General features: G+C 58.4%; 51 protein-coding genes and 1 pseudogene. 25 read left to right on the top strand and 27 right to left on the bottom strand.

From position 1 onward, the window contains the following. Positions 1–179: 179 nt before the first annotated feature. The gene (locus AC0ZWN_RS23185) at positions 180–587 is read right to left on the bottom strand and encodes an HPF/RaiA family ribosome-associated protein (RefSeq protein ID WP_108226198.1); all 408 of its coding nucleotides are present in this window, start codon (positions 585–587) and stop codon (positions 180–182) included. Between the two features lie 200 nt (positions 588–787). Next, the gene (locus AC0ZWN_RS23180) at positions 788–1,735 is read right to left on the bottom strand and encodes a LysR substrate-binding domain-containing protein (RefSeq protein ID WP_093436172.1); all 948 of its coding nucleotides are present in this window, start codon (positions 1,733–1,735) and stop codon (positions 788–790) included. A gap of 135 nt (positions 1,736–1,870) precedes the next feature. Between AC0ZWN_RS23180 and AC0ZWN_RS23175 the strand changes: the two genes are divergently transcribed. The 3 genes from AC0ZWN_RS23175 (at position 1,871) to AC0ZWN_RS23165 (ending at position 5,256) form a co-directional block, all read left to right on the top strand. Then, entirely contained in the window at positions 1,871–3,247 is a 1,377-nt protein-coding gene (locus AC0ZWN_RS23175; RefSeq protein ID WP_460089907.1) for an L-serine ammonia-lyase, read from the top strand. A gap of 86 nt (positions 3,248–3,333) precedes the next feature. Next, positions 3,334–4,635, top strand: coding sequence for a serine/threonine transporter (locus AC0ZWN_RS23170; RefSeq protein ID WP_257357029.1), 1,302 nt, complete (start codon positions 3,334–3,336; stop codon positions 4,633–4,635). Positions 4,636–4,938: 303 nt separating this feature from the next. Further along, on the top strand, positions 4,939–5,256 hold the full coding sequence (locus AC0ZWN_RS23165; RefSeq protein ID WP_186624939.1) for a DUF3509 domain-containing protein: 318 nt from the start codon (positions 4,939–4,941) through the stop codon (positions 5,254–5,256). Here AC0ZWN_RS23165 and AC0ZWN_RS23160 read toward each other — a convergent pair. Continuing rightward, the gene (locus tag AC0ZWN_RS23160) at positions 5,253–5,753 is read right to left on the bottom strand and encodes a phosphate-starvation-inducible protein PsiE (protein ID WP_026000737.1); all 501 of its coding nucleotides are present in this window, start codon (positions 5,751–5,753) and stop codon (positions 5,253–5,255) included. The genes AC0ZWN_RS23165 and AC0ZWN_RS23160 overlap by 4 nt on opposite strands. A 326-nt stretch (positions 5,754–6,079) precedes the next feature. Between AC0ZWN_RS23160 and AC0ZWN_RS23155 the strand changes: the two are divergent. Next, positions 6,080–6,334: pseudogene (locus tag AC0ZWN_RS23155) on the top strand (YebG family protein); the annotation flags it as partial. 144 nt (positions 6,335–6,478) lie between these two features. Here the strand turns inward: AC0ZWN_RS23155 and AC0ZWN_RS23150 are convergent. After that, positions 6,479–7,498: a Leu/Phe/Val dehydrogenase gene (locus AC0ZWN_RS23150; RefSeq protein ID WP_093436130.1), complete on the bottom strand. Its 1,020-nt coding sequence runs from the start codon at positions 7,496–7,498 to the stop codon at positions 6,479–6,481. A gap of 185 nt (positions 7,499–7,683) precedes the next feature. Here AC0ZWN_RS23150 and AC0ZWN_RS23145 point away from each other — a divergent pair, with 185 nt between their 5' ends. Then, positions 7,684–8,487, top strand: coding sequence for a SirB1 family protein (locus AC0ZWN_RS23145; protein ID WP_414926657.1), 804 nt, complete (start codon positions 7,684–7,686; stop codon positions 8,485–8,487). Between the two features lie 165 nt (positions 8,488–8,652). On the opposite strand, the gene AC0ZWN_RS23140 is transcribed toward AC0ZWN_RS23145, so the two are convergent. From AC0ZWN_RS23140 to hmgA, 4 genes are all read right to left on the bottom strand, one after another. Continuing rightward, positions 8,653–10,023, bottom strand: a complete 1,371-nt coding sequence (locus tag AC0ZWN_RS23140; RefSeq protein WP_476336670.1) for an MFS transporter — start codon at positions 10,021–10,023, stop codon at positions 8,653–8,655. Positions 10,024–10,122: 99 nt separating this feature from the next. Then, positions 10,123–10,758: a maleylacetoacetate isomerase gene (gene maiA / locus AC0ZWN_RS23135; protein WP_095125415.1), complete on the bottom strand. Its 636-nt coding sequence runs from the start codon at positions 10,756–10,758 to the stop codon at positions 10,123–10,125. Between the two features lie 12 nt (positions 10,759–10,770). Continuing rightward, positions 10,771–12,075 carry a fumarylacetoacetase gene (gene fahA, locus AC0ZWN_RS23130; RefSeq protein WP_116254644.1) on the bottom strand — a complete coding sequence of 435 codons (1,305 nt, stop codon included), beginning with the start codon at positions 12,073–12,075 and terminating at the stop codon, positions 10,771–10,773. Between the two features lie 3 nt (positions 12,076–12,078). After that, positions 12,079–13,383, bottom strand: a complete 1,305-nt coding sequence (gene hmgA / locus AC0ZWN_RS23125; RefSeq protein WP_095049786.1) for a homogentisate 1,2-dioxygenase — start codon at positions 13,381–13,383, stop codon at positions 12,079–12,081. A 164-nt stretch (positions 13,384–13,547) separates the two neighbouring features. On the opposite strand from hmgA, the gene AC0ZWN_RS23120 reads away from it, so the two are divergent. Beyond that, positions 13,548–14,336 carry an IclR family transcriptional regulator gene (locus tag AC0ZWN_RS23120; protein ID WP_095125413.1) on the top strand — a complete coding sequence of 263 codons (789 nt, stop codon included), beginning with the start codon at positions 13,548–13,550 and terminating at the stop codon, positions 14,334–14,336. 52 nt (positions 14,337–14,388) lie between these two features. On the opposite strand, the gene AC0ZWN_RS23115 is transcribed toward AC0ZWN_RS23120, so the two are convergent. The 4 genes from AC0ZWN_RS23115 to AC0ZWN_RS23100 form a co-directional block, all read right to left on the bottom strand. After that, the gene (locus tag AC0ZWN_RS23115; protein ID WP_476336666.1) at positions 14,389–17,904 is read right to left on the bottom strand and encodes a dermonecrotic toxin domain-containing protein; all 3,516 of its coding nucleotides are present in this window, start codon (positions 17,902–17,904) and stop codon (positions 14,389–14,391) included. Between the two features lie 175 nt (positions 17,905–18,079). Beyond that, the gene (locus tag AC0ZWN_RS23110) at positions 18,080–20,632 is read right to left on the bottom strand and encodes a LuxR C-terminal-related transcriptional regulator (RefSeq protein WP_476336664.1); all 2,553 of its coding nucleotides are present in this window, start codon (positions 20,630–20,632) and stop codon (positions 18,080–18,082) included. A 139-nt stretch (positions 20,633–20,771) separates the two neighbouring features. Continuing rightward, positions 20,772–22,139: a DUF1329 domain-containing protein gene (locus AC0ZWN_RS23105; RefSeq protein WP_476336662.1), complete on the bottom strand. Its 1,368-nt coding sequence runs from the start codon at positions 22,137–22,139 to the stop codon at positions 20,772–20,774. A 23-nt stretch (positions 22,140–22,162) separates the two neighbouring features. Next, on the bottom strand, positions 22,163–23,956 hold the full coding sequence (locus AC0ZWN_RS23100) for a DUF1302 domain-containing protein (RefSeq protein ID WP_476336660.1): 1,794 nt from the start codon (positions 23,954–23,956) through the stop codon (positions 22,163–22,165). A 722-nt stretch (positions 23,957–24,678) separates the two neighbouring features. On the opposite strand from AC0ZWN_RS23100, the gene AC0ZWN_RS23095 reads away from it, so the two are divergent. Further along, positions 24,679–26,829 carry an S-type pyocin domain-containing protein gene (locus AC0ZWN_RS23095; protein WP_476336658.1) on the top strand — a complete coding sequence of 717 codons (2,151 nt, stop codon included), beginning with the start codon at positions 24,679–24,681 and terminating at the stop codon, positions 26,827–26,829. Further along, the gene (locus AC0ZWN_RS23090) at positions 26,829–27,089 is read left to right on the top strand and encodes a hypothetical protein (RefSeq protein WP_007914225.1); all 261 of its coding nucleotides are present in this window, start codon (positions 26,829–26,831) and stop codon (positions 27,087–27,089) included. The genes AC0ZWN_RS23095 and AC0ZWN_RS23090 overlap by 1 nt, the downstream gene beginning before the upstream one ends. Before the next feature lie 41 nt (positions 27,090–27,130). On the opposite strand, the gene AC0ZWN_RS23085 is transcribed toward AC0ZWN_RS23090, so the two are convergent. The 5 genes from AC0ZWN_RS23085 to AC0ZWN_RS23065 form a co-directional block, all read right to left on the bottom strand. Further along, positions 27,131–28,042 (bottom strand): SDR family oxidoreductase, encoded by a 912-nt coding sequence (locus AC0ZWN_RS23085; protein WP_099758023.1) that lies wholly within the window; start codon positions 28,040–28,042, stop codon positions 27,131–27,133. A gap of 163 nt (positions 28,043–28,205) precedes the next feature. Beyond that, on the bottom strand, positions 28,206–29,108 hold the full coding sequence (locus AC0ZWN_RS23080) for an alpha/beta fold hydrolase (protein WP_095125408.1): 903 nt from the start codon (positions 29,106–29,108) through the stop codon (positions 28,206–28,208). Then, entirely contained in the window at positions 29,108–29,890 is a 783-nt protein-coding gene (locus AC0ZWN_RS23075; protein ID WP_093436071.1) for a class II aldolase/adducin family protein, read from the bottom strand. The genes AC0ZWN_RS23080 and AC0ZWN_RS23075 overlap by 1 nt, the downstream gene beginning before the upstream one ends. A gap of 131 nt (positions 29,891–30,021) precedes the next feature. After that, positions 30,022–30,708, bottom strand: coding sequence for an LrgB family protein (locus tag AC0ZWN_RS23070; protein ID WP_476336654.1), 687 nt, complete (start codon positions 30,706–30,708; stop codon positions 30,022–30,024). Beyond that, positions 30,698–31,084 (bottom strand): CidA/LrgA family protein, encoded by a 387-nt coding sequence (locus AC0ZWN_RS23065; protein WP_095049777.1) that lies wholly within the window; start codon positions 31,082–31,084, stop codon positions 30,698–30,700. The genes AC0ZWN_RS23070 and AC0ZWN_RS23065 overlap by 11 nt, the downstream gene beginning before the upstream one ends. Positions 31,085–31,179: 95 nt before the next feature. On the opposite strand from AC0ZWN_RS23065, the gene AC0ZWN_RS23060 reads away from it, so the two are divergent. After that, positions 31,180–32,067, top strand: a complete 888-nt coding sequence (locus AC0ZWN_RS23060; RefSeq protein WP_476336652.1) for a LysR family transcriptional regulator — start codon at positions 31,180–31,182, stop codon at positions 32,065–32,067. Here AC0ZWN_RS23060 and AC0ZWN_RS23055 read toward each other — a convergent pair. Next, complete coding sequence (locus AC0ZWN_RS23055) at positions 32,057–32,512, bottom strand: flavodoxin (RefSeq protein WP_476336650.1); 456 nt, start codon at positions 32,510–32,512, stop codon at positions 32,057–32,059. The genes AC0ZWN_RS23060 and AC0ZWN_RS23055 overlap by 11 nt on opposite strands. A 154-nt stretch (positions 32,513–32,666) precedes the next feature. Between AC0ZWN_RS23055 and AC0ZWN_RS23050 the strand changes: the two genes are divergently transcribed. Both AC0ZWN_RS23050 and AC0ZWN_RS23045 read left to right on the top strand, forming a co-directional pair. Next, positions 32,667–33,143 (top strand): PAS domain-containing protein, encoded by a 477-nt coding sequence (locus tag AC0ZWN_RS23050; RefSeq protein ID WP_476336648.1) that lies wholly within the window; start codon positions 32,667–32,669, stop codon positions 33,141–33,143. A 54-nt stretch (positions 33,144–33,197) separates the two neighbouring features. After that, positions 33,198–33,803 carry a hypothetical protein gene (locus tag AC0ZWN_RS23045; protein WP_016987019.1) on the top strand — a complete coding sequence of 202 codons (606 nt, stop codon included), beginning with the start codon at positions 33,198–33,200 and terminating at the stop codon, positions 33,801–33,803. A 3-nt stretch (positions 33,804–33,806) separates the two neighbouring features. Here AC0ZWN_RS23045 and AC0ZWN_RS23040 read toward each other — a convergent pair whose 3' ends face one another. Then, on the bottom strand, positions 33,807–34,766 hold the full coding sequence (locus tag AC0ZWN_RS23040; RefSeq protein WP_476336646.1) for a MerR family transcriptional regulator: 960 nt from the start codon (positions 34,764–34,766) through the stop codon (positions 33,807–33,809). Positions 34,767–34,980: 214 nt separating this feature from the next. Between AC0ZWN_RS23040 and AC0ZWN_RS23035 the strand changes: the two genes are divergently transcribed. The 6 genes from AC0ZWN_RS23035 (at position 34,981) to AC0ZWN_RS23010 (ending at position 38,069) form a co-directional block, all read left to right on the top strand. Next, the gene (locus AC0ZWN_RS23035) at positions 34,981–35,547 is read left to right on the top strand and encodes an antibiotic biosynthesis monooxygenase (protein ID WP_476336644.1); all 567 of its coding nucleotides are present in this window, start codon (positions 34,981–34,983) and stop codon (positions 35,545–35,547) included. Positions 35,548–35,680: 133 nt separating this feature from the next. Further along, the gene (gene folM / locus AC0ZWN_RS23030; RefSeq protein WP_093436042.1) at positions 35,681–36,391 is read left to right on the top strand and encodes a dihydromonapterin reductase; all 711 of its coding nucleotides are present in this window, start codon (positions 35,681–35,683) and stop codon (positions 36,389–36,391) included. A gap of 21 nt (positions 36,392–36,412) precedes the next feature. Beyond that, the gene (gene folE, locus AC0ZWN_RS23025; RefSeq protein ID WP_218233161.1) at positions 36,413–36,973 is read left to right on the top strand and encodes a GTP cyclohydrolase I FolE; all 561 of its coding nucleotides are present in this window, start codon (positions 36,413–36,415) and stop codon (positions 36,971–36,973) included. Beyond that, positions 36,974–37,345, top strand: a complete 372-nt coding sequence (gene folX / locus AC0ZWN_RS23020) for a dihydroneopterin triphosphate 2'-epimerase (RefSeq protein ID WP_007914273.1) — start codon at positions 36,974–36,976, stop codon at positions 37,343–37,345. A 96-nt stretch (positions 37,346–37,441) separates the two neighbouring features. Continuing rightward, the gene (locus AC0ZWN_RS23015) at positions 37,442–37,738 is read left to right on the top strand and encodes a DUF1244 domain-containing protein (RefSeq protein WP_034154503.1); all 297 of its coding nucleotides are present in this window, start codon (positions 37,442–37,444) and stop codon (positions 37,736–37,738) included. Further along, the gene (locus tag AC0ZWN_RS23010; protein ID WP_476336641.1) at positions 37,731–38,069 is read left to right on the top strand and encodes a HopJ type III effector protein; all 339 of its coding nucleotides are present in this window, start codon (positions 37,731–37,733) and stop codon (positions 38,067–38,069) included. Before AC0ZWN_RS23015 ends, AC0ZWN_RS23010 begins: the two co-directional genes overlap by 8 nt. Positions 38,070–38,256: 187 nt before the next feature. On the opposite strand, the gene trxB is transcribed toward AC0ZWN_RS23010, so the two are convergent. Then, positions 38,257–39,219, bottom strand: a complete 963-nt coding sequence (gene trxB / locus AC0ZWN_RS23005; protein WP_108226178.1) for a thioredoxin-disulfide reductase — start codon at positions 39,217–39,219, stop codon at positions 38,257–38,259. 311 nt (positions 39,220–39,530) lie between these two features. Here trxB and cysZ point away from each other — a divergent pair, with 311 nt between their 5' ends. After that, positions 39,531–40,286: a sulfate transporter CysZ gene (cysZ, locus tag AC0ZWN_RS23000; RefSeq protein ID WP_116254658.1), complete on the top strand. Its 756-nt coding sequence runs from the start codon at positions 39,531–39,533 to the stop codon at positions 40,284–40,286. 27 nt (positions 40,287–40,313) lie between these two features. Here the strand turns inward: cysZ and AC0ZWN_RS22995 are convergent, their stop codons facing one another. Beyond that, entirely contained in the window at positions 40,314–40,889 is a 576-nt protein-coding gene (locus AC0ZWN_RS22995) for a hypothetical protein (protein ID WP_414926663.1), read from the bottom strand. Between the two features lie 116 nt (positions 40,890–41,005). Here AC0ZWN_RS22995 and AC0ZWN_RS22990 point away from each other — a divergent pair, with 116 nt between their 5' ends. After that, positions 41,006–42,205 (top strand): glycosyltransferase family 4 protein, encoded by a 1,200-nt coding sequence (locus AC0ZWN_RS22990; protein WP_476336638.1) that lies wholly within the window; start codon positions 41,006–41,008, stop codon positions 42,203–42,205. A 108-nt stretch (positions 42,206–42,313) separates the two neighbouring features. Here AC0ZWN_RS22990 and AC0ZWN_RS22985 read toward each other — a convergent pair whose 3' ends face one another. The 3 genes from AC0ZWN_RS22985 to AC0ZWN_RS22975 form a co-directional block, all read right to left on the bottom strand. Next, a complete protein-coding gene (locus tag AC0ZWN_RS22985) occupies positions 42,314–43,417 on the bottom strand; it encodes an NADH:flavin oxidoreductase (protein WP_093436019.1) in 1,104 nt (367 codons plus the stop codon). Positions 43,418–43,583: 166 nt separating this feature from the next. Next, complete coding sequence (locus AC0ZWN_RS22980) at positions 43,584–44,066, bottom strand: glutathione peroxidase (RefSeq protein WP_093436016.1); 483 nt, start codon at positions 44,064–44,066, stop codon at positions 43,584–43,586. 123 nt (positions 44,067–44,189) lie between these two features. After that, a complete protein-coding gene (locus AC0ZWN_RS22975) occupies positions 44,190–44,675 on the bottom strand; it encodes an FKBP-type peptidyl-prolyl cis-trans isomerase (protein ID WP_008085027.1) in 486 nt (161 codons plus the stop codon). Here AC0ZWN_RS22975 and AC0ZWN_RS22970 point away from each other — a divergent pair. The 3 genes from AC0ZWN_RS22970 to AC0ZWN_RS22960 are packed head-to-tail and all read left to right on the top strand — an operon-like array spanning position 44,644 to position 48,033. Then, positions 44,644–44,970: a DUF3565 domain-containing protein gene (locus AC0ZWN_RS22970; protein WP_093436299.1), complete on the top strand. Its 327-nt coding sequence runs from the start codon at positions 44,644–44,646 to the stop codon at positions 44,968–44,970. The genes AC0ZWN_RS22975 and AC0ZWN_RS22970 overlap by 32 nt on opposite strands. A 60-nt stretch (positions 44,971–45,030) precedes the next feature. After that, positions 45,031–47,130: a phosphate acetyltransferase gene (gene pta / locus AC0ZWN_RS22965; RefSeq protein WP_476336636.1), complete on the top strand. Its 2,100-nt coding sequence runs from the start codon at positions 45,031–45,033 to the stop codon at positions 47,128–47,130. Beyond that, complete coding sequence (locus AC0ZWN_RS22960) at positions 47,131–48,033, top strand: acyltransferase (RefSeq protein ID WP_476336634.1); 903 nt, start codon at positions 47,131–47,133, stop codon at positions 48,031–48,033. It abuts the gene before it with no gap. Between the two features lie 184 nt (positions 48,034–48,217). Here the strand turns inward: AC0ZWN_RS22960 and cysN are convergent, their stop codons facing one another. The 3 genes from cysN to AC0ZWN_RS22945 all read right to left on the bottom strand — a co-directional run bounded on the left by cysN (position 48,218) and on the right by AC0ZWN_RS22945 (position 52,048). Next, positions 48,218–50,116, bottom strand: a complete 1,899-nt coding sequence (cysN, locus tag AC0ZWN_RS22955; RefSeq protein WP_186624829.1) for a sulfate adenylyltransferase subunit CysN — start codon at positions 50,114–50,116, stop codon at positions 48,218–48,220. Positions 50,117–50,125: 9 nt separating this feature from the next. After that, entirely contained in the window at positions 50,126–51,043 is a 918-nt protein-coding gene (gene cysD / locus AC0ZWN_RS22950) for a sulfate adenylyltransferase subunit CysD (RefSeq protein WP_007912374.1), read from the bottom strand. A 246-nt stretch (positions 51,044–51,289) separates the two neighbouring features. After that, entirely contained in the window at positions 51,290–52,048 is a 759-nt protein-coding gene (locus AC0ZWN_RS22945; RefSeq protein ID WP_093436004.1) for a Nif3-like dinuclear metal center hexameric protein, read from the bottom strand. Positions 52,049–52,151: 103 nt separating this feature from the next. Here AC0ZWN_RS22945 and algW point away from each other — a divergent pair, with 103 nt between their 5' ends. The 3 genes from algW (at position 52,152) to AC0ZWN_RS22930 (ending at position 56,235) form a co-directional block, all read left to right on the top strand. Further along, positions 52,152–53,309 (top strand): Do family serine endopeptidase AlgW, encoded by a 1,158-nt coding sequence (algW, locus tag AC0ZWN_RS22940; RefSeq protein WP_476336632.1) that lies wholly within the window; start codon positions 52,152–52,154, stop codon positions 53,307–53,309. Positions 53,310–53,397: 88 nt separating this feature from the next. Next, complete coding sequence (locus AC0ZWN_RS22935; protein WP_476336631.1) at positions 53,398–55,503, top strand: TonB-dependent siderophore receptor; 2,106 nt, start codon at positions 53,398–53,400, stop codon at positions 55,501–55,503. 12 nt (positions 55,504–55,515) lie between these two features. After that, positions 55,516–56,235 carry a DUF4198 domain-containing protein gene (locus tag AC0ZWN_RS22930; RefSeq protein WP_476336629.1) on the top strand — a complete coding sequence of 240 codons (720 nt, stop codon included), beginning with the start codon at positions 55,516–55,518 and terminating at the stop codon, positions 56,233–56,235. Positions 56,236–56,831 lie beyond the last annotated feature (596 nt).

Raw genomic sequence — 56,831 nt, 5'->3', positions numbered from 1 at the left:
GAACTGTGTCGAATCCATAATCAACGTAGTTTTTCAGGTCGACGTACCTCTTCAGACACCTCGGTCGGCTCCCTCTCCCTCCGGGAGAGGGCTGGGGTGAGGGGCTTTTCTGCTACAAACAAAAAACGGGCCTGCATTCGCAGGCCCGTTCTCATTGGCTGGCTTATAAAATCAGCGCATCAACTGTTGATCGCTGCCTGTTCGTTCTCGTCAAACTCTTCCGCCAGCAGTTTGTCATTGGCTTTGCCGTCGATTGGCACCACAGCGGCACGTGGCTTACCTCGCAGTTTGCCGAAAAGATGCTCCAGGGCGTGCTCGAGTTTTTCGGCAGCGCCGTCGATTGCCTGTTCCAGCGAATCGGCCTTGTGGGTCACGGAAATCGGTTGATGGCCTTTTGGCCGCGCTTCCAGTTGGCAGCGCAAGTCATGGGGACCTGGTTTGTCACCGTTCTCGTCGCTCAGGTGGACTTCGACACGGGTCAGGTCCTCTTCATAACGTTCGAGCGTGCTCTCAATGGTTGTACGTACCCACTCCTCCAGTCGTTGACTACTTTGAATATGGTTATCGCTGTTGACTTGGATTTGCATAGTTCATCCCTTATTTCAGCTAGCTCGTGAGAGGCCTTGAGTTGAATTTCCTGACCTCCTGGTTACAACAATCGGCCCGACTGCCGAACATTTCAACCCCTGAAAAAAGATAAATATTCATTCGCAAAAAAAGCCGGACAACCGGGCAAAGCACTGGTAAGGTCGGGAGTTGGGTCGCTTGGCAATGTTGCAAAATTTGCTCACAACTGCCCGTCGTTCAACGGGTGCAAACTGCGAAATATCCCCGCCTCCTCGACCAGCCAATCATGCACCGCACGCACACCCGGATGGCTTAAAGCCCCCGGCGCATAGAGCAACACATAGCGTTTGTGATTAGGCACCGACAGGCCAAACGGCACAATCAACGTCCCTCGCTCCAATTCATCGTTAAGCAAGGTGCGGCGGGCAATCGCCACGCCCATGCCGGCAATCGCCGCTTCGATGGTCAGATGATTGCGATTGAAGGTATGCCCACGCCGTACGTCGGCGCCCTCAAAACCAATCGCGTTCAAATAAAATTCCCATTCTGCGTATTCATAACTGCCACGCCACGCGGTGATGTCGTGCAGTACCGGGAAATGCACCAGATCCGCCGGCCCGTGCAACGGTGGTCGCCCGCGCAACAGGCTCGGTGCGCACACCGGGAAAATCTGCTCGTCGAGCAAGGCTGTGGATAACAATCCCGGGTAACTGCCGTCGTTCAAATCGATCGCCAGATCAAAATCGCCTTCGTGCAAGGGCACGCTGCTGTCCTCTGCCACCAAGCGCAACTGAATGTCCGGATAGCGCTGCTGCAGGCGTGGCAAGCGCGGCGTCAGCCACTTGCTGAGGAACGACGGAATCGAGCGCACACGCAAAATCCCGCTGATCATCCCGGCGTCCAGTCGACGTAGTTCGGCATCAATGCTGCCATACGCCTCGTTGACCGTGATAGCCAGCCGCTGCCCCTCCGCACTCAGCTCCACACCACGCGCGCGCCGATGAAACAAACGGAAACCAAGTCGTTCTTCAAGTTGACGAATTTGCTGACTGACCGCCCCCGGGGTGATGTGCAGTTCTTCGGCACAACGTGTGAACGACAGGTGCCGTGCGGCACAGGAAAACACCTGCAGCCAGACATAGGTCTGGGCATGCAATTGACGGCTCATCGTTTAGTCCTGCTAAAGGCTTACTTAGGAAGTTTCGTTAGTCACGTTGGACCGAGGTAGGCAGTATCGCCGACATTGCGCTTGTCCTACAAAAAATGGCAGCGATTCCTACTCCATTGCTTGTAAGGGTTTAGCATGGCTATCAGTGTTTTCGATCTATTCAAAGTCGGCATCGGCCCGTCCAGTTCCCACACCGTAGGCCCGATGCGCGCCGCCGCGACCTTCGCTCAGGCGCTGATTGATCAACGTTTGTTGAACGATGTGCGTCGTGTGGAAATCCGTTTATACGGCTCACTGTCGGCCACCGGCGTCGGGCACGCCACCGACCGCGCAACGGTGATGGGCCTGATGGGCGAATGGCCGGACAGCATCGATCCGGCGACCATCGATCCACGTATCCAGCAACTGCGCGAGACAGGCCAACTGTCCCTCGCCGGTCAGAGAGAAATTGCCTTCGACTGGCAACGTGATCTCCTGCTGCTGGACGAGAGCCTGCCCTACCACCCCAACGCCATGTCGCTGACGGCCTTTGGCGAAACGGCCGAGCTGTTCGAGCAGACCTATTACTCGGTTGGCGGCGGTTTCATCATCGAAGCGGAAGAAGCCGAGTCCGGTGTCGCCCCGGCGAGTGAAGTGGTGTTGCCGTACGATTTCTCCAGCGCCGCCGAACTGCTATCGCTGTGCAAACAGCACAACCTGCGCGTGTCCGAACTGATGATGGCCAACGAACGCGCGTGGCGCACTGACGCGGAAATCCGCCAGGGCCTGCTGCACATTTGGTCGGTGATGCGCGAATGCGTCGAACAAGGCCTGCGCCACGAGGGGATTCTGCCCGGTGGTCTGAACGTGCCGCGCCGCGCCGCGAAATTGCATCGCAGCCTGTTGGAGATCGGCAAGCCGAACGTGATCAGTTCCACTCTGTCGGCAATGGAGTGGGTCAACCTGTTCGCCCTCGCCGTCAACGAAGAGAACGCCGCCGGCGGGCGCATGGTCACCGCACCGACCAACGGTGCAGCCGGAATCATCCCGGCCGTTCTGCACTACTACATGAAATTCAATCCGGACGCGTCTGACGATGATGTCGTCGCTTTCTTTCTGGGCGCGGCGGCTGTCGGCATTTTGTGTAAGAAAAATGCTTCGATCTCCGGCGCTGAAGTGGGCTGCCAGGGCGAAGTCGGTTCGGCCTGTGCGATGGCCGCTGCTGGCTTGGCCGACGTGCTCGGTGCCACCCCGGAACAACTGGAGAACGCCGCCGAAATCGGCCTGGAACACAACCTTGGCCTGACCTGCGACCCGGTCGGCGGCCTCGTGCAGGTGCCGTGCATCGAGCGCAATGCCATCGCCGCCGTGAAAGCGATCAACGCCACGCAAATGGCCCTGCGCGGCGACGGCAAACACTTCATTTCCCTCGACCGGGTGATCCGCACCATGCGCGATACCGGCGCCGACATGCACGACAAATACAAAGAGACTTCACGGGGCGGCCTGGCTGTGAACTGGGTGGAATGCTGAGGCCCATTCCCTGACCGCCCCGGCAGGCCGCACGAAGCCGCCTGCCAACCGTGAGCCCGAGCAAAAATAATAACGAGGCGATACCGATGACCGATGTACGTACACCTGCTGCCGAAAATCCCGCTGTAGACCGCACACGCAATGCAGAAACGGCCCACAAGGGCTGGAACAAATTCGACACCACCTGGATGCTCGGTCTGTACGGCACTGCGATCGGTGCTGGCACCTTGTTCCTGCCGATCAATGCCGGTGTCGGCGGTTTCTGGCCTTTGCTGATTCTCGCCGTACTGGCTTTCCCGATGACGTTTTTTGCCCACCGTGGGCTGACCCGTTTCGTGTTGTCCGGCCGCTCCGGGGACATCACCGAAGTGGTCGAAGAACACTTCGGCATCGGTGCCGGCAAGCTGATCACGCTCCTGTATTTCTTCGCGATCTTCCCGATTCTGCTGGTGTACAGCGTGGCGCTGACCAACACCCTGAGCAGTTTCCTCGAACACCAATTGCACATCGCTCCGCCACCACGGGCGATCCTCTCGCTGGTGTTGATCCTCGGTTTGATGGCGATTGTGCGCTGTGGTCAAAGCGTCATCGTCAAAGCCATGAGCGTGCTGGTTTATCCATTTGTTGCCGCATTGCTGCTACTGGCGCTCAGCCTGATTCCAAACTGGAACGGTGCGTTTTTTGCCAGTGCCCAAGAAGCCATGCCAATGTCCGCTTTCTTCAAGACAATGTGGCTGGCGATTCCGGTGATGGTGTTTTCGTTCAACCATTCGCCGATCATTTCCGCGTTCGCGGTGGAGCAGAAACAGCGCTACGGCGAGCAGGCCGAACGCAAGAGCAGCGGCATCCTCGCCATGGCTCACGGCATGATGGTCGTCACGGTGATGTTCTTCTGCTTCAGCTGTGTGCTGGCGCTGTCGCCGGCGGATCTGGCAGCGGCCAAGGCGCAGAACATTTCGATCCTGTCGTACCTGGCCAACCACTTCCAGACCCCGGTCATCGCTTACGCTGCGCCGCTGATTGCGCTGGTGGCGATCACCAAATCCTTCCTCGGCCACTACATCGGCGCCAGTGAAGGCTTCCAGGGCATGATCGTGAAAAGCCTGCGCAGCCGTGGCCGGGTGATGTCAGCGAGCTGGCTGAACCGTGCGACCGCCGTGTTCATGATCCTCAGTTGCTGGGCCGTGGCAACGTTCAACCCGAGCATCCTCGGCATGATCGAAACCCTCGGCGGGCCGGTGATTGCCTGCCTGTTGTTCCTGATGCCGATGTACGCCATCCGCCGCGTGCCGGCCTTGCGCCAGTATTCGGGCCAGGTGTCCAACGTGTTTGTGGTGCTGATCGGCCTGATTGCACTGTCAGCGATCATCTACTCGGTTCTGCCCTGAAAACGGGCCATTAAAAAAGGCGAGCCACGTGGCTCGCCTTTTTTATCCCCGTGTTCATTGTTCGACAATTTTCCCGGCACAGCCCTTGCTACATAGCTTTAGGAGCTGCCGCAGGCTGCGATCTTTTGCTCTTCGTGACCGAAATCAAAACACTGAAGAGCAAAAGATCGCAGCCTCGTTTCCTCGACAGCTCCTACATGAAGCAACAAATACAGGCCACGGAATGGCCGATGATCCGGTTGGGCGAACCAACCCGATCACGGCCGGTCAACAACTGCACGTTCAATCAGGCGGTGACGCATCATGGACAATCCTTTTCAGATCATTACCGATGCCTTTGCGCCGGACTATCAGATCAACCTGAGCATTCAAGGCCTGGACGGCAGCATCATGCTGACCCTGTCCAACAGCGGCCGGATCGTGGCCAAACGCATGATCAGCGCCGAGCAGCGCAACGACCCCGTGCGCCTCAAGCGCCTGGTGCAAAGCATCCAGTTCGGCATTGCCATCGAGCAAGGCCACAGCGCCATGGCAATCCTCGAAGCGATGACCAGCGGCGACGGGCTCACCCCGCCACCACCACGCATCATCGGCCAGCCCGGGCAAGCAGCCGGGCTTTAAAGCTCGCCCTTCTCGACTTCCGGATGCTCGCTGGAACCGGCGCCAAGTTTGCGCTGCGGTTTCTCGATCTTCACCGAAGGAAATTGTGACGAGGCGTAACGCACCACCAGAATCGAGAACGCCAGCAACAGAATGCCGCCGCACAGGTAGATGATGCCCATGTCCGGCGGATTGTGGTGCGAGACGTTGGAGATCAGCAAACGGGTCAGCGCGGTGATCGCCACGTAGATCAGGAAGCGCACCGGCATGTGGTTGGTCTTGAAGTAGATCCCGACCATTGCCCCCAATTCGAGATAGATGAACAGCAGCAGAATGTCATCGATCTTGATATGGCCTTCCTCGAGCATCCCGAGAAATTCCATCACCGCCGCCCATGCCGTCACCGCACCGATGGCGAACAACGCCAGATAGTGGAAGGTTTCGACGAACAGGTTGCCCAGGGACTCGGCCAGTTGATGCACGTTTTGCCGCAGTTTCTCGGCCCAGTTGATTTTCACGATGATGTTCCTTAGCTCGAATGCGAGCGGATGATGCGTGTTGGACGTGACGGTTTTCTGCACGTAACGGTTTTCATGCAGAAAAGAGGCCACGCCATCATGGCGAGCCGCCGCCAAACCCGCGCCGTGGCGTTTGGTCGCACCGCTGTGCTTTTGTGGGAGCGAGCCTGCTCGCGAATGCAGCGACACGGTCGCCTGACAAACCCGAAATCCGGTCTACATTGAAAAGCCACTACCCATGGCGCAGGGATTCGCTTATCCTTTTCGCTGTATATGGATACAGTAGTCGTCAAGACAACTTAATGTGAAGGCATGTGAGGTGGTGAATGGCCGTCGAAGTGGTATACCGCAGCAGCCGAGATCTGGAGCGCTTGTTCATGGATAAAGCCGAAGCTGACCGTCATGACAAAATGCTCGAACTGGCCGAATATCTGGCCGATGTCCTGCAAAAAGCCGTTCCGTCCCTGACTGAACAGCAAGTGGAAGAAGCCGGGATCTACATGGCGAAGAATCGCGATGTGTTCGCCCGGGCGTTCAAGAGCCAGCCGGATGCGTTGTCGGAGCTGATCAACGCACCGGCCGAACCGATGGAGAATGGTGAAGCGGCGGAAGCTGCTGAAGCGCCTGCGAAGCCAGCCAAAGTGGCGAAGGCTGCGAAGTAATCCAGCCCAAATTGAATAGGCCCTGAGTCGAATGGCTCAGGGCCTTTTTCATGCCTGTGAAACTCAGCGATACAAAACTTTCTCCGCCAACTCATCCGCCACTCGTGCCGGCGAACGTTTTTCCGCCTGCGCGTGGGCGAAGACTTCGGTCAGCCGTGAGCTGATTTTCGACAGATGCGCGGTAATCGTCGACAACTCTTCACCACGATGTTTCAGCGAGACGTAGATCAAGCCACCGGCATTGATCACGTAGTCTGGCGCATACAGAATCCCGCGCCGTTCCAGTTGATCGGCCACATCCAGATGTGTCAGCTGGTTATTGGCAGAGCCTGCCACTGCCGAACAGCGTAATTGCGTGACGGTATGGCTGTTCAAAACCCCGCCCAGACCGCACGGCGCGAGGATGTCACACGGCGTACTGAGCAACGCGTCGTTGGCGATCGGGTGAGCGTTGAGTTGTTCCATCGCCAGTTGCACCTTGCCGTGATCGATATCGCTGACCAGCAACTCAGCCCCGGCGGCATGGAGTTGTTCGGCCAAAGCAAAGCCGACATTGCCCAGGCCCTGAATCGCGATGCGCAAGCCTTCGAGGTTGTCGCTGCCCAGCCGCGCCATGGCCGTTGAGCGAATGCCGGCAAATACCCCCATCGCGGCATGCGGAGCGGGGTCGCCGGCCGAGGTGGTGCTGGTGACATGCTGAGTCTGTTGGGCGATGCAATCCATATCCGCCACCGAAGTGCCGCTGTCGATGGCGGTGATGTAGCGACCGTCGAGCTGTTCGATGCAACGGCCAAAAGCTTCGAACAGCGAGCCACGGTTTTCCACATGAGCCGGGCGCACGATCACTGCCACGCCTCCGCCCTGCGGCAGCCCCGCCAGCGCAGCCTTGTAGCTCATGCCCTGAGCGAGGCGAATGGCATCTTCGACGGCGGATTCGTCATTGGGATAGGCGAGATAACGACATCCGCCCAAGGCTGGCCCGAGGCGACTGTTATGGATGGCAATGACCGCCTTCAACCCGGTGACCGGATCAACGCTAAGGTGCAGCGATTCCAGGCGAGTGCTTTGCATGAGCGCAAACATCGTTGGGCTCCCGAATCACTTCTTGTAGAACGCCAGTATAGGCCTGCGCCTGAAAATTGCTGGAGCGCGCCGGAATAAGCGCCCGCGCCGACAACGGTTTTGCGGCATAACCCGACACCTGCGCAGCAGGGGACTGGACGAATCTTGCGGGCGGGGCTAAAACGAGGCATTCCCCGGAGATTTCGATGAGTGCGCGTCAACGTTTTTTCGAATGCCTGCACCGTTCACCGCCCGCGCTGTTCGAAGCCGCGCTGTGGATGGCGGCCGAGCATGAAAAAGCGGTCGATCCCGACGCGCTGTTACAAGAATTCAAAGACCTGCAACAACGAGTCAGTTACGGCTTGCCGATGTTGCCGGTCAGTGAACTGGCGCAGCCCCTGTTGCGCCGCATGACTGATCTGGGCTTTGCCCAGGACCACTTCCTGCCGCTGCGCCCGCAAGCGGCGCTGTTGCACAAAGTGTTGCAGACCCGTCGCGGCCAGCCGTTGGCACTGGCGCTGATTGCCCTGGAGCTGGCGCGTGGCCTGGAGATTCCGCTGGTCGGGGTCAACTTCCCCGGACACTTCCTGTTGCGGGTGCCCGGCGCTGATCACTTGCTGGATCCGTGCGGTGGCCGGCGTTTGTACCCAAACGATTGTCGCGAACTGTTGCAGCGCCAGTACGGGCCGAACATGAAGCTGACCGCCGAGCATCTGCTGACCGCCAGCCCCAAGCAGATGCTCCAGCGCCTGTCGCGCAACCTGCGCCAGCTGCACCTGACTCATGATGATTTTATCGCCGCGCTGATCGACGCCGAACGCGTGCTCGAACTGGGTGACGCTGGCGCCGTCGATTACCTGGCACGGGCCAGTCTTTATCAGCGGCTCGACTGCCCGAATGCCGAGCGCTTTGATTTGGAGCATGCGCTGATGCTCAGCGACGACCCGATTCAGCGCCTGCGCCTGACTGAACGCCTCAGCCACCTGCCGCCCAACTCCGTCGTCCACTGAATACGCTCGCGATGGCTGTGTGTCAGGCAACGAATGTAGTGACAGAAACACGGCCTTCGCGAGCAAGCTCGCTCCCACAGGTTTGGTGTGGACCTAAATTATCGGCTCGGCACACATCACTGTGGGAGCGAGCTTGCTCGCGAAGCAGGCGGCTCGGTCTTTCAGTTAAACCGCGTTATCGTTCTTCGCTAGCAGGCTAGCTCCCACAGGAGATTGCACTGTGTCGGTGGGCGAACGCACCTGAATAATCAGCAACGCGGCGATGACCGCCGGAATCGCACAGAAGAAGAAAATCTGCGCCACTGGAATATGCATCGCCAACAACAGGCTGCCGAACAGCGGCCCGAGAATCGAACCGAAACGCCCCACGCCCAATGCCCAACCGGTGCCGGTCGCACGCACATGCGCCGGATAGAAATTGCTGGCAAACGCATTCAGCGTCAGTTGCCCGCCAATGATGCAGAACCCGGCGGCGAACACGCAGGCGACCAGATATCGCGGATTGTCGTGATTAAGCCCCAGCAGGATCGTGCACAGCGCCGCCCCTGCCAATACCGCTGACAACAACCGCACCTTGCGTTTCAAGCGGTCAGCGAACCAGGCCATGCAAATCGCGCCCAAGGTGCCGGCGAACAGGAACATCGACGTCACCAGATTGGCTTCGTTGAGTTTCAGGCCGCTTTCCAGGAGCAGCGTCGGCAGCCAGCTGATCATGAAATACAACAGAATCAGGCTGACGAAAAACGTTGCCCAGATCAGCAATGTCGGTCGCGCGTAGCCATTACGGAACAACTCGACCACCGTCAGTTTGCTGCCCTGCTCCCGCTCGTTCTGTTCGAGGCTGGCAACGGGCGGTTGCCAATCCGGCAACATCCGCGCGGTGACTTTGCGCAGTCGCGCATACGGTGGCGCATCACGCAGCAAACGCGGCAACGACTCCGGCAGCATCCACCAGAGAAACGGAAACAGCAGCAACGGCGTGACGCCACCGGCGAGGAACACCGCTTGCCAACCGAATTGGTCGATGAAGCCTGCCGCGACGAAACCACCGGCTGCGCCACCGAACGAGAAGCCACAGGCCGCCAGCGTCACCATCAAGGTGCGCAGGCGCGGTGGCGAATATTCCGACATCAACGCCATAGCACTGGGCATCGCCCCGCCCATGCCGATGCCGCAGATAAAGCGCGCGATCATCAACGTATTGAGCGAGTCTGCGAAGACCATCAGCACGGTCAGCGTGGCGTAGATCAGTACGCAAGCGAGCAGAATCCGTCGTACGCCAAAGCGGTCAGCCAGCGGCGTAACCGCCAGTGAACCAAGGGTGAGGCCGAGCAGGTTGGCACTGAAAACAGGCCCGAATGCAGACTTTTCCAGACCCCAATCCTGCGCCAAAGCAGGTACCACGTAACCGAGCACCTGGGCGTCATAGCCATCGGTGACCAGCAGCAAGGCGAGCAGGATCAAGAGCAACCACTGATAACGGGACACAGGACGGGCGTCGAGTGCCGCCCGGAAGCTGGCAATCTGGTTGTGCATCGCAAGGTACCTGTTTTGTTTTTATGATTATGTGAACGGCAATATTCCCTTGCCGGATCGTTCCCACGCAGAGCGTGGGAACGATCAGTTACAGGGGAATTACGGGGTATCGGGTTGGTTGGCAGGATGAGCCTTGATGAACGCCGAATGTTCAGCCGCCAGCGCCGCCACACGGCGAATTTTCGGATACGCCTCCAACGAGACATTGAACCGCTCCGCTGCATACAACTGCGGAATCAGGTACACATCGGCCACGCACGGCCACTCGCCGAAACAGAAGCCCTCGTCGCCAATCAATTGCTCCACCGTCGCCAGCCCTTGGCTGATCCAGTGACTGATCCATTCCACTACCTGCGGCTCGTCGTGCCCCGACTGGCGCAGGCGATTGAGCACGCTGACGTTGTGCAGCGGATGCACATCGCAACCGATCACCGCCGCCACACCGCGCACCTGCGCGCGGGCGAACAAATCTTCCGGCAGCAACGGCACCTGTGGATAACGTTCTTCCAGGTACTCGATGATGGCCGGCGATTGAATCAGCAAACCGCCTTCATCAGTGCGCAGGGCCGGCACCCGCCCCTGTGGATTGATCGCCAGATACGCCGCTTGCCGATGCTCACCGCCGGGTGGCGCGATCAGATTGACCGGCAGCGCCTGATAGTCGAGACCCTTCAGCGCCAGCGCGATTCGCACGCGGTACGACGAGGTCGAACGGTAATAGGTATAGAGATCCATAACCCGCTCCTGTCAGCGTGCCGCCAGCACTTTGCCGCGGCATTCGCCGAAGCCGATCGAGGCAAAACCGTCGCGAGCGCAACGTGCGCGCAGGATGATTTCGTCGCCATCTTCAAGGAACTTACGCACTTCTCCAGAAGCCAGCTCGATCGGTTTTTTACCGCCCTCGGTGATTTCCAGCAGGCTACCGAACTGACCGCTCTGCGGGCCGGACAACGTGCCCGAACCGAACAGGTCACCGGCCTGCAACTGGCACCCGTTGACGCTGTGGTGCGCGACCATTTGCGCGACGGTCCAGTACATGTAGCGGGTGTTGCTCAGGGTCAGGCGATGGGCCGGCAGGTTCTGCTCGCGCATGGCTTCGGTGAGCAGCAAAACTTCCAGTTCGATGTCGAAGGCACCGCCGTCCTGATCGCGTTTATCGAACAGGTACGGCAGCGGCTGCGGATCACCTTCAGGACGCTTCGGCTGCGCGGTGCGGAACGGTTCCAGCGCTTCGGCGGTGACCACCCACGGCGAGACGCTGGTGATGAAACTCTTCGACAGGAACGGCCCCAGTGGCTGGTATTCCCAGGCCTGAATATCGCGCGCCGACCAGTCGTTGAGCAGGCAGAAACCGGCAATGTGATCAGCCGCGTCACCGATGGCGATCGAGTCACCCATCTCGTTGCCTTGACCGATCCAGATGCCCAGTTCCAGCTCATAGTCCAGGCGCGCGCACGGGCCAAACACAGGCTCGGTCTGACCGGCCGGTAGCGTCTGGCCTTTAGGGCGACGCACATCGGTACCGGAAGCACGCACGGTGGAGGCGCGACCGTGATAACCGATCGGCACATGCTTGTAGTTCGGCAGCAGCGGGTTATCCGGGCGGAACAGTTTGCCGACGTTCTGCGCGTGCTCGATGCCGACGTAGAAGTCGGTGTAATCGCTGATGCGTGCCGGCAGATGCAACTGGCAATCGGCGGCCAGGGGCAGCAGTTTCGCGCCTTGGGCTTCGATGTTGCCGCGGTGCGTGCTGCCTTCGCTGAACAGTTCCAGCAGACGGGTGCGCAGTGCCACACGCCCCTCACGACCGAGTTCGAAGAATGCGTTCAACTGGCCGCCGTGCATGGCTTCGACAGCGCTGCGCGCGACACCGTCGAACAGCCCGGCTTCCAGTGCTACTTGCAGATCGAAGATATGGTCGCCAATCGCCACGCCAGCGCGCGGCATCGCACCGTTACTGCTGAACACACCCAGCGGCAGGTTCTGCAGCGGGAAATCAGCGTGGCCGTTGGCCGAGGCAACCCAACTGCGGGTGATGGAATTCTGCGTCATGGGTTATCTCCGGGTCGGGTCGAACGTGGCGGGCAAAGTGGCCCAGCAGGCGTCATAAGTGGATTGCAGTTGCGGACAGTCGAGGGCGAAGCGGCTTGGGCGCAGCACCTGACTGGTCTCGAACATGAAGGCCATGGTGTTGTCGATTTTTGCCGGTTTGAGTTCGGCGTTGATCGCTTTGGTGCAGGTCTCGCCATCAGGGCCGTGGGCACTCATGCAGCTGTGCAGCGAGGCACCGCCGGGCACAAAACCTTCGGCCTTGGCGTCGTACTCGCCCTGGATCAGGCCCATGAATTCATTCATCAGGTTGCGGTGAAACCACGGCGGACGGAAGGTGTTCTCGGCGACCATCCAGCGCGGCGGGAAGATCACGAAGTCGAGGTTGGCCAGACCGTGCACGCTGGTCGGCGAAGTCAGCACGGTGAAGATCGACGGATCCGGGTGATCGAAGCTGACGGTGCCGATGGTGTTGAACCGGCGCAGGTCGTATTTGTACGGCACGTTATTGCCGTGCCAGGCGACCACGTTCAGCGGCGAGTGATTGAGCTCGGTGGCCCACAACTGACCGAGGAATTTCTGCACCAGCGTGGTCGGTTGCTGAAGGTTCTCGTAAGCGGCGACCGGGGTCAGGAAGTCACGCGGGTTGGCCAGACCGTTGCTGCCGATCGGTCCCAGATCCGGCAGACGCAGCGGCGCGCCGTGGTTCTCGGCAACATAGCCGCGCGCTTGTGGGTCGAGCAATTCAACACGGAATTTCAGGCCGCGCGGCAGCACGGCGATTTCCAGCGGCGCGACTTCCAGCACACCCAATTCGGTGGCGATGCGCAGACGGCCGAGTTGCGGCACCAGCAGCAGTTCGCCGTCGGCGTTGAAGAACACCCGCTCCATCGAGCGGTTGGCAACATAGTTGTAGATGCTGATGCCGGCCGGTTTCTCTGCACCCGCGTTAGCGGCCATGCTCACCAGTCCATCGATGAAATCGGTCGGCTCGGCCGGGATCTCCAGCGGGTTCCAGCGCAGGCGATTGGGCGTCACTTCACCCAACGGGCCACCGGCCAGTTGCCGCTCCAGTTTGACGAAGGCCGGGTGATTGGCCGACGGCTGAATCCGGTACATCCAGGTGCGCCGCGCTTCACTGCGGGTCATGGTGAATGCTGTGCCGGAAAACAATTCGGTGTAGAGGCCGTAGGGGGCTTTTTGCGGGGAGTTCTGGCCAACGGGCAGCGCACCGGGCAACGCTTCAGAGCTGAATTCGTTGCCGAAACCGGACTGATACGCCAGCGCCTGGGCGGTTGAATCGAGGTTCATGGAGCCTCCTGAACAGGGAGTCGGCAGTGGCCCATCGCTCTGGCTCAGAGGTTTCGGCACGCCGGGGTTGTTATTATCGTAATTCGATTACGCATAACGTAATTTGCTCGCTATCCAGCGTCAAGCTATAAAGACGCCCATTCGTTTCGGAACCCGGCCGCACCATGGAAAAAACCAGCGACAGCAACGGCAAACAGAAAGTCCGCTCCGCCGAAGTCGGCACCGACATCCTCAAGGCTCTGGCCGAGTTGTCGCCGTCCACTTCGTTGTCGCGTCTGGCCGAACATGTGCAGATGCCGGCGAGCAAGGTTCATCGCTATCTGCAAGCGTTGATCGCTTCAGGATTCGCCGAGCAGAACACCGCTACCAACCATTACGGGCTCGGCCGCGAAGCCTTGCGTGTAGGCCTGGCCGCACTCAACAGTATGGACGTGCTGAAAGTCGCCGCCCTGCCGTTGGCCGAATTGCGCGACGAACTCAACGAAACCTGCTTTCTGGCGGTGTGGGGCAATCAGGGCGCGACCGTGGTGCATATCGAACCGGCGGTGCGCGCGGTGACGGTGGTGACGCAACTGGGTTCAGTGTTGCCACTGCTCAGTTCATCGACTGGACTGGTGTTCAGCGCCTACTTGCCCCATCGGGAAACCGATGAGTTGCGCGAGCAGGAAATTGCCGCTGTGGATCATCCATTGAAGGACGAAAAAACCTACGCAACCCTGTGCGAACAGATCCGCGAACGCGGTCTGCATCATGTGCATGGCCTGCTGATGCCGGGTGTGGATGCGTTGTCCGCCCCGGTGTTCAACGCCGTCGGCCAGGTCGCCGCCGTGTTGACCATCGTTGGCCCCACTTCATTGTTCCACGCCGACGAAAACGGCCCGGCGGCGCAGCGGTTGCTGGCGGCGACGCGGGCCGTGAGTTGGCGGATGGGTTATGAACCTCTGCAGGCCTGAACGGCGCCAATCGAGCGAGTAACGAGGGCCGTTACTCGCGCAGTTTCATCTGTCAGTTGAGCAGACGAGTGGTGCTGTTCACGACTGCAGGAGGTGCAGTGATTGCTGTCACGTAGTTGATGCTGACTTCAACACCGGTAACGCCTGCCATCACATCGGCGAAATCCCTGACGCTCGATAGCAGAGCAATCGGGTTCACGGGCGCGCCGATCGCCGCCACTTTGCCAACGTACAACAGAATCGCCCCTCGCCACGCCGATGCAAAGTGTGCGTTCGCAGCCTCATCCGAGCCCTGACTGGAAGCCACAATGCCCAGCACAACCGACTGAGTAATGCGCAGTACGGTCAGTGCCAGGCCAAGTGGCGCAATGAACATCGAAGCTACATCCAAGGCAAATTCGGCCAGTACCCTCACATCCTTCCACAGCGCTTCCAGATAACTGCTCGTCTGAAAATCCACATCAGCGACGAGTTGCCCGATTTTAGCCAGGTACTCCTGTTTGAAAGCCAGTACTGGATAACTGTTGGTCAATTCCGGATTGCTGGTCGCTACCGGATTCGAGTCCCAGTAGGTGTCCAGGAGGTTTTTCACTGCCTGCTGATGTTCCAGACGAGCGAGGCTCAAGATCTTTTTGTTGAAGGTCACGCTTTTCAATCGACCAGCAAGTTCCTGGACAGGGAAGAAATCCTTGCCATCAGGCGTATCGGGAATATAGACAAAAAACTCATCACGCCCGCTGACTTTGCGCCCAAAAACGTAAGCCCCGACAAGGGCGCGTCCCCTGAGAGTGAACTCGTAAACGCCAATGCCCGGCATCCCACCCGTGGTGATGATGCCCTGACGAGGCAGATCGCGATCAAATCCGTTAATGAGTCCCTGCAACCAGCTGAATTGGTCGAGGGAGAGCTCGCCTTTGATTTTCTGAATCAACGCGGTCCGGAGCATTTCATTTTGTTTTGTTTTTCGATACAGACTTGCTTTCAAGTCAATGTCGGACGCATTGAGGAATTTATCTTTCAGATATTGAAGATACTTTTCACCGGGCCTCAGATCGATCAGATCATTGATAACTCTGGCATTCAGTTGGGCAATGGGCTGTCCGGTAAACGTCCAGAAGGTGGCCTGTCTGAGTTGCTCTCGCAAATTTTCAATCCCGGCCAATTGAGGGTTCACCCAGGTGAAAAATTTCTCGAACGCGCTTACGTCACTGCGCCATTTTTGCCACTGAATAAACAGATCGGTCAGGCTGATCTTCGAGTCTGCGTGAAATTTGACCCATACCTCGTCAGGGTTAATGTCCACAGCTGAACCTGTCCGGGCAAAATACTGCTTCAGCTCCTTCTTCACCAAATGGCAGGCAAACTGTTTGAACGGCTCGACCGCCAGCATTTCCCGGGAATGATGATGAATAGCCTTGAAATCAGCGTTCAGACGATTGAGCAGGTGCTGATCGTTCGAGCTGGCCTTTCTGTACCATTGAGGGGTGGCAGCCTCGGTTTGATCGATACTCCACAAGATGTGATTTTGAACGGCTCCGAACAAAGGCTCCGCTTCGGGTAAATCGACCAACTTAATCTTCGACCACCACCATTCATTCAGTACCTCAAATGGTTTTAGACTCAGATAATCTTTTTGCATCTGCGCACTGTCGCTGGCATGTGCCTGACTCAGCAAGTACGCCCAGGTTTCAGCCTTGGCCGCCCATTGCGCCAACTTTTGCTGCAGGCTTTTCAGGTCGGTGAACTCAAACCACTCCTGCCCGGCTGGCGAACCCGGTATATGCAGGACATGCGCGCTGCGATCGGCTGCCACACCTTTCCTGCGATAAACCAGCAAACCATTGAAAGGCTTGAACCAGTGTTTGAGCGCCACGCCCAGCGTTTCAATGGACGTATCGCCGAGGTTATAACCCATCACCAATTTATGAGCTGAAGGTCCCACGTGTTTCTGCAGGATCGCCGCGAACAGGGTCAGCGCTGTTTTACGGCTAAGGACCAATCGCAGCGACTCGGTAACTTCGGCTTGCGAATACAGAAGACGTTGAGCCGTGGTATAGGCAACACGAACGTCCAACGACTTGATGGCACGCAGGATGTTCGATGGACTCAACTTTGGCAGACTGGAGGGGACCTCCGGAACGATCTGATATTGACCTGCCAGATCATGAGCACCTTGCATAAAGGCCTGAGTCAGCGTTTTGCGCTCGGTGAGTTCCACCTTTTTTCCATCCGCCAGAGGCACGGTATGGGTGACTTTCACGAATACAGTGTCCGGGTCGATACGCTCATCTTTACCCGGCGATATGAAGTCCTCTACGGCCAACCGCGCGTAGTCTTTCAGCGAAGCAACTCCGTGAGTGACCTCATGAAGTTTTACTTCGGCTTCAAGCAGCTCTTTTTGCAGGGAAACATACACTTCCTGATTGACATCGGAAGTGCTTTTCAACCATTGCGGCCAAGCATTCCGCTCGACATGCTTAATCAGTTGTACCTGGCGTTTTCTGGCCTGACGATTCAAATCGGGCAACGATTGTGCGGCCTCTACGGCGACAACAATTTTATCAAACTCCGAGTCTGGCTTGCCGACGGACTCTAGATACCCAGTGATGTCGCTGTACATCGTCTGAATCCGCTTATCAACGAATCTCTCAAACAAATTCGCACGAACTTTCAAAAAACGAATAGCAGGGACGTAGGCGAACCCAACGCGTTCACTGAGCGACAGCGTTTGCAGAAACTCTTCCTGAGTTTCCGCGGAGCCCAGTCGGCTCAACAACGCTTGTTCAAGCTTCCAAATGGAAGAAAACAATTCGAGACCACGATTCGCGCAGTAGAGTACGACAGCGCCCTGCTCACCGGGAATCAACTGCTCATAGACAGGGGTTGTAAGGGGCAATACAAACATCGCGTTCTGCTCGATGTATTTGCCATTCTGACCTTCAATGAAAACCCCGTAACAAGTACCGGTCAGACTGGGTTGTACGGTCGTACTGATCAGCGCGCTTTGTTGCTGAGTGATGACGCCCTGAATCGCCAGCGCCTCCAGCTCACGAGCGAAAAGGCTAGCCTCGAGCACACCTAAAGCAGACTTTCGCGACAACTGAGGATAAGCCCCAGCTGCTTTTTGAACGGTCGGGTTTTCCCAGTACTGCCGCACAGCCGCCGTGTAATCAATCGCCAGTTTCTTCAGCAAATCTGCTACTGATTTTTCAATAGCCGAGATCGGGACTTGCGTAAGAATGTCTTCACGGCTGGTAAAATTCGGGTGATCGAAAACACCATAATCATTGACATCATAGTTTGGCGGCCGACCACTTTGCAGGCACTCAAGCGCGACATCCAGCAAACGTCCGACCGGCTGTTTATTTTTCGGTTTGGCGCCCGCCACGACATTGACGAACAGGCTGCTTAGCCGCACACCTTCGGAGATCTTCCATAACGCTTCACGCAAAGTGTCCTGCACCACCACTGAAAATGACGGAACACGCTTCAATTCCTGCGAGATACTTTCCAGGGCTTTCCCCACTTCACGCAGACTTTGGCTTTCGGCTTCTTTATTAATTTCCATAATGGAATCTCTATCAGCTTGATAATGACAAGTGAGCAATTACAACTTGTCTCGCCAAATCAAGCTAATTCAGATTCAGAGCAGAAAGATACCCACCACACTGTTTCCAACAGTGTTTAATTACAACACCAACAAACCCCCAAGTTACAACTACAAACACCTAACAACCTCACACCTACATCAAACCCAATGTTCTGGCCCTGGCCACCGCATGCGTTCTACGCATCACCCCCAATTTTATATAGATCCTTCGGACATGAGTTTTAACGGTATGCAATGAAAGGAAAAGTTTTTCTGCGATTTGTTGATTGGAATCACCTGCCGCAATCAACACCAAGACTTGTAACTCTCGCTGACTCAGTGAACTTTCAGCTTCAGGTTCGGCTACAACTTGCTGCTTTTCCTCCAGCACATTTGTCCGATCAAATATGTTCGGCGAGCGCAGGGTGACCTGGCGTATCAGCAATTGCGCCTCCGAGCGCCGGACGATCTTCAACGCGCACTCCACATGCTCAACCACCCGTAACGACTCGCTGTGCAGCAATGCCACTTCGGCGAGGGCAAAATGCAACTCCGCCTCAAGTGTCTGCGCCCCGCACTTGCGGGCTTTATCCAGCAACATCTGAAGTTGCTCCGGGAGATCACTACCGCGTTGCAAAGATGCTGTGGCCAATATCAGCAAATACTGGATACGCGCAATCAGTTGAACCGTCGCCGGAGGTGCCTGCAACGCGTTCGGCGGTTGATAGTGGCGCAGCACCCGGCTCAACGCCTCATGTGCCAACTGCGCCCGCCCCTGCTGCAGCCAGATCTGGCTACTGACCTGTAACAACACACCACGGTAAACCGTGTCTGGAATCCTGCGCTGCTGCATCAACCGCTCGGCCTCGTGCAAGCGCTCGAATGCTTGCGTGTATTCACAGTGGTTGGCCGCTATCTGCGCCAGCCCCAGATAGCCGAACAACACCCGTTTATCGTGACTGCGCAGACAATCCTCCAGGCCACGTTTGAACAGAACGGCGGCTTGTTCCTCCAGCCCCATGACCAACGCCAATCGACCACGACGCAGGGCGATACGACCGAGCAGCGGCGATGGCCGCTCAGCGCGCTGGCCAAGTAACTGCTCGATGCTCAGTAGCAGGTTGTCAGCGCGGGCTGGAGCACCACGCTGCTCAAGCAACTGCGCGTGATCAAGTTCCAGCAAGCCTTCAAACAGCAAGGAGCCTTGTGCCCGCGCCAGACACAACGCTTCGCGACTGATGGTGTGCGCTTGTTCGAGTTCATCGCAGAGCAAGGCTTGTTGAGTCAGCCCTGACAGGCACAGCAGCCTTGTGGCCCAGGCATCGCCATCGAGCGCTTCCAGAGCTTGCTGAAAGAGTTCTCGCGCAGGCGTCATACGCCCCTGCAAATGCATCAGCCAGCCTTGTTGTGCTTGCCAGCGTGCAATCAGTTGTCGTTCCAGTGCCGCCGAAGGTTGCGGCATGAACCTCGCCAGGTGCGCGATGCACTGCGTGGCCTGTTCAAAACGGCCGGCAAACAAAAGAGCTGCGGTAATCAGCCCAACCAATTGCGGTGATCCCAAAGTCACTCCTTCGCCCTGAGATTCATGCAGGCGCAACAACAGCACCACCGTTTGCTCTTCAAAAAGATGCTCGAAGTTGAAGTGCTGCAACAGACTCACTGCCGTTTCGAATTCCTCGGCAAGCAACGCCTGCTCGAAAGCCGAGCGCCAGTCCCCGGCAGCGGCGAACCATTGGCATGCCCGACGATGCCATGAGCGGGCCGCAGGCCAGCGCTCATCGCGCATCACTTGAGCCAAAGGTGCAAAGATCTGCAACCACTGGGACGAGTCATTCCATGGTTCGATGAAGCAACCCAGCGTTTGCAGGGTGCGCAGGTAGTCCGCGCCTTCTCCGGCACCGAACAAGTGCTCACACAACTCAGCATTGAAGCGCGGCAGATTCGCCAGTACCCGCCAGACCTCCGCCAACTCCGGCGTCAGGCCGCTGAACAATTCATGCTGCAAATAATCCAGCAGCGTTTCCACCCGTTGCTGCGGTTGGAGGGTCTGCGACCAGTCGCATTTTTGCAGCAGCGCCATGCGCACCCCGGCGCACCAGCCACCGGTTCGATGAACAATCCGCGCGACCACACTGGCAGCCTGCTCCGCGGACAGGTGTTTTAACGCCTGGGCGATTTCTTCCGGGGTCAGCGCCAGCGTCGCGCTTTCGCATTCAAACAATTCGTCGTCCAGCAGCAACCGTGGCCAATTGCACTGGGGGCGTCGACGCGCGCCGATCCACCAGATCAATGCCGGGCTGCTGAGCGCCAGCAAGCGGTCCAACAATGCATCGAGAGCCGGGTCGGGGAGCCGACAATAGTCGTCGATAAACAGCCAGGTGGGCGCTGACCAGCGTGCCAGTGCCGCCGCCAATTGCGCCTCATCCATTGCTGCCAGCCCCAATGCCAGACTCAGCCGCCGACAGAACTCCTCCGTACTCAACGACACGCCCATCAGTGGCAGCCAGAGCACTACACAGTGTGCCGGTGCCTGTGACAGGCATTCGGAGAGCAACGCGCTTTTGCCACTGCCGGGCGGCGCGCAGATCAGCCTGATCCGCGCCACCGATGTCAGTAGCGGCTCACTCAGTCGAGGCCGAAGTTGATGATGGGAAGAAAGTCTGGGCAAGAATCCGGGGCGATCCAGACAGGCAGTCATGGCGGTCATCGGGTGAGCCTTTTTATCGTTGTGCCCTCACCCTAGCCCTCTCCCCTGCACTTGTTGACGAGTATTCAGCGCGCTGATTGGTGTACATAAAAAAGGCGACCGAGCGGTCGCCTTTTGCCTCGCCTGTGTATCACAACCGTTACCGCACGCCCTCTGCGCGCAAGGCCGCTGGCGTGTAGTCGGCAGCCTTGGCTTCGAAGCCGAATTCGAAACTGTGCTTCTCTTCGTTCTTCATTCCCAGGGCAATGTAGCGACCGGCAATGATGTCGTAGAGCGCTTCGAGTGTGTAGGCCTGGGCCTGGTGATCGTAGTAATACTGAGCGTGACCTTCGGCGACACGCCACAGTTGCCCGCGACCGTCGTAGTGGTCCGCCAGCGCCACTTGCCAGCTGTCTTCATCGATGTACATGTGACGCTTGGCGTAGATGTGCCGCTCGCTCGGTTTGACCGTGCCGATCACTTCCCAGACGCGGTGCAGTTCGTAACGGGTCAGGTCCTGATTGATATGCCCGGCCTTGACGATGTCGTCGTACTTGAGCTTCGGCGAATCGAGTTTGTAGCTGTTGTACGGGATGTACATTTCCTTTTTGCCGACCAGTTTCCAGTCGTAGCGATCCGGAGCGCCGGAGAACATGTCGAAGTTGTCCGACGTGCGCAGGCCATCGGCGGCGGTGCCCGGGCCGTCATAGGCCACTTGCGGCGCCCGACGCACGCGGCGCTGGCCGGCATTGTAGATCCACGCCAGACGCGGTTCCTTCACCTGATCGAGGGTTTCGTGGACCAGCAGCACGTTACCGGCCAGACGTGCCGGCGCCGTTACCGACTGTTTGAAGAAAGTCAGCACGTTGGCGGCTTTTTCCGGATCGAGATCCTTCATCAGTTGCGGCACGGCGATCTCTTCTTCGAAGCGGATCGGCGTGTAGCTGCCGTTGGTCTGCGGGGTCACCTGGGTGATGATGCGCCGCAGGTTACCGCCGTGATACCGGGTGATGTGGTTCCACAACACCTCCACGCCAGTCTTCGGAATCGGGAAGGCGTAGTAGCGGTTGCCAGTGAAATTGGCCAGGCCATTACCATCGTTAATGCTGGTGACATTGAGCGCGCTGCGTTTGGCCGACTCATAGATTTCCGCTGGTACGGCGACCGTGCGGTGAGTCGGATAGACCGGGATCTTGTAGGTTTCCGGGTAGCGTTTGAACATCGCCACCTGCCCGTCCGAGAGCTTGTCCTTGTACTTGTCGACGTTGGCTGCAGTGATGGTGAACAGCGGTTTTTCATTGGCAAACGGGTCGGCGAGGAAGCCTTTGCTGTCCACCGCCCCGGCGTTTTTCGGGATGCCGCCGGTCCATGCCGGTATCGAACCGTCAGCATTGCCGGCCTTCTCGGCGCCGAGCGGCGTCAGGCTGGTGCCGAGTTTATTGGCCTCCTCCGGCGACACCGCAGCCATCACGTTGGCCGCCAGCAGACTCAGGGCCAGCACACCACATTGCAGAATCATTTTGTGCATTGCATTCATCCTTCTCGGGCAGATCAGAAGTTCACGCCGAAGCTCAGGGCGACGAAGTCACGGTCTTCGAGGACGTTGTAGTCGCCACCGAAAAAGTCGGTGTAACTGAGGCTCGCGGTATAGGTGTTGCGGTAGTCGGCATCGACGCCGACGCTGATCGCTTTCGCACCTTCGTTGAACAGGCCGTTGGGGCCATAACCGGCGACGTCATGCGACCACGACAGGTTGGGTTTGAAGTTGACCCCGCCGATCACGTTGGCGTAATCGAGGATCGCCCGGGCACGGTAGCCCCACGAGGTCGAGGTGACGAAACCGTCGGTATCACCACCGAAACCGTATTGGCCATACACCGAATCGCGGCCATAACGCAGCTCGCTGCGCGACTCCAGGCCACCGACATGCACCACCGCAGCTTCGCCGACCACGGTCAGGCGTTCCGCGCCCAACACCTGATCGAAAAAGTGCGTGAGGGTGCTCTGGATTTGCGTGACTTCCTTGCGCCGATAGCCTTTGTTGTCGGCTCCCGCAGTGGTAGCGATCGGCGAAGCAGCGCCACCGGCAATCGGGTTGAGCAGCGCTAGCGTCAGGTCATTGGTGTTGACCTGTACCGGTGCATTCGGGCGGTAGCTGATCTCGCCAGTCCATGCCGTGCCGGTCGGCAATGTGGTGGAGAAACTCGCGCCGTAGAGGCGAATGTCTTCCGGGTACTCAAGGTAGTAACCACCGCGCCCGAGCATCACGCTCTGCGCCAGGCCGGAACCGCTGCCGGGTGCCAGGCCATTGGCGATCCCGACCATGCCCGGCAATGCCGCCAGCGTCGACAGGCCAGCCGTGGTAGTGCCAACCGTTGGCGTGCGGCTGTGGTAGTTCATGAAATACAGGCCATATTCGGTGTCGTCACCGAGCCAGCGCAATGCCGTGCCCCACTGCCCGGAATCCCGCGCATCGCGGTCGCCGCCACGGGGGATCACCACGCCTTCGCGAGTCACCTGAATGCCTTGGCCAAAAGCCTGGGTCAGCGGGACAAACGGTGCGATTGCCGGGTTGCCAACGGTGTAGCCGTTGTTGCAACCGTCCGCCGCCACATCGACACCGAAGAAGGTGCCGCAGTTGTCGAGAACAGTCTGATCCCACTCCAGTTGATAGAACCCTTCAACGGTCAGTTGATCGGTCAGGCCTTGGGAGCCAAACAGCATGTTGACCGGAATCAGGCCTTCCTTGATCTCCGCTCCGGGGCGACGAAACGCCGAAACGTCGATCGGGTTGATGCTGTTGATCGAGTTACCGATGAAGGTACTTTCGCCCCAGCTCACCACCTGCTTGCCCGCGCGCACGGTGCCCGGCAGATCGGCGATGGAATAGTTGTGATAGACGAATGCATCAAGGATCTGCGCGCCGGAAGATTTCGCGCCTTCCTTGCGTCCGCTGTCGCTGATCGGCTTGAACTCGCGGTCTTCGTCCTTCAGCTCGAAGTCATACCAGTACTTGCCACGCACGAAGACACCGGTGTCGCCGTACTTGAGTTCAAGATCGTGAATACCTTTGAAGATCTTCGAGAAGGTCTCGCCCTTCTTGAAATTCAAACGCCCGTCATCACCGGTCGAGGATTGCCCGGTCCCGCCATTGACCGTGCCGACCAGCGACTTGTCGGCATCGCGCATGCCCCAGCTCGCACCGATCGACAGCGACGAGTCGAAGGTGCCCTCGATCTCGCCAATGTTGAACGCAACCGCGTGCGCCTGGGCGCAGCAACCCAAAGCCACCGCGGCGGCCAGCGCCTGCGGTGTGAAGATGGCGCGCATTGTTGTTTTTGTCATGCGTCTTCCCCGGTGAGTGACAGAAGGCCCCACCCTACTGCCGGGCAACCGCGTCGATAAGCGCACCAAGGAGGTATTCGTGTTGTCGCTCGAAAGGATGAATGGCCTTTAACGACGGGGCTTTGCGCCGTTCATGGATCGGCTGGATGGAAGATCATCAGTGCCGCGCATGGTGCACATCAGCACATGGCACTGTTACGTGCCCCGCAACAGTGCATGTCCGGAATTGGTATTTTTCCTACGTGTTCAACACCTTATTCTGAACGCTCTTTCACGGGACACGCCGCAAAGCGCGCAGCACTGGCCTTTGAGCGACTCAGGCCATTGCTGACAGATTTCAGATGAATCGAAGACTTCGGTTTATCGCCCCGGTGTTCACTGACGTTGATTTGTAGCTCCTTGATCCAACGTCTTACCTTGGCCGCTGCGTTTGCAGCGGCCTTTTTTATGGGCGTTGAAAAAGTATTCCCTACTGCCTGCAAACACCTTCCGAGAACGACGTAGGACCTTTCCTGCGTCGCAGAAGAATTCTCCCTGCCTTGTTATTAGCCTGCGAAAACCCTCTCGAAACAACGCCCTGTTACTCACGGGTTTCTCAGATTCTGTAACCGCAAGTCTGATGTAACTTGAAACACCTCAACCCCTCGCTGGTGACACGGACGTCACTATCGGCCGCGCTAACTTGCCAGCGAGTTATCACGCACATTCAAAAGGACATGAATATGCAAAGACCTCCATTCTTAGAACTGGATGAAACACGTATCGAGGCACCCGCCCCCGATAATTACGAGCCATTCAAAGAAAGCAATGTGGGTTACACCTACAGTGGAACGTTCGGACCTGCCGGCGCCAATGCGCAAACCCGCCAATTGATGTTCGAGACGCAAACCACCGTTGAACAAGAGTTCAACGCAAAATCCGTCTCAATACCTCAGTCCATCGAAGTGGAACTGGCGGCAATCAGACTGGAAGGCCCGACAAATCCTCTTCCGCCCGCAGCTGCACTGGCCCGCGAAGTGGGCGTCAGAAATACGCTGATTCACCGCAAGAGCGCAGAGTTTCAGAGGCAGACCCCGATCGCAAACCGCTTTTTTGGCAGCGATCCGCTGGGGAAAACCTTCCAGGATTACCTGAATCAGGCTTCCGCTATCCGCCGAACCAGCGGCGCGGGGGCCAGGAGTAGAGCGTTGTGGAGCGAGTCCTTCCGAGCGGCTCACGAAGCGCGTTTGCTTGGCCAGACACTGGCGCTTCTCAACCAGCAACAGGCCGACGTACTCAATTGGCTGGCCACCGTGCAGGCTCAGGATCAAGCTCAGGCGGCAGCGGCTGAGACCCAGCGTTTGGCTGCAGAACACGCACGGGTCGCAGCCGAACAGCAACGACACAGAGAAGCTGCAGAAGCAACACGTCGAGAGCAGGAGCAGATTCGCATACGTGAACAGACACGACTGGCTGGATTGGCGGAAAAACAACGTCAGGAAGCCGAAATCGCACGAATCAAGGCTGAGGATGAAGCACGGGAAAAAGCACGAATCGCGGCATTGTTGAGCGCGGAGGCCGAAGCAAAGGCAAAGGCCAAAGCCAAGGCGATCGCCAAAGCCAGGGCCATAGCCAAAGCCAAAGCCGCGAAACGTGCGTTTGCCGCCGAGCAGGCACGTCTGCAAGCAGAAATGGAGCAGCGTATCGAGGCGTTACAACGGCAGGAGCGCCTGGCACCAGAAGTCCAGCATGTTTACCCGGCTTCAGGCGCAACGGCTTCAACCGGTCCGGAGTTGTCCTTTGCCTCACACACCACTCGTCTTTTTCCAGCAACATCATCCGCAATTCTCAAGGGGCTGCGGGCAGGATTACAGACCCTGAAAGCGGCAGGATCTGTGTTGATCAGCGGTCCGGCACTGGTAGGTTTCGCGGCTTTGCTCGCGCCTTCGCGCCTGGGCAACGGCGAGCGCTTTTCCATGAGTGTTCCCTTGGCCGAATTGTCGCCGGAGTCTGCACAAACACTGCGCGAAATAGCAGATCGGCAAAGCACACTGGAGCTGCCCGTAGGCTTGGGTGTGAGGCCACTGGGTGCGGGCACGGAGGTATTCGTCGCCACCAGCGATGACTTCCATATCCGTTCGAGTGTGCTGGTTCTGAATGCGGCCTATGACTTGCTGAATGATGTTTATGAGGTAGCGCTGCCAGATTCGCCGACGGATTTTCTGACCTGGACGCCGGCTATCTCGCCGGGTAACAGCTCGACTGTATCGCCCATTGCCGAGACTGATGCGCCAGCCTATTCCGGCGCTCCTATTGTTCCGATTGAAGGACGGCTGGACCTCAATCCGATCCTTGTCGAAGGTTGGGAACGATTCGTCATCGTGTTCCCCGATGACTCGGGGATTGCGCCACTTTATGTGGTGTTCAGCAGTCCGTACGGGGGTGTCGAGGACGGGGAACACAGCGGGCGAGATTTCAACCCCGAAGAAACAGGTTTACCGGTTACAAGCTCGGACTGGGTACCGTCGATCATCGCAAAAAACGGAATTGATATCGTGAAGCTACACACTTCAAAGTTCCCAGATTCTGATGCAAATAAAATAATGATCGATCGTCTAGAACGAATTTTTCGAGGAGAACTAGAGGTAACCGATACCGACAAACGCTTCTACACTCATGAGATCAGAGAGTTCGAAAGGCTTAAAGCCTTGGGATATGGCGACACGGAGATGCCCGATAAAGACTCTTCCGTATGGAACAACGTCCACACTGCAACACTGGAGGATTACAAGCTTAAAGATGATCCAACGTTGTTATATACGCCAGAGGCGCTGGAAGCTGCAAGGCGGCAAGAAGAGCGTGAGTACCAGAAGTTGCTTAAGGAGATGTGGTAATGAATACCATTGAGCAAATTGTGAAAAATGAACCATTGGATGACATCGTCACCGTATTTTCACTGTTCAAACCAAATCCGCACCTGGACATGATGATCAGACAATACAACCGAGATTTGATCAGTCAATATGGAGCCCTTGAGGATGCCTACAAACGACTCATTGCGTCCGGAGTACTGGCACACGGGGATAAAGGCTTAGCTATTAAAGGCCCCAACTGGAAGGCCCCAAAATTCATGACTGAAAAACGATACGCTTAATGGGGTGTGGCCACCAAGCCCAAGTTTGGTGGCCACACTATTTAAAGCGAATACTTCTGCAAATTCGCCATCATTTCCTTCAACGCCTCAATATTGTCCTTCGGATGCGCCGCCCCTTCGAAATCACAGATCTGCTGCCAGTGCGCCGCGACATCTTCCGGCGAGAAGCCCACCCGCGGATCAAACCCGGCACCGAGGCTGCGCTCCCAACGCACCTTGCCCATCCAGCCGCCACCGACTTCGAACAGCCCTGACGTTTCCTGGCATTGCTCACTAGCCAGATACACCACCAACGGGCTGACCAGTTCTGGCTTCAATTGCTCGAATACTTGCGGCGGGATCAAGCCTTCGGTCATGCGGGTGCCGCCGGTAGGCGCGATCGCGTTGACGAGGATGTTGTTCTTGCGACCTTCGATGGCCAGCGTACGGGTCAAACCGTAGAGGCCCAGTTTGGCCATGCCGTAGTTGGACTGGCCGAAGTTGCCGTAGATGCCTGAGGTCGAGGCGGTGAAGATTACCCGGCCGTAGTTTTGCTCGCGCATATGTGGCCACGCGGCGCGGGTGACTTTGTAGGCGCCTTCGACGTGGACGCGGTAAACCAGATCCCAGTCGGCGTCGTCCATTTTGTGGAAGGTCTTGTCGCGCAGGATCCCGGCGTTGTTCACCACGACGTCGACGCGACCGAAGACATCAAGGGCGTTTTGCACCAGTTTGTCGCCGTCGGTGACCGAGTCGTGGTTGGCTTCGGCAATGCCGCCGGCCTCGCGGATTTCGGCGACGACGCGGTCGGCAGCGGAGGCGTTGGCGCCTTCGCCCTGGGTCGAGCCGCCGAGGTCGTTGACCAGCACTTTGGCGCCCTGTTTGGCAAACAACAATGCGTGGGCGCGTCCGAGGCCACCACCGGCTCCGGTGACGATGACAACTTTATCTTCGAAACGCACAGACTCATTCATCGCAGCAACTCCAGCAGGCCAGTATTGAGTCCGAGTGTCAGGCACAGGGCTTTGGGTCACAACGAATACGGCTGAGGCTGAATGGTGCGCGATAAGGTTGGGGGATGATGAAGGCGTCAAAAGATCAAAAGATCGCAGCCTGCGGCAGCGATCTTTTGATCTTTCAGGAGCAGGCGACTTTGCGCGGTGGCAGCACAAAACGATCGCGAAACTCCAGATAATGCTTGAGCACCTGCACCGGCGCCTCGGTCTGTGGATAGTGGCCGATGCCCGGCAGCAACACCGTGTCGGCGTCGGGGATCAACTCACGGTAACGCTCGACCATGTGCGCCCCGGAAATCGGATCGACTTCGCCATCGATCACCCGTAACGGGATTTCACCGCGCTGCATCGCTGTCACCCAGCGATCACGCTGCACACGGCGTTCGGGAATGTAGCTGATCAACTTGTGCATGATCCGTGGCCCGCGATTGCTGTCGACCAGACTCCAGAAATCATCCAGCTCGCTTTCGCTCGGCCGGGTTTGCGGGCCGAAGATCTGCCGGAAGCTTTTCACCAGCGCATCGCGAGTGAACGCACGACCGATCATCCAGCCCAACGGGCTGAGCAGCAGTTTCTGCATCAGCACCGGGCGATGGGTTTCCGGAAACAACCCGCCGTTGAGGAACACACAACTGGCGATCTCGATCTTGTCTTCGTAGTGCCTGGCGAGCAGTTCCTGGGCAACGCTGTCGCCGTAGTCGTGAGCAAGCAAGTGAACCGGTTGCCCGACCTGCAGATGCGCGAGCAATGCCTGCTGCAGGTCAGCCTGCTCCAAAAGGCTGTAGGTGTGATTGAGCGGTTTGGCCGAATCGCCAAAGCCGAGCATGTCGCAGGCAATCACTCGATATCGCTGGGCCAGCGGCTGCCACAGATAATGCCAATCCCAACTGGCGGTCGGGAAACCGTGGATCAGCAACAGCGGCTCACCCTGCCCCGCCGTCCAATAGCGGATCGGCTGGCCACGAAAAACAAACGTCTGGCTGCGTTTACGCCAGACACACAGAGGAATCTCGGCAAGAGGCATTAGAGTTTATATCCGGGGTCTTGTTTATCGAGTTTGCGCAGCAACGCCGGCCAGGCCAGCGCGCCACCCATGCCTTGAGCACTTTTGGTGACACCGGCGATCATCGCTTTGGCGCCTGCCAGGATTTGCGGTTCGATGGCGATGAGTTCAGCGCCACCGGTTTGCGCCATGACCTGAATGTCGCAGGCGCGCTGGAAGGTGAACATCATCAGAAAAGTGTCGGCGATGGTGCCGCCACAGGTCAGCAGACCGTGGTTGTGCAGCATCAGGAAATTGTTCTCGCCAAGATCGGCTTGCAGGCGCGCCTTCTCTTCGTGGTTCAGCGCCACGCCTTCGTAGCCGTGATAGGCCAGGCTCGAAAGCACGAACAGCGACTGCTGGCTGATCGGCAACACGCCCTGCTTTTGCGCCGACACCGCGACACCGGAAGCGGTGTGGGTATGCAGCACGCAAACCACATCGTGCCGCACTTCGTGCACGGCGCTGTGGATGGTGTAGCCGGCGGGGTTGATTTCGTAAGGGCTGTCCATGAGTTTGTTGCCGGCCTGATCGACTTTCACCAGGCTCGAAGCAGTGATCTCATGAAACATCAGACCAAACGGGTTGATCAGGAAATCTTCGGTGCCAGGCACCTTGGCGGAAATATGGGTGAAGATCAGATCGTCCCAGCCATGCAGCGCGACCAGACGATAACAAGCGGCGAGATCGACACGGGTCTGCCACTCTGCGGCACTGACCTGGTCTTTGACATTAAGGGACGATTGGACGGGGGCTACGCTCACTGTATGCACCTCTGCGTTCTTATTGTTCTGCACGTACGAGCAGTCTAGTCAGGCGCAGAGCATTGCGTAGTTGCATTGCCAGCCAGCTTGATGACTGAGCGGGTCAGCCAGGCAAACTCCTTGGATCCATGTCAAAGCCACGACGCCAACAAAGGCGCGGCAAACAGATTGAGCAACCCGGTCAAAACCATCACCAGCCCGGCGACAGAGCCTTCTTCGCCGCCCACTTCATGGGCCCGGCTGACACCGGCACCATGCGCGCCAACCCCGAACAACGCGCCGCGCGCCAAGGCACTGCGCAACGGCAACCACTTCAACAACACGCCGCCGAGCATCGCCCCGAACACACCGGTGAACATCACGAATACCGCGGTCAACTCCGGCACGCCGCCGAGGTCCTGCGCCAGCGGCATGGCGAACGGTGTGGTGATCGAACGCGGCACCAGTGACAGCGTCACCGAGCTGTCGAGCGCCAGCGCCCTGGCTAGCCCGAATGAAGTGCCGATCGACGCCGCACTGCCGGCAACCATGCCCAACAGCAGCGCCGACCAATGCCGCATCAGCAGGTGCCGCTGCTGCCAGATCGGCACAGCAAATGCGACAGTGACCGGGCCGAGCACCCGCATCAGCCAATGGGTGTTGCTGGAGTATTCGGCATAAGCGGTGTGCAACGGCACAGCCAGCGCCAACAGCAGGACCGGCACCAGGATCAGCGGCGACAACACGTAGCGCCCGGTGCGCCGATACAACCAGCGGCTGAACAGATACGCCAACAGGGTGAAGGCCAGCCAGAACATCGGCATCCATTCAAGCTTCATGGGAACGCCTCATGCGCACGGCAAGTTCTACGGTGAAAGCCGTCACCAGCATGACCATCAATGTACTGGCGGCGATCACCAACAGGATTCGCCAGCCGTCATTGCGCAACAGTGCGCCATAGTCGAGCAGGCTCATCAGCGCCGGAATGAAGAACAACAACATCTCGGCCATCAGCAACCCTGCGCCCAATTGCAGGGCGGCGGGTTTTATCCAGCCAAAGGCAAAGGCCAGCAGCAACAGCGCCATACCGATCACACCACCAGGAATCGGCCACGCCAGCCAGACCGCGAGTTGGCAGCCGAGCAAGTAGAGGCCGAGCAATACAGCGAGTTCAGCGAGAAGACGAGACAGATGTTTGAGCGGGACGGCGTTCATGATTTTGCTCCAGACAGGCGCTTATTTTACGAAGCGCCCTGCCATCCCCGAAGCGAATTGTTAGACTCAATACCATTCCAAAATGGAATCGGACAATGGAATTCAAACAACTGCGCAGCTTTGTCGAAGTGATGCATCAAGGCGGTTTTACCCAAGCCGCAAAAACCCTGCACATCAGCCAGTCAGCGGTGAGCAAACAGATCGCGCAACTGGAACAAAGTCTCGGCACGCCTTTGCTGGAGCGGCTGGGTTCGCAATTGCGCCTGACGGCCGCTGGCAGCGTGGTGCTGCAACGGGCCGAAGGCATGCTGCGCTTGCGCAACGAACTGCTCGCGGAACTGGATGACCTGAGTCATTTGGCACGCGGAGAGTTGCGTCTCGGTCTGCCGCTGCTGGGCAGTGACGCGCTGTTCGCTGGGCTGTTTGCCGAATACCGGCGACGCTACCCGAATATCAGCATCCAGTTGCTCGAGGGCGGTAGCCGCAATATCGAGCAGGCTGTGCTGAGCGGTGAACTGGAATTGGGCGGCAGTCTGTTGCCAAAGGATCCGCAATTCGACTGTCAGCCGTTTTGCGATGAGCAACTCGATGCGCTGGTGCCAGTGGATCATCCGCTGGCAGCCCGAGGCGAGATTGGTCTGGAAGAATTGGCCGAGACGCCCTTTCTGCTCTATCAGCGCAGCTTCGTGCTCAACGACCGCTTGCTGCAGGCGTGCCAGCAACTGGGCTTTACGCCGAAGGAAGGCGGGCGCAGCGGTCAAGCGGATTTCCTTGCGGCGCTGGTGGCCGCCGGGCAAGGCGTGGTGCTGCTGCCCAGCGTGGTTGCACGCGGTCTGGTGCGGCCAGGCGTGGTGCGCCTGACCTTACGCGCGCCGGATTATCTGCATTGGGATATCGCGTTTATCTGGCGGCGCGGCGCGTATCTGTCAAAAGCGGCGCAGGCATGGCTGGCGCTGTTGCGCGAGCGTGGAATCAGCCCTTGAGCGTGTCGATCAACTGCGCCAGCCAAGGCTCGGCGTCGGTTTCCGGGGTGACGCTTTCGCTGGCGTCGATGCGCAGCATCTCTTGCACTTCGCGCACACCGAGCTCGCCGAACAGTTCACGCATTTGCTCGCCACCGCCGCAGAAAGTGTCGCCGTAACTGGCGTCGCCCAAGGCAATCACTGCGCCCGGCAAACCGAGCAGTGCGGCGGGCAACTGGTCGCGAATCGCTGAGTACAGCGGTTGCAGGTTGTCGGGCAATTCGCCCATGCCGGTGGTCGAGGTCACCGCAAGCAATGCTTCAGGGCCAAACGCCTGGATGTCGGCCAGGCTGGGGCGCGAGTTGTGGAAGGTTTCAAAGCCAGCGGCTTTCAACAGGTTCTGGGCGTGACGGGCGACTTCTTCGGCGGTGCCGTAGACCGAACCGGAGAGGATGGCGACTTTCATCAATCTGATCCTGAAACTGAAAAAAAAGAGCCGCGATAGTAACAGTCTCAAGCGCAAAGCTGCGACTGGATCTCAATTGGCGGTAATGGCCAGTAGACAGGCCGTGCGGTTCTTCTAGAATGCCTGCCACTGACAACTCTGAAAGGATTCAAAGATGATCAACGCCAGCCTGCTGCAAATGGTGATCAATGCGTCGAATGACGGGATAGTGGTCGCGGAGAAAGAAGGTGAACAGAACGATATCCTGATCTATGTGAACCCGGCCTTTGAACGACTGACGGGCTACACGAGTGAGGAAATCCTCTATCAGGACTGCCGCTTTCTGCAGTCTGGAGACCGCGATCAGGACAGCCTGAGACTGATTCGCGAGACGCTGGATAACGGCGGCTCGTGCCGGGAAATCCTGCGTAATTATCGCAAGGACGGTACGCCGTTCTGGAATGAACTGTCGATTTCGACGGTGAAAAACGTCGAAGACGGGCAGACGTATTTCGTTGGCGTGCAGAAGGACGTCACCGTTCAGGTCAAGGCACAACAGCGCGTTGTTCAACTGGAAGCTGAGGTCGTTGCCCTCAAAGCAGAACTGGCTGCATTGAAAGCGACAAACGGTCAAAACAAAATCGCGAACTAAGTGTCATTAACTACAATCACCAATGACTTTGTAACTATACCTTTCGAGTTAGCCATGCAGCGCGACGCCCTCCTCACTCAGGATGAGCTGGATTTCATCCAGACCATGCAGCACAACCCGCAACTGAACGTGCGGGATGCGACGTCGAGTCTGCTGGTTAACGGCGGTTCGCAAATCCGTGATTTGCTCACGCGCCTGGCCGCTCACGAGCAAGTGACCATTCAGGCCAACTTCGAAAATCAGCAGATGACCTTCCCGTTGCATCTGGTCGAAGACGAGTTTCACGCGTTGCACCTGCGTCTTGGCGTACCGAGTATTTACGAAGACGGCCCGATGGTGCGGCCATGGCGTTTGACTCTCGAAGAGCCGGTAGCTCTGGAAAACGCCAAAGGTCAGCCGGGCACGTTGTGGGTCCACGAGGTTTCGCACAAAGGTGTGCTGCTGGAAGTGCGCAACAAGACCAAACCGCCCAAGCATTTCGCGCTGTGGTTCAGCCCTTCGGGTTACGAGCGGATTTCATTGCGCGGCAATTTCGAACGGGAAACCGAGAGCGGTTTCTACGCCTACGAACTGAGCCAGACCGACACCGATGAAACCGAGCGTCTGCGCCAGTTCATCCTGCAGCAACATCGTCTGACGCATCCAGCCCTTCACACCTGAGTTTCAGGTATCCAGATTGCCGGCCAGAAACTGCAGCATGCGCTGACGCATGTTCGCGCCTTCATTGCCCAGACAGGCAACAGAGGATCCGGCCAGGCTGTCCTGCGCCAGATCTGAAGCGTCGCCCGCCAGCATCAACTGACAATCGAGACTCAATGCCAACCGGTTCAAACGCCGAGGCAATTCGGCGCTGGGCGCGTGATTGGAAAACAGCACGAGTGCATCAGGTTTGATCTTTTCGCAAACCAACGTCAGCTCATCGAATGGCTGACCTGTCGTCAGCACCCGAACACCGGAATTGCTGTCGCTGAGAAATAGCGCCGCCACCAACAACTCCAGCTCTCGACATTGCCCGGCCAGCGCGCTGACGATCACTCGGCGCGGTTGCGTACCACGCAGCATGACGATCCGCTGCAATACCCGCGCCCGCAGGAATCCATCGAAGAACAACCACTCGCTGGTTTGCCCGAAAGCCTCTTGGCGCTGCAACAATTGCAGCCACAAAGGCATGAGGATGTCCTGAAACACCACCGGCAATGAGTATGAAGAGAAAATCTGCCCATAGACGCGGTCCAGTTGCTGGTCGTCGAACGCACTGACCGCCTGCTGGATCTGCTCCTGCCATTGCAGGTAATCCGCCTGCACCAAGTCATCCGGGATGATGTGCGCCAATACTTTCATCGGTTCGGTCTTGGCGAGGATCTTGCCGACCTTGCTCACGGCAACCCCGCGATCAATCCAGTCGACGATGCTGCGCACGCGCTCGATATCGGTCATCGAATAGAGCCGATGCCCACTTCCGGTGCGCGTGGGCTGAATCAGACCATAGCGCCGCTCCCACGCGCGCAAGGTCACCGGGTTTACACCTGTCAGGCGTGCGACCTCACGGATAGGGAACAGATCCTCGCGCTCGAGCGCAGAAGATGTCTGCGAAGCAGGCTTTGCGTCCGTGATGACAGGCATAGGCTGTTCAACTTCCATGTCGGAGAGATTTGGATCCCATTCTAACGCTTATGCCCCGATTGCGATCAAGTGCAGAAATGCGACGAAAGTCGCTGGTTTAATCGGGAAAAACCGGAATAATCCTTGCTTGTTGAAAAACGCAGGCCTCTACCCCGGCCCTGCGTCAGGCGAAACTCCTACCCGGAGCGACGCAATTGAAATACGGAGATACATAATGTCTACTTCCCCTGTCACGCTGATGGTTGCCCGTCGCGTCGCTGATGGCCGTTATCAGGACTTGATCGCCTGGCTGCGCGAAGGCGAACTACTTGCCACTGATTTCCCCGGTTACCTGGGCTCTGGCGTGCTCGCTCCGCCGCCCGGCGATAATGAATTCCAGATCATCTTCCGCTTTGTCGATGAGCAGACGTTGCATGCGTGGGAACATTCGGTTTCACGTACCGCGTGGCTGAGCCGTGGCAGCGACCTGTTTGCCCACCCGAAAGAACATCGAGTCAGTGGCATCGAAGGCTGGTTCGGCGCTGCCGGGCAACGACCTCCACGATGGAAACAGGCCGTCGCGATCTGGCTGGCGTTCTTTCCGGTGTCACTGCTGTTCAACTTTGTCCTCGGCCCGTTGCTCGCAGAACTGAGCCTGTTGCCGCGTATGTTGATCAGCACGGCGTGCCTGACGCCGTTGATGGTTTACTTCTTTATTCCATTGTCGACCCGATTGCTGGCGAACTGGCTGAACAGTACGCCGGTACGACTGCCTGTTTCGGCGACACCTCAGAAACATTAAAGATCGCAGCCTCGTTGCACTCGACAGCTCCTGCAGGACTGAACACAGACCAGGGCAGGAGCTGCCGCAGGCTGCGATCTTTTCAGGCTCGTCGCTGTTATAGTTTTTGCTCCAACCGCGATGCGAGCCGTTCATGCCTGATTCCTCAGCCCCGATCCTCATCACCGGTGCCGGCCAGCGTGTCGGCCTGCATTGTGCGCAGCGGCTGCTCGAGGATGGCTATCGCGTCATCTTCACTTACCGCAGCGAACGCCCCGGCGTGCAAACGCTGCGCGATCTGGGCGCCCTCGGCCTGTTCGCCGACTTTTCCAGCGAAGCCGCGATTCTCGCTTTCATCGCCGAACTGAAAACCCACACCGACAGCTTGCGCGCCATCGTGCACAACGCCTCCGAGTGGCTGGCCGAAACCCCGGGCAGCGAAGCCGAAGCCTTCACGCGCATGTTCAATCTGCACATGCTCGCACCGTACCTGATCAACCTGCACTGCGGTGAACTGCTAAAGCACTCGACGCCCGCCGACATCATTCATATCAGCGACGATGTCACCCGCAAGGGCAGCAGCAAGCACATTGGCTATTGCGCCAGCAAAGCCGGGCTCGACAGCCTGACCCTGTCCTTCGCCGCCCGCTATGCGCCGACCATCAAGGTCAACGGTATCGCCCCGGCCCTGCTATTGTTCAATCCCGACGACGACGCGGCGTACCGCGCCAAGGCACTGGCCAAGTCCGCGCTGGGCATCGAACCCGGCAGCGAAGTGATCTACCAGAGCCTGCGCTATCTGCTCGACAACCCTTATGTCACCGGTACGACCCTGACCGTCAACGGCGGAAGGCACGTCAAATAACACCTGCCTGCGAGGCTGCCCATGACCCGCTCACTGCCCGAGAATTACCGCGAAATCCTCATTGACCTGGGTGAAGATCCCGACCGCGAAGGACTGCAAGACACCCCGGTGCGCGCGGCCAAGGCCATGCAATACCTGTGTCACGGTTACGAGCAAAGCGTCGATGAGATCGTCAACGGCGCGCTGTTTGCCTCGGACAGTGACGAGATGATCATCGTCGCCGACATCGAGTTGTACTCTTTGTGCGAACATCACCTGCTGCCCTTCATCGGCAAGGCCCATGTGGCTTATATTCCGACGGGCAAGGTGCTGGGTCTGTCGAAAATCGCGCGACTGGTGGACATGTTCGCCCGACGCCTGCAGATTCAGGAAAACCTCACCCGGCAAATTGCCGATGCGGTGCAACAGGTCACCGATGCCGCCGGCGTCGCGGTCGTCATTGAGGCCAGACACATGTGCATGATGATGCGCGGTGTCGAGAAACAGAATTCGACCATGAACACCTCGGTCATGCTCGGCGCGTTCCGCGAGTCGAGCAACACCCGCCAGGAGTTCCTGCAATTGATTGGACGGAGCAAGTAAATGCCACAACTTCAGCCGGGAATGGCGCGCATCCGGGTCAAGGATCTGCGCTTGCGCACCTTTATCGGGATCAACGAGGACGAAATCCTCAACAAGCAGGATGTGCTGATCAACCTGACCATTCTGTATGCCGCGCAGGAGGCGGTGCGTGACAATGATATCGACCACGCGCTGAATTACCGCACGATCACCAAAGCGATCATCGCCCACGTCGAGGGCAACCGCTTTGCGCTGCTCGAACGCCTGACTCAGGAATTGCTCGATCTGGTGATGAGCAACGGTTCAGTGCTGTATGCCGAAGTTGAAGTCGACAAGCCGCACGCGCTGCGTTTTGCCGAGTCGGTGTCAATCACGCTTGCAGCGAGCCGCTAGCTTCAAGCTTCAAGCGGCAAGCTGTAAACTTCGTATCACCGCCACCCATTTTGCAGCTTGAAGCTCGTCGCTTGAAGCTGTCTCGCAGAGACTCCCATGAACGAGCAACAACGCCTCGAACTCGAAGCTGCCGCCTTCCGCCGGCTGGTCGCCCACCTGGACAGCCGCAAGGACGTGCAGAACATCGACCTGATGAACCTTGCCGGGTTCTGCCGCAACTGCCTGTCGAAGTGGTACAAGGCCGAAGCCGACGAGCGCCAGATCGAGGTCAGCCTCGACGACGCCCGCGAAGTGGTTTACGGCATGCCGTACGCCGAGTGGAAAGCCCAATTTCAGCAGGAAGCCAACGCCGAGCAACAAGCCGCGTTCGCCAAAGGAAAAACCCATGAGTGATCTGAACACACTGCGCGCCAGCCTCAAGAGCGGCGAACACGCTTTCGCCGACACGCTGGCCTTCATCGCCGCCGGTTACGACTATCAGCCGCAGGCGTTCAACAACGGTGGCGTGGAAAACGCCGCCGGGCAGAACGAAGGTTCTTGCAAGACCCTGGGTCTGGCACTGCTGGAAGGCCTGAGCGATGAAGAAGCGCTGCAGGCGTTCGGCGAGCATTACCGCTCGGTAGTGGCGACGCCTGAGGGCAGTGATCACGGCAATATTCGTGCGTTGATCCAGCACGGTCTGGCCGGCGTCAAATTCACCGCTCAACCCCTGACCCGCCGCTGATTCCTCTATCCACACAAAATCCCTGTGGGAGCGAGCCTGCTCGCGAATACGGACTGACATTCAACATTGATGTCGACGGATACACCGCTTTCGCGAGCAGGCTCGCTCCCACATTTGATCTGTGGTGACTGTGATTCTCGGGCACAAAAAAACCGGCCAATCTGGCCGGTTTTTTTATGTCTGCGATTTAGAACGAAGCGTTCTGCAGACCGTCCAGGTAACGCTCGGTGTCCAGTGCGGCCATGCAGCCGGCGCCGGCCGAGGTGATCGCCTGACGGTAAACGTGGTCAGCCACGTCACCGGCAGCGAAGATGCCCTCGACGCTGGTCGCCGTAGCATTGCCTTCACGGCCGCCGTGCACCACCAGATAACCGTCTTTGAGGGTCAGCTGGCCTTCGAACAGCGAAGTGTTCGGGGTGTGGCCGATGGCGATGAACACGCCGTCGACGGTGATTTCGTCGAAGCTGCCATCGTTGTTCTTCAGGCGCGCACCGGTCACGCCCATGTTGTCACCCAGCACTTCGTCGAGAGTGGCGTTCAACTTGAGGATGATCTTGCCTTCGGCGACGCGAGCGTTGAGCTTGTCGATCAGGATCTTCTCGGCGCGGAAGGTTTCGCGACGGTGGATCAGGGTCACGGTGCTGGCGATGTTGGCCAGGTACAGAGCTTCTTCAACAGCGGTGTTGCCGCCGCCGACCACTGCAACAGGCTTGTTGCGGTAGAAGAATCCGTCGCAGGTTGCGCAGGCGGAAACGCCTTTGCCCATGAACGCTTCTTCCGATGGCAGGCCCAGGTAACGCGCGCTAGCACCGGTGGCGATGATCAGGGCGTCGCAGGTGTAGGTCGCGCTGTCGCCGGTCAGGGTGTAAGGCTTGGCAGCAAAGTCCACGGCGTTGATGTGATCGAAAACGATCTCGGTTTCAAAACGCTCGGCGTGCTCGCGCATCCGCTCCATCAGGGCTGGACCGGTCAGGCCGTGAACGTCGCCCGGCCAGTTGTCGACTTCGGTGGTGGTGGTCAGTTGACCGCCAGCCTGCATGCCGGTGATCAGCAGTGGCTTGAGGTTGGCGCGGGCCGCGTATACCGCAGCGCTGTAACCGGCAGGGCCGGAACCGAGAATAATCACTCGCGAATGACGGACTTCAGACATGACCTGCTCCTGTTGACCGGGCCGAAAAACTGGCACGGATCGCCGGACTGCCGGCGGGAATAAAAAAGGACCGTGGAAAACCTTGGGGAAGGCTTGAGCTCGACAGTCCTGTAAAAAGTTGGGTGCAGCGTATCGAGGGGGGCAAGATTAAGGAAATACGGTTTAACAATCCAGCTCATAGGTGGTCTCTATGCCGACACACTGACGAGATGGACGTCTTTGTTACAGTGAATGTCGATCGCTCTACCGCGCTTTCGCCGTCGTTGCAAAGCCGGTAAGGTCGGCGCGTTTTCCCTTGCTCGGAGCACCTTATGCCCGCCCCTGTTCTGTCTGGCCCGCAATACCTGCGCGAAGGCCTCAAACTGGTTCTCAGCCCCGGCCTGCGCCTGTTCGTGTTGTTGCCGCTGGCGATCAACCTGGTGCTGTTCGTCGGATTGATTTATCTGGCCGGCCACCAGTTCAGTCTATGGGTCGATACGCTGATGCCATCGCTGCCCGAATGGCTGAGCTTCCTCAGTTACATCCTCTGGCCACTGTTTGTAGTGCTAGTGGCGCTGATGGTGTTCTTCACTTTCACCATGCTGGCCAACGTAATCGCCGCACCGTTCAACGGCTTCCTCGCGGAAAAAGTCGAAGTGGTGGTACGCGGCACTGATGACTTCCCGGCGTTCAGCTGGGGCGAATTGATCGCGATGGTCCCGCGCACCCTCGCCCGGGAAATGCGCAAACTCGGCTACTTCCTGCCACGGGCGATTGGACTGTTCATTCTCTCGTTCATCCCGGTGGTGAATATCATTGCTGCACCGCTGTGGCTGTTGTTCGGCGTGTGGATGATGGCGATCCAGTACATCGACTACCCGGCGGATAACCACAAACTGGGCTGGAACGAAATGCTTGCCTGGTTGCGGCAAAAGCGCTGGCAGAGCATGAGCTTTGGCGGGATCGTCTATCTGGTGCTGCTGATCCCGGTGGTCAACATCCTGATGATGCCGGCGGCTGTGGCCGGGGCGACGTTGTTCTGGGTGCGTGAGCGCGGTGCCGAGGTGCTGGCTCAGGAAAAGGCCTGAGCCAGACGCTGTCGTTTTGCCGCTGCCTCAGTGGAAAAAGCTCCACGTCCCGATCAGCACCAATGCCCACAGGGCGATGCCTGGAACGATGATCAAAAAATTCCAGGCATTCAGGCGGTTGTTGCCCAAGCCTTGCGGATCGTTGGCGGCCAGGTTGATCAGTTGCTGGCCTTCACTGGCGACATAAGCTCTGAGTGGCAGCAGTGCCATAGCAAACAAACTCAGGTACAACAAGCCTTCGAAATGGCTCGATAGTTTATCGAGCACCACTGCAAGCAACGTCAATACAACAAACACCGTTGCCCACTGCTCAAGATCCCAGCTGGATTTTCGACCGCTGTCGTGAATCGTCTTGTCTGCATGACGATACAGCCTGTGCACGAAAAATATATAGAAGATACCGCGCGCCACTGGCCACAGCTCTTCCTGCGTCCGCTGCTTGTACAGGCTCCAGTTTTTGTACGACCAATAATAGAAATACAGGCCAAAACTGAGCACCGACAGCAGAATGAATTTCCATCTGGCAACCACGTAAAATCCTGCAGCCTGCACATCTTCGTTCAACAGATTCGCCTCAGGGGACGCGTAGACATTTTCCGCCATAGCCATTTCCTTGGTTCAAACGTTCAATCAAGGCTAACGACCGACTGGCGAAAATATTGAGCCCAGCGGGGCCAGTGGCTGTCATCAATCCATCATCAACTCGACACAATGACGACATGGCCTCAGTCGACACTGGGGTCATGACGACAGCTCTACATATCACTCTGATCAGCGAAACCTTCCCACCGGAAATCAACGGGGTGGCCAATACCCTTGGCCGCTTGTGCGATGGACTGCGCGCGCGTGGGCATCAGGTTGAACTGGTGCGGCCGCGTCAGGCCGGTGATCCGCAGCGCAGTGAAGATGACGCGCTGCTACTGTGTCGGGGCTGGCCGTTGCCGGGATATCCGGGGCTGCAATGGGGTCAGTCGTCGATGCACAAACTGCTGCGGCGCTGGAAGCGCCAGCGTCCCGACGTGTTGTACATCGCCACGGAAGGCCCGCTCGGGTTGTCGGCGCTGCGTGCGGCGCGCCGTTTGGGGATATCGGTGGTCAGCGGTTTTCACACCAATTTTCAGCAATACACCAACCAATACGGGCTCGGTCTGCTGACGCGGATGCTCACGCATTATCTGCGCTGGTTTCACAATCGCTCGGCCATGACGCTGGTGCCAAGCGTCAGCCAGCGCCTGGAACTGGAACGGCGGCATTTCGAGCGCTTGGCGCTGTTATCGCGTGGTGTCGACAGCCAGTTGTTTCATCCGAGCAAACGGCTGAACGCCTTGCGTGAGCAATGGGGCCTGTCCGAGCAGGACATTGCGGTGATTCACGTAGGACGGCTCGCGCCGGAGAAAAACCTTGGCCTGCTCAAACGCTGCTTCGAAAAACTGCGTGACACTTATCCACAGCGCAATCTGAAACTGATCGTGGTCGGTGACGGACCGCAACGGCTGGCGCTGGAAAAGGATTTGCCCGGGGCGGTTTTCTGCGGTGCGCAGCGCGGTGAAGCGTTGTCGGCGCACTATGCGTCTGGTGATTTGTTTCTGTTTCCGAGTCTGACCGAAACCTTCGGCAATGTGGTGCTGGAGGCACTGGCCTCGGGACTGGGTGTGGTGGCTTACGATCAGGCTGCGGCGGCGCAGCATATTCGCCATGGCTACAACGGCGTGCTGGCGATGCCTGGTGATGAGCCAGCCTTTTGCGAGGCGGCGGCATGGTTGCTGGAAGAGGATGAGAGGTTGCGCTGCGTGCGCCTGAATGCGCGGCAGCATGCGAGTCGCCAGGGCTGGCCGGCGGTTATCGAGCAGTTTGAAAAGCATTTGCGCGGGGCTTGTGTAGGGGAGCAAGTGGTGCCGAATGCGCAGACATTGCCTTGAATCCAGGCGACTTGGAGACCGCTATCGCGAGCAGGCTCACTCCTACAGGGGAATGCACTCCAATTGTAGGAGTGAGCCTGCTCGCGATGGCGTCAGTACAGCCGCTGGTTAAACCAGCGTCATCAACGCCTCACGGCTGAACGGCAAAATATCCTGTTCACGCCCTTCGCGGACTTTCTGCGCCCAGTCCGGATCGACCAGCAACGCACGGCCCACCGCCACCAGATCAAACTCCTCTTTGTTCAGACGCTCCAGCAGGTTCTCCAAACTGGCCGGTTGTGCGACCTTGTCGGTGTTGACCATGAACTGCAGGAACTCACCATCAAGGCCAACACTGCCAACGGTGATGGTCGGCTTGCCGGTGAGTTTGCGGGTCCAGCCGGCCAGGTTCAGCTCGGAACCGTCAAATTCCGGCTCCCAGAAGCGACGCGTCGAGCAGTGGAAAATATCCACGCCAGCGTCAGACAGCGGCTTGAGGAATTCACCCAGCGCTTGCGGGGTTTGCACCAGACGCGCCGTGTAGTCCTGCTGTTTCCATTGCGAGAAACGAAAGATGATCGGGAAGCCTTCACCGACCGCCGCACGCACGGCTTGAATCAATTCAATGGCGAAACGTGAACGGTTGGCCAGGCTGCCACCGTATTCGTCGGTGCGCTGGTTGCTGCCCTCCCAGAAAAACTGGTCGATCAGGTAACCGTGGGCGCCGTGGATTTCCACGCCGTCCATGCCGATGCTCTGTGCATCTTTGGCCGCTTGGGCGAAGGCTGCGATCACATCCTGAATATCTTGTTTAGTCATGCCGTGCACCACGACCTGACCGTCTTTGATTTTTTCCGACGGACCGTAACCCGGCACGCTAGCGTCCGGCTCGGTGCCGATTCGGCGCACGCTGCCCACGTGCCACAGTTGCGGCACGATCTTGCCGCCTTCGGCGTGAACCGCATCGACGACCTTCTTCCAGCCGGCCAATGGCGCGTCGCCAAAGAACTGCGGCACGTTCGGATAACCGTTGGAGGCAATGTGGCCGACAGTGGTGCCTTCGGTGATGATCAGGCCAACGCCGGCGGCCGCGCGACGACGGTAGTACTCAATGACTTTCGAATTAGGCACGCCGCCCGGGGAAAAGGAGCGAGTCATTGGCGCCATGACCACGCGGGTCGGCAGTTCGAGGGCACCGAGTTGGAACGGTTTGAACAGGGCTTGAACCGGCATTGGAAGGCTCCACAGGGAATGACTTTATGACGGCGATAATATGGACAGTCAAAGGCTTTGAACAGCACTATTGATTTGAATGATCAAGGATCAGAAACGAAAAGATCGCAGCACCGGCAGGCCCTTTAAGAGCTGCCGAAGGCTGCGATCTTTTGATCTTGCTGTTTCAGCTCAGCGCTTTTTCAATCGCATGCACAATGGTCGGATCATCCGGCGCCGTGCGCGGCGAGAACCGGGCCAGCACGCGGCCGTCCTTGCCGAGCAGAAACTTCTCGAAATTCCAGGTGATGTCCCCAGGAAACTCCGCCCCCTCGCCCGCCAGCAGACGGTAGAGCTGGTGACGATCATGACCGTTGACTTCGAGCTTGCTCGACAACGGGAATGTCACGCCATAGTTGAGGCTGCAGAAATCCTGAATTTCCTTTTCGCTGCCTGGTTCCTGGCCGGCAAACTGGTTGCACGGCAGGCCCAGCACGCTGAAACCTTTGCCTTTGTATTGCTGATAGAGGTTTTCCAGCGCCGCGTACTGTGGGGTCAAGCCGCATTTGGAGGCGACGTTGACCACCAGCACGACTTGGCCCTTGAACGGCGCCAGCGGTAGCTCCTGACCATCCAGGGCTGTCAACTTAAGGTCGTGAAAAGCACTCATGACGAACTCCAAGATTCCCGTGTTCTACTCGAAACAGCCACTTGGCGAGGTCACCAAGGACAGCCGCGGACTAAAAAGGCGCCCGCAGGCGCCTCTCCAGTACTCGAAGCTTAGCGCAGAAAATCAGTGGTGATGGCCACCTTCGCCATGGACGTGGCCATGAGCGATTTCTTCCTGGCTGGCATCACGGATGTCAACGATCTTCACTTTGAAGTTCAGGCGCTGACCGGCCAGTGGGTGGTTGCCATCAACGGTCACGTCATCGCCGTCGAGGTCACGGATGGTGACGATTTGCATCTGGCCGTCCGGCGCCGAAGCGTGGAACTGCATGCCGACTTCCAGCTCGTCAACGCCTTCGAACATGCTGCGGCTCAGGGTGCTGACCAGCTCAGCGGCGTATTCGCCGTAAGCGTCTTCCGGCTCAACGGAAACTTCCAGCTCGTCACCAACAGCTTTGCCATCCAGAGCTTTTTCCAGGCCAGGGATGATGTTGCCTGCGCCTTGCAGGTAGACCAGCGGAGCGCCGCCGGCGGAGCTGTCGATGACCTCACCAGCGTCGTTGGTCAGGGTATAGTCGATGGAGACAGCCTTATTGGCGGCGATCAGCATGGGGCGAGACCTTTTGCATAAGAATATAGAAAGGCCAAGTTTAGCGAAGCAATCGCGCGAAAGCGAACACAACCCGGACAAACGGGTTTCGACGATCGCAGGCTTTCATCAGGACGAGGACGGTCACTGGGTCGTCGAGCTTTCCTGTGGCCACACCCAGCACCTGCGCCATCAGCCGCCCTGGCAATCGCGCGCCTGGGTGCTGGACCCGGCGCAACGTATTGAAAAAATAGGCCAACCCTTTGCCTGCGGTTGGTGCGCACAAGGCTCGGTTAGCGATAACCTTGGCGACTGAATTTCGGTAGATCGTCAGCTATAGGCGATCGCCATTGCCATGCAACTTTAGAGAATTCGCATGCAAACTTTTTTTATCGCGCCCACCGATTTTGGTGTGGGTCTGACCTCCATCAGCCTCGGGCTGGTGCGCACGCTTGAGCGAGCCGGGCTGAAAGTCGGTTTCTTCAAACCGATTGCCCAGCCGCATCCGGGTGACACCGGCCCCGAGCGTTCCACCGAACTGGTGGCGCGCACCCACGGTTTGAAACCGCCACAACCGTTGGGCCTGGCGCACGTCGAGCGGATGCTCGGCGACGGTCAGCTCGATGAGCTGCTCGAAGAAATCATCACGCTGTATCAGCAAGCCGCCATTGGCAAAGACGTGCTGGTCGTCGAAGGCATGGTGCCGACCCGCAGCGCCAGTTACGCCGCCCGGGTCAACCTGCACCTGGCCAAGAGCCTGGATGCCGAGGTGATTCTGGTCTCGGCGCCGGAAAACGAAGTGCTCGCCGAACTCTCCGGCCGGGTCGAATTGCAGGCGCAATTGTTCGGCGGCCCGAAAGACCCGAAAGTCCTCGGGGTGATCCTCAACAAGGTCAAGACCGACGAGAGCATGGACGCCTTCGCTGCGCGCCTGAAGGAGCATTCGCCGTTGCTGCGCAGCGGTGATTTCCGCCTGCTCGGCTGCATTCCCTATCAGCCGGAACTCAACGCACCACGTACCCGTGACGTTGCCGACCTGATGGGCGCACAAGTGCTTAATGCCGGTGATTACGAAACCCGCCGGATGACCAAAATCATCATCTGCGCGCGGACCATGCGCAACACCGTCGAGCTGCTCAAGCCCGGCGTGTTGGTGGTGACGCCGGGCGATCGCGACGACATCATCCTCGCCGTCAGTCTGGCCGCGATCAACGGCGTGCCGCTGGCCGGCCTGCTGCTGACCAGCGACACCCTGCCCGATCCGCGCATCATGGATCTGTGCCGTGGTGCGTTGCAGGCCGGTTTGCCGGTGCTATCGGTGAGTACTGGCTCCTACGACACCGCCAACCTGCTCAACGGCCTGAACAAGGAAATCCCGATTGACGACCGCGAGCGAGCGGAGATCATCACCGATTTCGTCGCCAGCCATCTCGACGCCAAATGGCTGCACCAGCGCTGTGGCACGCCACGGGAAATGCGCCTGTCGCCAGCAGTATTCCGCTATCAGTTGATCCAGCGTGCGCAAGCGGCGAACAAACGCATCGTCCTGCCTGAAGGCAGCGAGCCGTTCACCGTGCAAGCGGCGGCGATCTGCCAGGAACGCGGGATTGCCCGCTGCGTGTTACTCGCCAAACCGGAAGATGTCGAAGCCGTGGCCCGCGCCCAAGGCATCGCCTTGCCGCCAGGGCTGGAGATTCTTGATCCAGACCTGATCCGCGAGCGCTACGTCGAACCGATGGTCGCCCTGCGCAAAACCAAAAGCCTCAACGCGCCGATGGCCGAACAGCAACTGGAAGACACCGTAGTGATCGGCACCATGATGCTGGCGCTGGACGAGGTCGACGGCCTGGTATCGGGCGTGATCAACACCACCGCCAATACCATCCGCCCGGCTCTGCAATTGATCAAGACCGCGCCGGGCTGCACGCTGGTGTCATCGGTGTTCTTCATGCTCTTCCCGGAGGAAGTACTGGTCTACGGCGACTGCGTGATGAACCCGCACCCAAGCGCCACCGAACTGGCCGAGATTGCCCTGCAAAGCGCCGACTCGGCCGCAGCGTTCGGCATCACCCCGCGCGTGGCGATGATCAGTTACTCCAGCGGCGAATCGGCCACCGGTGAAGAAGTCGAGAAAGTGCGTGAAGCCACCCTGCTCGCCCACGAACAACAGCACTCACTGCTGATCGACGGCCCGCTGCAATACGACGCCGCGGCCAACGCCGAAGTCGCCCGGCAACTGGCACCGAACAGTCAGGTGGCCGGTCGCGCCACGGTGTTTGTGTTCCCCGATCTGAACACCGGCAACACCACGCACAAAGCCGTGCAACGCAGCGCCGATTGCGTCAGCCTCGGGCCGATGCTGCAAGGCTTGCGCAAACCGGTGAATGACTTGCCACGCGGCGCACAAGTCGATGACATCGTCTACACCATCGCCCTCACCGCGATTCAAGCCGCCAACCGACCTATGGATGTGTAAATGCTGGATTTTCTACCTGCACCCGTGCGCGGCGTGATCGCTTCGCTGCTGTTGGCACTCAATACGATCCTGCTGTGCTCGTTTCTGTTCTGCGTAGCGCTGATCAAAGTGCTGCCGTTCGACCTTGCCCGGCGTGCCTCGCTGTGGCTGATGAGCCACACCCATGAAGCGTGGATCAGCAATAACAAGGGCTGGATGAACCTGGTACGGCGCACGCGCTGGCACATCAGCGGCCTGCAAGGTCTCGACTACCAGCACTCATACCTGATCACCAGCAATCACCAGAGCTGGGTGGACATTCTGGTGCTGCAATACGTGCTCAACCGAAAGATCCAGCCGCTGAAGTTCTTCCTCAAGCAGGAGCTGATCTGGGTGCCGGTGATCGGTCTGGCCTGGTGGGCACTGGGCTTTCCGTTCATGAAGCGCTACTCCAAGGCCTACCTGGCCAAGCATCCGGAGAAGAAAGGCAAAGACCTCGAAACCACCCGCAAGACGTGTGCGAAGTTTCGCGATAACCCGGTGGGGATTTTCAACTTCGTCGAAGGCACACGCTTCACCGAAGGCAAGCATGCGCAGCAGCAGTCGCCGTTCAAATATCTGCTCAAGCCCAAGGCTGGCGGGATCGCCTTTGTGCTGGATGCAATGGGCGAGCAACTGGAGTCGATCGTCAACGTGACCATCCACTACCCGGCCGGGCGTCCGGGGTTCTGGGATTTGCTCTGCGGCAATGTGCGCGATGTGGTGGTGCACTTTGAAGAGCTGAAGATTCCCCAGCAGTTCATTGGCAAGAATTACGATCAGGACGGCGAGTATCGCCTGCAGTTCCAGGGCTGGATCAATCAGCTGTGGCTGGACAAGGATGCGCTGCTCGAACAGATGCACCGCGAATATCCTTCCGTATGATCGTTCCCATGCTCCGCGTGGGAATGCCTCACTGGACGCTCTGCGTCCGCTTTAGATGGGACGCGGAGCGTCCCGGGCTGCATTCCCACGCAGAGCGTGGGAACGATCACGAATCGCCGTATGCCCCAATAAAAAAGCCCGCCGATGATTGCTCATCGGCGGGCTTTTTGTTTGTCGCTAACGCTTAGATCGCGCCACGTTTGCGCAGCAGATCCAGCACTTGCTTGACGCTGTCTTCCAGACTCAGTGTCTGCGTGTCGATCACCAGATCGGCATTCAGCGGCACGTCGTACGGGAAGGATTCGCCCGGGATGTTATCGCCAGCGGCAGCATACAGACCTTGCGGATCACGCTCGGCGCACACGGCCGGCGAGGCCTGTACGTAGACCGTCAACAGACGATCCTTGCCGATCAGATCCTTGGCCTGCTCGCGACCTTCAGCGCTTGGCGCGACGAACGCCGCCAACGTCAGCAAACCGGCTTCGTTGAACTGACGCGCGACGTGCGCGGCACGACGCCAGTTTTCGGTACGGCCGGCGCGATCCTGTGGCAGACCTTTGTTCAAGTCATGACGCAGGTTCTGACCATCCAGTACAAACACCGCACGACCCATGTCGAACAACTTGCGCTCGACGGCGTAAGCCAGCGTGCTCTTGCCCGCGCCCGACAGGCCGCTGAACAGCACGGTCGCCGGTTGCTGGCCGAAGCGCTGGGCACGTTCTTCAGTGGCCACGTGCGCCAGTTTGCCGTGATGCGTGGCAGTGCCATGCGTCACCGGTTGCGCGACGATCATGCCGGCGCCGACGGTGCCGTTGGTCAAGCGATCAATGACGATGAACGCGCCGGTGGTGCGGTTGCTTTCGTAACCGTCGAGGGCGATCGGCGCGTCCAGCGCGATCTTCACCTTGCCGATTTCGTTGAGCTGCAACGCGCTCGCCGGGCCTTCTTCCAACGTGTTCACGTCGACCTTGTTGACGATGCTGGCAATCGAACCCGGCACGTAGCTGGTGGCGCGTTTGATGTCGTATTTCTTGCCCGGCAGCATCGGCTCTTCAGCCATCCACACCAGCATCGCTTCGAAGCTGTCGGTGACCGGCGGCACGTTGTCGGCATGCACCAACAGGTCGCCACGGGAGATGTCGATTTCGTCTTCCATGGTCAGCGTCACCGCTTGACCTGGACCGGCGTGCTCCAGCTCACCTTCGAAGGTGACGATGGATTTCACCCGGCTGCTTTTGCCCGACGGCAGCACCACGACTTCGTCACCCTTGTGCACGATGCCGCTGGCCAGGGTGCCGGCGAAACCACGGAAGTTCAGGTTCGGACGGTTGACGTACTGCACCGGGAAACGCAGATCGGTGAAGTTGCGATCGCCCGCGACTTCCACGGTCTCGAGGATTTCCATCAGCGACTGGCCGGTGTACCACGGCGAGCGCTCGGACTTGTTCACCACGTTGTCGCCTTTGAGGGCAGACATCGGCACGAAGTGCATGCTGGTCGGCTTCATCTTCAAGCCTTCGGCGAACTTCAGGTAGTCAGCCTTGATCGACTCGAACACGCCTTCATCGAAGTCTTTCAGGTCCATCTTGTTGATGGCGACGACGATGTGTTTGATCCCCAGCAAGGACGCAATGAAGCTGTGGCGACGGGTCTGGGTCTGCACACCGTAACGGGCGTCGACGAGGATGATCGCCAGGTCACAGGTGGACGCACCGGTGGCCATGTTGCGGGTGTACTGCTCATGGCCGGGGGTGTCGGCGATGATGAATTTGCGTTTGGCGGTGGAGAAATAGCGGTAGGCGACATCGATGGTGATGCCCTGCTCGCGCTCGGCCTGCAGGCCGTCGACCAGCAATGCCAGATCGATGTCGTCACCGGTGGTGCCGACTTTCTTCGAGTCGCGGGTGATCGCTTCGAGGTGATCTTCGTAGATCATCTTCGAGTCGTGCAGCAGGCGCCCGATCAGGGTGCTCTTGCCGTCATCGACGTTACCGCAGGTCAAAAAGCGCAGCAGTTCTTTACGTTCGTGCTGGCCCAGGTAGGCGAGGATGTCCTCGCTGATCAAATCAGAAACATGCGACATGACAGCCCCTTAGAAATAGCCTTGACGTTTTTTGTCTTCCATCGAGCCGGCGCCATCGTGGTCGATGACACGGCCCTGGCGCTCGGAAGTTCGCGTCAGGAGCATTTCCTGAATGATGTCCGTGAGGCTTTCTGCCTCGGACTCCACCGCGCCCGTCAACGGGTAGCAGCCAAGGGTACGGAAACGCACTTTCTTTTTGACGATGCGAGCCTTGTCCTCATCGGACAGGTGCTCGAGGATGCGCTCGTCGTCGATCATGATCAACGTGCCGTTCTTCTCGATCACTTCGCGTTCGGCGGCGAAGTACAGCGGCACAATCGGGATGCCTTCGAGGTAGATGTATTGCCAGATGTCCAGTTCGGTCCAGTTCGACAGAGGGAATACGCGAATGGATTCGCCCTTGTTGACCTTGCCGTTGTAGACGTTCCACAGCTCTGGACGCTGGTTTTTCGGGTCCCAGCGGTGCTTGCTGTCGCGGAACGAGTACACGCGCTCTTTGGCACGGGATTTCTCTTCATCGCGACGGGCGCCGCCGAAGGCTGCGTCGAAACCATGCTTGTCGAGTGCCTGTTTCAGGCCCTCGGTCTTCATGATGTCGGTGTGCTTGGCGCTGCCGTGGGTGAACGGGTTGATGTTCTGCGCCACGCCATCGGGGTTGATGTGGGTGATCAGGTCCAGGCCCAGTTCTTCGACCATCTTGTCGCGGAACTTGTACATCTCCTGGAATTTCCAGCGGGTGTCGACGTGCATCACCGGAAACGGCAGTTTGCCCGGGAAGAACGCCTTGCGTGCCAGGTGCAGCATCACGGCGGAGTCTTTACCGATGGAGTACAGCATCACCGGGTTATCGAACTCGGCGGCCACCTCGCGGATGATGTGGATGCTTTCCGCCTCCAGCTGTTTCAGATGCGTCAGTTTGTCGACCATGGCTACTCACGAAAACTTTCTTATGAACGGCCAGCGGGCCGTGTTCGAGCGGGAAATCCTAGCACAGCGGCCTCTTCTAATCAGGACGCCAACTAGATCGAAAGGGTATATGAATATGCCCACTCGTTTGGGCGACGATCCCGTGTAGGAGCTGCCAAAGGCTGCGATCTTTTGATCTGATCTTTTAAAAAACAAGATCAAAAGATCGCAGCCTTCGGCAGCTCCTACACAGGGGAGAGGTGATGATCAGATCGGGTTGGGGCAATCGATGAAGATGTGTTCGACAGCAAAGCGTTTTGCCAGATAGTCACCCAGGGCCTGTACGCCGTAGCGTTCGGTGGCGTGGTGTCCGGCGGCGATGAAGCTGATGTCGTTTTCGCGGGCGCTGTGGAAGGTCTGCTCGGAGGCTTCACCGCTCAGGTACAGATCAACGCCTGCCGCGACGGCCTGATCGATATAGCCCTGACCGCCACCGGTGCACCAGCCTACTCGGCGAATCATCGGGCTGCCCTCGATCAACAGCGGTTCGCGGCCCATGGTTTCCTGCACCTTGCGGGCGAAATCGCGCGCGGTCATCGGATCCTTCAAAGACCCGACCAGACCGACAATTTTCAGATTGTCCGGATCCAGCGGACCTTCAACGGTGATGTCCAGTTGGCGAGCAAGCTGCACGTTATTGCCAACATCCGGATGCAGATCCAGCGGCAAATGGTAAGCGAGCAGACTGATGTCGTGCTTGAGCAATGTCTTCAGTCGACGCTGCTTCATGCCAGTGATGCACGGGTTCTCGCCCTTCCAGAAGTAACCGTGGTGCACCAGCACCAGATCCGCCTCGGCTTCGACGGCAGCATCCAGCAACGCCTGACTGGCGGTGACGCCGCTGACGATGCGCATCACTTGCGGCCGGCCTTCGACCTGCAAGCCGTTGGGGCAATAATCGGCAATTTTCGAGCTGCTGAGGTAACGGTCGGCTTCTTCGACGAGGGTGCTGAGGGCAACGGCCATGAAAGACTCCTAAATATCCCGTTCAGAGGCGCGCGCGGCCTCGTATAATGCGCGACATTATGGGCGGTCTGACCCCGCCTGCAACTTTTCCAGGACGTGCTTAATGCTCAAGGCGCTGCGTTTTTTCGGCTGGCCGTTGTTGGCCGGTGTGCTTATCGCTCTGTTGATTATTCAGCGTTACCCGCAGTGGGTCGGGCTTCCGAGCCTCGACGTCAACCTGCAACAGGCCCCGCAAACCACCAGCGTGCAACAGGGCCCGGTGTCCTATGCCGACGCGGTGACCATTGCCGCGCCTTCGGTGGTCAACCTCTACACCACCAAAGTCATCAACAAACCGGCGCATCCGCTGTTTGAGGATCCGCAGTTTCGGCGCTTCTTCGGTGACAACTCGCCAAAGCAGAAACGCATGGAATCGAGCCTCGGTTCCGGCGTGATCATGAGCCCGGAAGGCTACATTCTGACCAACAATCACGTGACCAGCGGCGCGGATCAGATTGTGGTCGCCCTGAAAGATGGCCGCGAAACCCTCGCCCGCGTCATCGGCAGCGACCCGGAAACCGATCTCGCGGTGTTGAAAATCGATCTGAAAACCCTGCCGGCCATCACTGTCGGCCGCTCCGACAACATTCGCATCGGCGACGTTGCATTGGCCATCGGCAACCCGTTCGGCGTTGGCCAGACCGTGACCATGGGCATTATCAGCGCCACCGGGCGTAACCAGTTGGGCCTGAACAACTACGAAGACTTCATCCAGACCGACGCGGCGATCAACCCGGGTAACTCCGGCGGAGCGCTGGTCGATGCCAACGGCAACCTTACCGGCATCAACACGGCGATCTTTTCCAAGTCCGGTGGCTCGCAGGGCATCGGCTTTGCGATTCCGGTGAAACTGGCAATGGAAGTGATGAAGTCGATCATCGAGCACGGTCAGGTAATTCGTGGCTGGCTCGGCATCGAGGTGCAGCCGCTGACCCAGGAACTGGCCGAGTCGTTCGGCTTGTCCGGGCGTCCGGGGATTGTCGTCGCGGGGATCTTCCGCGATGGCCCGGCGCAGAAGGCCGGCCTGCAACTGGGTGACGTTATTTTGAGCATCGATGGCGAGCCGGCCGGAGATGGTCGCAAGTCGATGAACCAGGTCGCGCGGATCAAGCCGACCGACAAAGTGACGATCCAAGTGATGCGCAACGGTAAAGAGCTGAAGCTCAGCGCGGAAATCGGCCTGCGTCCGCCACCGGCGCCGGTGAAAGAAAAAGAAGAATAAAACTTCGTTCGCGCCAAGTGCGCTAATAAAAGACATTCTCAACAGGCATGTTATATTGTTTCAATTCTAAGAATTGGAACAACATAACATGTCGTCTCGAACAAAGGCTTCCCTGCTCGGCCTGAGCCTTGGTCTGCTGGTCGATCCAGCCTTCGCCGAAGAACCCAAGCCGCTTGAACTCGACGCCATCAGCGTCATCTCCGACTACGAATCGCCGACCGGCCCGGTCAAGGGCTATCGCGCCACACGCTCATCCAGCGCAACCAAAACCGACACCGCGATCCGCGATATATCGCAGGCGATCAGCGTAGTGCCCGCCAGCGTGCTCAAGGATCTGGGCAGCACCAGTGTCGAGCGCGCGCTGGATTTTGCCGGCGGCGTATCCAAGCAAAATAACTTCGGCGGCCTGACGCTTTACGAATACAGCGTGCGCGGCTTCACCACCTCGGAGTTCTACAAGGACGGCTTCAGCGCCAACCGGGGTTATCCGAGCACGCCGGACGCGGCGAATATCGAGCGCATCGAAGTACTCAAAGGCCCCGCCGCCAGTCTGTATGGTCGAGGCGATCCCGGCGGCACGGTGAACATCGTCACCAAAAAACCGCAGCCCGAAGCCTTCACCACTCTGCAAACCAGCGCCGGCAGTTGGGATCGCTATCGCACCGCGCTGGACGTCAACACACCGCTGGATGATGAGGGTGATGTGCTGTCGCGAATCAACCTCGCGGTTGAGGACAACAACAGTTTTCGCGATCACGTCGACAGCCAGCGCGTATTCGTCGCGCCCTCGATCAGCTGGCAATTGAACCCGGACACGTCGCTGCTGGTGGAAAGCGAAATCGTTCGTCACAGCTCGACCTTTGATCGCGGCATCGTCGCGCCCAACAATAAATGGGGCGGTGTTTCGCGCTCGACTTTCCTTGGCGAACCCAACGACGGCAACATCGATAACCACAACAATCTGCTTCAGGCCACGCTGGAACATCACCTCAACGACAGCTGGAAGCTGCGTCTGGCCAGTCATTACAAGGAAGGCAAACTCTGGGGCGATGCTTCGGAAAGTCGTCCATTGAACGCCAACGGCCACACCGTCAACCGCCGCTATCGCGAGCGCGACACGAACTGGCACGACAGCATCACCCAACTGGAACTGCGCGGCCTGTTCGATCTCGGCCCGTGGCAACACGAATTGCTGATTGGCACCGAGTACGAAAACTTCCGCAAGAACGAGCGCGTCACCACTATTGCTGGCGGCCCCTACGCCATCGACATCTACAAGCCGATCTACGGCCAACCGAAACCCAACGGCGCGCGGTCGGGCACTGACTTCTTCGAACAGGTCGAAAGTCATGCACTGAACCTGCAGGACCAGATCGTCTTCACCGACAAACTGCGCGGGATGATCGGCGCACGCTTCGAGCATTTTGATCAGCACATCGACGATCACAGCCGCAACGCTACCAGCAACCAACGCCACGACGCGCTCACCCAGCGGGTCGGCCTGCTCTATCAATTGACGCCGGAAACCGGGTTGTTCGCCAACGCCTCGACCTCGGTCAAACCGAACAATGGCCTCGACGCCGCCGGCAAATCCTTCGACCCGGAAGAAGGCGTCGGCTACGAAGTCGGGATCAAAAACGAACTGTTCGACGAACGCCTGAGCAGCACCCTCGCCTTCTTCCACATCGACAAAGAAAACGTTCTCGCCCTCGACCCGGCCACCGACACCAGCCGCGCCATGGGCAAGGCACGCAGTCGCGGCCTCGATTGGCAGGTCACCGGGCAAGTCACCGATGCGGTGCGAGTCATCGGCGCCTTCGCCTACATCGACGCCGAAGTGACCAAGGGCGACGCGGTGATTTCCACCGGCAGCCGCATCCTCGGCGTGGCCAAGCGTAGCGGCAGCCTACTCGGTGTTTACGAATTTCAGGACGGCCATTTGCGTGGTTCGGACGTCGGTGCAGCGTTCACCTACGTCGGCGATCGCTCGGGAGAATCCGGCAGCGACTTCGAATTGCCGGCGTATCACACCGTCGACCTGCTCGCGCATTACAAGGCCAGCGACAACGTCACTGTCGGCCTGAACCTGAACAACCTCTTCGACGAGAAGTATTACGAGCGCTCCTACAGCAACTACTGGGTCAACCCCGGTGAGCCGCGCAACTTCACCGTCAGCCTGACTCTCAACCTGTAAAAGGACGTCACCATGCAATACGGCAAATCCCTTGTGCTTATCGCCGCGCTGTTCGCCGGTCAGGTCTCGGCCCATGGCCTGTGGACTGAGCAACGGCGCGGCAATATCGAAGTGGTCTACGGTCATGGCGCTGAGGACAACGCGTTCAAGGCGCAGAAGATCAGCGGCGCGTGGGCTTACGACGCGAGCGGCAAGATGATTCCGGTGAGCGTCGAGCGCCTGACGGATCACGCACGACTGAAACCACTGAAAGCTCCGGCCGTCCTGGCCGTGGCGCTGAACAACGGCATGTGGTCGCAGACTGCCGACAAAAAGTGGGTCAACGAAGGCCGGAGCAAAGTGCCGGGCGCTGTCGAAGCGACGCAGACGTTCAAATACAGCCTGGCGATTTATCAGCCGGGAGCGAAGTTGCCAAAACTGGATCAGATCAAATTGCTGATTCTTCCGGAGGTTGATCCGCTCACCGTGGGGCCAGGGAAATCATTACCGGTGCGGGTGCTGCTCGATGGCAAACCGGCGGCGGGGGTGAAGTTGATTGGCGACTATCGCAGTGCACCGAACACGTTGAGCACCGAGACTGACAAGGATGGTCGGGCGCAGGTGTTGGTGAGGAATGAAGGGTTGAATGTGATTGCGGCGCAGGTCGAGGTGCCGGTGAAAGGCAGCGCAGATGTGGATAGCCGCGGCTTGTTCACCTCACTGACCTTCCTTGGCGAAGCGCATCACGAGTAAAAGCAGACCCTCACCCCAACCCTCTCCCGGAGGGAGAGGGGGCCGACCGAGTTGTCTTGTGAGCTACATCGACCTGAAAGACCGAGTCGATTATGGATTCGGTAAAGCAGCATCAGGTCGGTGCAATTCAACAGCATCCCCCAATCAGTCACCTCTCCCTTTGGGAGAGGGAGCAGACCGAGTTGTCTTGTGAGCTACATCGACCTGAAAGACCGAGTCGATTATGGATTCGGGAAAGCAGCATCAGGTCGGTGCAATTCAACAGCATCCCCCAATCAGTCACCTCTCCCTTTGGGAGAGGGAGCAGACCGAGTTGTCTTGTGAGGTACATCGACCTGAAAGACCGGGTCGATTATGGATTCGGGAAAGCAGCATCAGGTCGGTGCAATTCAACAGCATCCCCCAATCAGTCCCCTCTCCCTTTGGGAGAGGGTTAGGGTGAGGGGATCTTGTGAGGTACATCGACCTGTGCAGTGGTCAACTAATTCCGGACACCTCGATAGGTGGTTTTGACGCCATCGCCCGCTCGTAAGCGGTCGGTGGCAGATATCCCAGTTTCGAGTGCAACCGTTCGTTGTTGTAAAACCCAACGATGT

It is taken from the genome of Pseudomonas sp. 3B-A001-10F (assembly GCF_056313565.1).
The sequence above is the reverse complement of the archived record's forward strand: the minus strand, read 5'-3'. Positions and strand labels throughout refer to the sequence as shown.

Coding starts and splice junctions, on each gene's coding strand:
- folE (WP_218233161.1), top strand. CDS start 36,413: ATGACCCGCTCACTGCCCGAGAATTACCGCGAAATCCTCATTGACCTG.
- AC0ZWN_RS22935 (WP_476336631.1), top strand. CDS start 53,398: ATGTCGTCTCGAACAAAGGCTTCCCTGCTCGGCCTGAGCCTTGGTCTG.
- AC0ZWN_RS22995 (WP_414926663.1), bottom strand. CDS start 40,889: ATGGCGGAAAATGTCTACGCGTCCCCTGAGGCGAATCTGTTGAACGAA.
- AC0ZWN_RS23140 (WP_476336670.1), bottom strand. CDS start 10,023: ATGCACAACCAGATTGCCAGCTTCCGGGCGGCACTCGACGCCCGTCCT.
- fahA (WP_116254644.1), bottom strand. CDS start 12,075: ATGACGCAGAATTCCATCACCCGCAGTTGGGTTGCCTCGGCCAACGGC.
- pta (WP_476336636.1), top strand. CDS start 45,031: ATGCAAACTTTTTTTATCGCGCCCACCGATTTTGGTGTGGGTCTGACC.
- cysD (WP_007912374.1), bottom strand. CDS start 51,043: ATGGTCGACAAACTGACGCATCTGAAACAGCTGGAGGCGGAAAGCATC.
- AC0ZWN_RS22990 (WP_476336638.1), top strand. CDS start 41,006: ATGGCCTCAGTCGACACTGGGGTCATGACGACAGCTCTACATATCACT.
- AC0ZWN_RS22985 (WP_093436019.1), bottom strand. CDS start 43,417: ATGCCGGTTCAAGCCCTGTTCAAACCGTTCCAACTCGGTGCCCTCGAA.
- AC0ZWN_RS23145 (WP_414926657.1), top strand. CDS start 7,684: ATGAGTGCGCGTCAACGTTTTTTCGAATGCCTGCACCGTTCACCGCCC.
- AC0ZWN_RS23070 (WP_476336654.1), bottom strand. CDS start 30,708: ATGAAGCTTGAATGGATGCCGATGTTCTGGCTGGCCTTCACCCTGTTG.
- AC0ZWN_RS22975 (WP_008085027.1), bottom strand. CDS start 44,675: ATGCTGATCGCCGCCAATAAGGCTGTCTCCATCGACTATACCCTGACC.
- AC0ZWN_RS23035 (WP_476336644.1), top strand. CDS start 34,981: ATGTCTACTTCCCCTGTCACGCTGATGGTTGCCCGTCGCGTCGCTGAT.
- AC0ZWN_RS22945 (WP_093436004.1), bottom strand. CDS start 52,048: ATGGCCGTTGCCCTCAGCACCCTCGTCGAAGAAGCCGACCGTTACCTC.
- AC0ZWN_RS23090 (WP_007914225.1), top strand. CDS start 26,829: ATGAATACCATTGAGCAAATTGTGAAAAATGAACCATTGGATGACATC.
- AC0ZWN_RS23085 (WP_099758023.1), bottom strand. CDS start 28,042: ATGAATGAGTCTGTGCGTTTCGAAGATAAAGTTGTCATCGTCACCGGA.
- AC0ZWN_RS22930 (WP_476336629.1), top strand. CDS start 55,516: ATGCAATACGGCAAATCCCTTGTGCTTATCGCCGCGCTGTTCGCCGGT.
- AC0ZWN_RS23120 (WP_095125413.1), top strand. CDS start 13,548: ATGGAAAAAACCAGCGACAGCAACGGCAAACAGAAAGTCCGCTCCGCC.
- maiA (WP_095125415.1), bottom strand. CDS start 10,758: ATGGATCTCTATACCTATTACCGTTCGACCTCGTCGTACCGCGTGCGA.
- AC0ZWN_RS23065 (WP_095049777.1), bottom strand. CDS start 31,084: ATGAACGCCGTCCCGCTCAAACATCTGTCTCGTCTTCTCGCTGAACTC.
- AC0ZWN_RS23175 (WP_460089907.1), top strand. CDS start 1,871: ATGGCTATCAGTGTTTTCGATCTATTCAAAGTCGGCATCGGCCCGTCC.
- folM (WP_093436042.1), top strand. CDS start 35,681: ATGCCTGATTCCTCAGCCCCGATCCTCATCACCGGTGCCGGCCAGCGT.
- AC0ZWN_RS23055 (WP_476336650.1), bottom strand. CDS start 32,512: ATGAAAGTCGCCATCCTCTCCGGTTCGGTCTACGGCACCGCCGAAGAA.
- AC0ZWN_RS23045 (WP_016987019.1), top strand. CDS start 33,198: ATGCAGCGCGACGCCCTCCTCACTCAGGATGAGCTGGATTTCATCCAG.
- AC0ZWN_RS23010 (WP_476336641.1), top strand. CDS start 37,731: ATGAGTGATCTGAACACACTGCGCGCCAGCCTCAAGAGCGGCGAACAC.
- algW (WP_476336632.1), top strand. CDS start 52,152: ATGCTCAAGGCGCTGCGTTTTTTCGGCTGGCCGTTGTTGGCCGGTGTG.
- hmgA (WP_095049786.1), bottom strand. CDS start 13,383: ATGAACCTCGATTCAACCGCCCAGGCGCTGGCGTATCAGTCCGGTTTC.
- AC0ZWN_RS22970 (WP_093436299.1), top strand. CDS start 44,644: ATGGAGACAGCCTTATTGGCGGCGATCAGCATGGGGCGAGACCTTTTG.
- folX (WP_007914273.1), top strand. CDS start 36,974: ATGCCACAACTTCAGCCGGGAATGGCGCGCATCCGGGTCAAGGATCTG.
- AC0ZWN_RS23095 (WP_476336658.1), top strand. CDS start 24,679: ATGCAAAGACCTCCATTCTTAGAACTGGATGAAACACGTATCGAGGCA.
- AC0ZWN_RS23100 (WP_476336660.1), bottom strand. CDS start 23,956: ATGACAAAAACAACAATGCGCGCCATCTTCACACCGCAGGCGCTGGCC.
- AC0ZWN_RS23080 (WP_095125408.1), bottom strand. CDS start 29,108: ATGCCTCTTGCCGAGATTCCTCTGTGTGTCTGGCGTAAACGCAGCCAG.
- AC0ZWN_RS23185 (WP_108226198.1), bottom strand. CDS start 587: ATGCAAATCCAAGTCAACAGCGATAACCATATTCAAAGTAGTCAACGA.
- AC0ZWN_RS23015 (WP_034154503.1), top strand. CDS start 37,442: ATGAACGAGCAACAACGCCTCGAACTCGAAGCTGCCGCCTTCCGCCGG.
- AC0ZWN_RS22960 (WP_476336634.1), top strand. CDS start 47,131: ATGCTGGATTTTCTACCTGCACCCGTGCGCGGCGTGATCGCTTCGCTG.
- AC0ZWN_RS23115 (WP_476336666.1), bottom strand. CDS start 17,904: ATGGAAATTAATAAAGAAGCCGAAAGCCAAAGTCTGCGTGAAGTGGGG.
- cysZ (WP_116254658.1), top strand. CDS start 39,531: ATGCCCGCCCCTGTTCTGTCTGGCCCGCAATACCTGCGCGAAGGCCTC.
- AC0ZWN_RS22980 (WP_093436016.1), bottom strand. CDS start 44,066: ATGAGTGCTTTTCACGACCTTAAGTTGACAGCCCTGGATGGTCAGGAG.
- AC0ZWN_RS23170 (WP_257357029.1), top strand. CDS start 3,334: ATGACCGATGTACGTACACCTGCTGCCGAAAATCCCGCTGTAGACCGC.
- AC0ZWN_RS23105 (WP_476336662.1), bottom strand. CDS start 22,139: ATGCACAAAATGATTCTGCAATGTGGTGTGCTGGCCCTGAGTCTGCTG.
- AC0ZWN_RS23110 (WP_476336664.1), bottom strand. CDS start 20,632: ATGACCGCCATGACTGCCTGTCTGGATCGCCCCGGATTCTTGCCCAGA.
- trxB (WP_108226178.1), bottom strand. CDS start 39,219: ATGTCTGAAGTCCGTCATTCGCGAGTGATTATTCTCGGTTCCGGCCCT.
- AC0ZWN_RS23060 (WP_476336652.1), top strand. CDS start 31,180: ATGGAATTCAAACAACTGCGCAGCTTTGTCGAAGTGATGCATCAAGGC.
- AC0ZWN_RS23050 (WP_476336648.1), top strand. CDS start 32,667: ATGATCAACGCCAGCCTGCTGCAAATGGTGATCAATGCGTCGAATGAC.
- AC0ZWN_RS23180 (WP_093436172.1), bottom strand. CDS start 1,735: ATGAGCCGTCAATTGCATGCCCAGACCTATGTCTGGCTGCAGGTGTTT.
- AC0ZWN_RS23165 (WP_186624939.1), top strand. CDS start 4,939: ATGGACAATCCTTTTCAGATCATTACCGATGCCTTTGCGCCGGACTAT.
- AC0ZWN_RS23150 (WP_093436130.1), bottom strand. CDS start 7,498: ATGTTTGCGCTCATGCAAAGCACTCGCCTGGAATCGCTGCACCTTAGC.
- AC0ZWN_RS23040 (WP_476336646.1), bottom strand. CDS start 34,766: ATGCCTGTCATCACGGACGCAAAGCCTGCTTCGCAGACATCTTCTGCG.
- cysN (WP_186624829.1), bottom strand. CDS start 50,116: ATGTCGCATGTTTCTGATTTGATCAGCGAGGACATCCTCGCCTACCTG.